A 57,671-nucleotide genomic window follows, 5' to 3' on the forward strand; every position below is an offset into this window, starting at 1 on the left:
TACTTTTTCATCAAGCATTACAAAAAAACACCCAAGAATTATCAAAGGTTCTCCTTCGTCTGTTTAACCTCCTACAGCAAAACGGACGAAAATCTCATCGGTACGAGAAAAAGACAGTCTTTGATATTTTGGGTGTTGTTTATAATTATACCACTCCGGCTCATCAGGTAGCATAGTTAAAAAATAAACCCATTCGGGTTTATTTGGTATGCGTACTTTTAAAACATCTGTAAAAGGTAATAAAAAACTACTTGGAAAACCTTAACTTTTATATCCAAATGTATCTTAAGTTGATGGATGTGTGGGTTGGCCCCCATGCCCATCAAGTCAAGAAAACAGATCACCCCCAAAACGATAAAGTGAGCTTCTTTGTTACAAGAAGGTCTAAAATTTCGTTCTGGGGGTGCTGCAAAATTTTAACTTGATAGCTATGGGGCGAGACCTCTAAAAGAAAAAGGACCTGATTTTTCAGTCCTTTTTTGTTTGCCTTCTTCAACTAAAGTACCCATTAGTTGAAGAAGAACCCTTATTTTGTGACACAATATTATCCCAAGATCCGTTTAATCCCTAAGCATCTTTATTACCCTTTTTGCAGTAGCTCTAGGTGATGATAAGTCTATTGCTGTTTCGATAACATCAAGGATTTCATTTTTGTTTTTATTGGAATCAGGAATTGCATAACCACTTTCCCAGGTCTTTATTGTTCCATCATTATTGACATTATTCTTAACATAAGATAACAAAAATTCTTTGAATTTGTTAATAGTAGTTTCATCTTTTAACACTAATTTTCTTAGAGCATCGCCCTTGACGACGTGTTCAGAAGGCCTAATAAAATTGCTGCCTATTATCGGTATAATAGGCAATATAAGAGACAGATTTATGTCATCAATATGACTTCTTAATCTAAGTTCTTTACATATTTGATGGAATGCTGGAAGTTCTTCTAATGGATAATCGAGTCCTTTCAAATAAGGTTTAATTTTTTGGGGGGGGAAAAGATTCTTCTATTACGCCTACAAAATTAAAACCACATTCACTGCAAAACTTTGAAGTTTCGGTTATTCTTTTTGTTCCACAATCTGGACAGAACTTCATTATATAATCGCTCCATAATAATTTAATGGTTTAATTATAATGAAAAATTCAGACTTTGATAACTAGTTTTAATTAAACTTTTATTCCAGTAGCGCAGTGTAATTTTGTGTTAGTTCTCCCTTATTTTCTATTATGTAGTAAGGGAGAAAAGGTAATCCTAATTCAACGAACCTGTCCCGTTAGCCAACCATGAAGCAGAGCTTCACCACAGAAAATGTAAGAAAAGTACGTTCTTACATGGTAGTTCAATAAGAATATCAACAATGTTCATTAACAGAGCCTAGAAAATAAGGAAGTTATATTAGGATGCATGGAGGAATAAGTATAAGGTTGAAACCAGTCTGGCTGGGACGAGTGAAAAAGTTGCAGAATTCTTTGCCCCTGAAAACAGGTGTATGGGGGTGTTTGTAAAGAAAATGGGCAAGTAATTCAAGCGTACGATAAGGAGAGATAAACATGCCTGGAAGATTTGGTACAACAAATAATGAAGATGGAGTCATTGCTTCTACTAAAGCAAGCGACCATGTCGGTGTTTTCGGCAGTAACGAGTCAACAGCACCGCCCGCAGGCGGGGGAGCGGGAGGTGCTGGTGTCTTCGGGTTGACCGTGAGCCCAGGAGCATCCGGGGTGTTTGGGGCCAATAACAGCACGAAAGGGGTGGGTGTGCAGGGCAACGGTCCTGAGGCCGGGGTTAGCGGTTTTAGTGAGCAAGGCGCTGGTGTTCGTGCTCACAGTAGCCATGCGAATGCAGTGGAAGGCTTCGCCCATGATGCCAACGGAACGGCGATGTTGGCGATCAACAATGCCACCACCGCGCCGACCATTAATGATGGGTCGCCGCGTGGATCCGGTGTCCTTGGCGTGACGACTGTGCCAGGAGCATCCGGGGTGCTTGGAGCCAATAACAGTGCAAAAGGAGTAGGTGTACAAGGCAACGGTCCTGAGGCCGGGATTAGCGGTTTTAGTGAGCAAGGCGCTGGTGTTCGTGCTCACAGTAACCATGCGAATGCAGTGGAAGGCTTCGCCCATGATGCCAACGGAACGGCGATGTTGGCGATCAACAATGCCACCACCGCGCCGACCATTAATGATGGGTCGCCGCGTGGATCCGGTGTCCTTGGCGTGACGACTGTGCCAGGAGCATCCGGGGTGTTTGGAGCCAATAACAGTGCAAAAGGTGCAGGCGTACATGGAAATGGCCCAGAGGTGGGTGTTGGAGGCTTCAGTGAAGGTGGCAAGGGGGTCTTGGCCCAAAGCAAAACAGGGATTGGGATATTGGCCCAGGGGGGCGGATTAGCAGGACGGTTTGAGGGTAATGTCCACGTAACTGGCAATTTAACTTCTGATGGTGATATTTTCCTATCCCATGCTGATTGTGCTGAGGACTTCGATATATTCGAGGCTGATACAATTGAACCGGGGACTGTCATGTCGTTTCATGAAGATGGTTCATTACAACAAAGTCAGTATGCTTATGACAAGAGAGTTGTAGGTGTTGTCTCGGGGGCAGGAAACTATAAGCCTGGTATAATTCTAGATAAACAGCAAGAGCGGATGAACAGAAAACCAGTTGCGCTTATGGGCAAGGTGTACTGTAAAGTAGATGCGGACTACGCACCCGTTGAGATAGGAGACTTACTTACTACGTCCGCCACTCCCGGACACGCGATGAAGGCAACCGACCCTTTCAAAGCATTTGGAACCGTGATTGGCAAAGCGATGCACCCCCTGAAAGAAGGCAAAGGGTTAATTCCAATACTGGTTGCGTTGCAGTAAGGGGCGTGGATGTATGAGCCGCATATATTTGAAAGTTCTGATCCACAATGAATCCGATGCCACATTGACGTATGATCATGGTGAGATAGAAACGGGAAGTTATACAGAAGGCTGGGCCCCTCCGACTGTCATCAAGCCGGGGGAAATAAAGGGATTCCAAGGCGAAGGGAACATTGGTCCATTCGATGTAGCGGTTACGGGAACAGAAGGCAGGGTCTGGTACAATATCGTGGATCGAGGGATAAAACAGGGCCAACTCTTTATTCATTTTGATAGTCCTTTAATAGAGTCGCAATACGGCAATACGTTTAATATCACGGCACCGCCCGGTTGGGAAGTTACAGACTGGGGAGGCCAAGGCCATGTCGCAGAACTTCATGTGCGACTACGCCGAACAGCTCGGCGGAACGTTCCGAACTTTAATGCTGATGGGAGAGGGTTCGTCTTTACCAATAAAAAGGGGAACCCCGATAATTGGAATCCCGATCTACCTGTAGTGACAATCGGTTCTTTATGGAACCGGTGGGTGGATTCGATGCCCGAACCAGTGAAGACTGTTTTAAAAATCACAAAAGTAGATGAAAATTGGCTTCCTATAACTCATGCGGATGCCGGCATGTGTGGTGGTATGGTATTTGCCGTAATGGACTATTATTATAATCATGTGCTTCCGCCACAACAAAGCACTAAACCCTCTTCACGGGATGACGTCCTTTTTCAGTATCTCCGAGATCGTTTGTGGCGAAGTTTTGATGTCACCGGACAAGGATACCGATGGCTGGCATACTCTTCCCCCTATTATCCCAATGGGGATGAAGGAGTTTTTCAAAATATTCTCGGTTTAACAAAAGGCCGTTCGTGGATAACCTATCGGGAAGAATGGCCGAAGATTCAATCAGATATTGATGCCGGGAAATTATCGCCCATAGGATTGATCCGGACAGATAATTTAGATATTGGAGCTAACCATCAGGTACTGGCTTATGCTTACGAGAAAAATGGTCAGGATGTACGTCTTTACATTTATGATCCTAACCATGGTCAAAAGGAAATAGTTTTGAAATTCAATGTTGAATCGACTACTGGAGAAGTTCATATAACAGAAGCGTTTCCGGGTCCAATACCTGACCAAGAGAGACCCACGAATGATAAACGTATTTTCTGCTTTATGAGAATCGACAGTTATGTCACAAATGTGCCTCCGAACGGTGTGCGAATTCAATCGTTAAAGAGTGCTATACGTGCTTCCACAACGCAGCAGGCCCCGTATTCTGCTCGAGGAGCAATTGCAGGTGGGCATCAAGGCTCATTAACCAATTGGATGCGTTCACTATAAGGGTAAAGGGAGCGTCGGGATTAAAGAAAAGGGCTGTGATTTAAAAGGCGATTGCGTGATTCAGTCGCCTTTTTCTTAAATTAGAAACTCCTTTCCAGTATGAATCGATAATAATTTTATGGGAATACGTGCAAAGGAAGAAGCCTTAGAAACAAAGTTTTTATTTTATTGGTCTTTAATGGAGGATGTTTATCAGTATTCCCAAGCAACAGCAGTCCCCTCAATTAGAAAATCAACTCTTGAAGTAGCTCCTTTTCCACTCCCGCCTCTCAACGAACAAAAGAGGATTGCTGAGAAAGTAGAGCGTTTTTTAAATAAAATCGAAGAAGCAAAGTGGTTGATTGAGGAAGCGAAGGAAACGTTTGAACTTCGTCGAGCAGCTATTTTAAATATTGATGCGACTTGTAATAGCAAATAACGCTGATTATGCAAACAAAAAGGATACCTAACAAAGGTGTCCTTTTTGTTTCGAACTGAAGATATTGCAGCCTGTTTCAACGGATTTATCTAGAAAGTGCTTGTATTGGTACTTTTATAAGTCACTTACGGTATATAACAGCGCCCCTGTCATTACTCCATATATAAAGTTCAAAATCATATACAATTCTTTTTTTATTCGTTGTTTTCACCTATACCTTATCTATAAGACAAACATAGAATGTACAAGTTAGTTAAAGGGGTGAGATATCGTGAATTGGGGATTTGGATGTTTTGATGGTGGCTTTTCCCATAGAAGCCGTAGAACTTTTAGAAGCCGTAGAACTTTTAGAAGCCGTAGAACTTTTAGAAGCCGTAGAACTTTTAGAAGCCGTAGAACTTTTAGAAGCCGCAGAACTTTTAGAAGCCGTAGAACTTTTAGAAGTCGTAGAACTCATAGAAGTCTTAGAACTTTTAGAAGTCGTAGAACTTTTAGAAGTAATAACATTGTAGGATTCCTTAGAAGATTAAGTCCAGGAGCTCGTGTTGTTTTACAATATAATGATCAACCACCTGCAAGCGGCATTTTTCAAGGGTTTCAAGATGGTACAGTAATTCTAACTAATTTTAATGGTTTTCCTGGTCTTGTCCATATCGCAGTAAATAGTATCAATGCTGTTTCTGTTGCTACATCTGCTGAAACTGTTGTACCTGTACCTGTACCTGGGCCTGCACCTGGGCCTGTACCTATGTCTGTACCTGTGCCTGTGTCTGTACCTGTACCTGTACCCGGGCCTGGGCCTATGTCTGTACCTGTGTCTATACCTGTGTCTATACCTGTACCTGGATCTGTATCTAAGCCTATACCCGTATCTAAACCTAAATCTGCTGGAGTTCAGTCTTGGTAAACTTATAATCAACACTGATTATGGTAACCTAAAACACCCACTAGTTATTATTACTTGTGGGTGTTTTATCATTTCTTCTAAATACCTATTTTTTCTAAACAATCTGTTAGAATTTCTTCATCAATTCCATTTACCAAATTATATTTCTCATGATCAAGCATTTGAATAATCTCATGAATTTCTTTCTTGGTACTAGTATCACGATGTAAGTTTTTTATCTTTTGTAGGCGAGAAGACCCCATCCTCAAGGAATGAGAAGGGCGCAGTCTAATGAGTAGGGTGGGGATGAATTGCCTTCGGACAAGGAATGGCTATATGCCATCCCGATTGTCCGACTGTTCGAGTGCGATCTGCAGAAGATACAGTATCATTTGTGCACGAGTGCCAAACTCTTTCTGTTCTTTGTAGAAATCCACCCTTTTCAATCGTGTGTTTGTAAAAAAAAACGGAACATTTGTTTGTTTTTTCTCTGATTTTCCTTCTTCTTCCAGTATGTACGTGTTATACTATCTATATGGAAAAAGGAGGTGAAGTGCCATGTTAGTCAACAAGGCATACAAGTTCCGTATCTACCCCAACAAAGAACAATCCACCCTCATCAATAAAACAATTGGTTGCAGTCGATTTGTATTCAATCGCTTCCTTACCCTATGGAATGATGTCTATAAGGCAACAGGTGCAGGTTTGACGTACAACGCTTGCTCGAAACAGCTCACAGCGCTTAAAAAAGAAGTGCCATGGCTGAAAGAAGTAGACAGCGTTGCCTTGCAATCTTCCCTCAAGAACCTTGAGGATGCGTTCAAACGCTTTTTCAAAAAACAGAATGACGCGCCGCGCTTCAAAAGCAAACGAAACAAAGTCCAATCCTATATCACAAAGCATACAAATGGAAACATTGCAGTAGAAGGCAATTACATCTTCTAAGATTATTGACTTTATTGAAGAATTTCCTGCCAAAAATCCAGCCATTAAAGGGATTGGCAGAACCGACACAAGTCTATCCTGCCTGCCACTCCCTTGTTACATACTGATGAATAGAGATTCTGTAACATTCTGCACTTTTATTCTGCAATAAACAGAAACAGAGGGTTTGCGTGCAGCACGGAACACCACTAAGGGAAGATGAGTACGGAAAACCGAAATTTGTTCAAATGGAAACATTATCAGGCAGAATAGTTGAATTAAGTCGTTCCATACACATGAAATATGTGGTAACATTAATACGAACTATTGTTCTGTATTATATGGGGGAGTGGCCACCTTCCACAAAAATGACGCCTTGCTAGGGAGCTATGAACAATTGATTTTATTTCGTATAAAATCGTAAAAAACTATATCAAACCGTGACCTTTAGGCTTGTATAGTCTGTTCCTTGCTTTCAAGCCCGAGTGAGTGTAGAAGTAGGAAACTGTTTCAGCACGATGAACTACGTTGGCGAGTCAGGTCAAGACACACCGTCAGATGCTTCGCTAGTCTGCCGCTCTGTGAGTTTCACTTCACGACTGTTCTCTAGGTCATGGGAACGAACACGGTGAAACATGTCCTCTCGTTGACATGGGCAAAGCGAACCATACCCGAAAGGAGTTTGGTCAGAGATGACTGCTTACTGTTTTGTGGTAGACAAGAATGGAGAGAGATTGACACCGACAAAACAGACGGTAAAATCCTAAAGCGTTATGGATTGAAACCTGTAACGTTAATCTGGAGATTTCAAAATATATATTGGTTCTAAAAAATAAAATGAGAGAGGAGGACTGGTTGATTTGAGATGGTTTTATATATTTTTATACATTTCAAATTGATCAGGAAGCATAAAAAAATGAAAACTATGAAGAATAATATCAAACCTGCAGCGGACTCTTCCGACATAAAGAAAAGTGTACTGTGGATTTATTACGTCATCTTTTTTGCCGTGCTGAACGAATCGGTATTCAATGTATCCACCCCAAGCATTGCCAAGCAGTTTGAGCTGGGGGCTTCCGACGTAAGCTGGGTGGTTACGATCTTTTTTATCGCCTTTGGTATGGGAATGGTGATTTTCGGAAAACTTTCTGATATATATAGCGTCAAAAAACTGATTACGATCGGAATCACCCTTTACAGCTTGGGGTCTATTTTGGGCTTTGTTTTGCAATCTTGGTACCCTGCTGTCATTTTATCCAGGGCTATTCAAGGGGCAGGCGGATCCGCTATCCCGGCATTGGTCTTTGTCATGGTAGCCCGATTTTTTACGGCGGAAGAACGGGGGAAAATGTTTGGTATCATAACATCGACAGTATCTTTCGCGATTGGAATCGGTCCGGTACTCGGCGGTTATATCGCAGGATCGTTCCACTGGGCATATTTGTTTCTCGTTCCGCTCCCCGTACTCGTCGCTATTCCGTTTTTCCAAAAGCTTCTGCCGGAGGAACAACGCAGAGCGGGGGAATTGGATATTGTTGGAGCGGTGCTGCTGGGCATTGTAGTATCGATGCTGATTTTGTTTACGACAGAAGCAGGCTGGCTTTATTTGCTCATAGCCTTCATAGCTCTTATCCTATTTATCGTTCAAATCCACCGAGCGAAGGAGCCGTTTGTCGATCCCGCCCTTTTCACCAATCCGCTATATCGAGGCGGGCTCATCATCGGCTTTCTTATATTCGGCACCGTGATGTCCGCGATGTTTGTGATCCCGCTCATGCTAAATAAAATGTACGGTCTGAACACAGAGAAAATCGGGCTCATTATGTTTCCCGGAGCAATTAGCGCGGTCATATTCGGAAGAGTTGCCGGCAATATGACGGTCAAACGAGGAAGCCATTTTGTTGTGTATCTGGGGCTGGCCTTAATCGCGCTTAGTCTTCTGCTGCAATCTTCATCCATCGGGCTTTGGGTGTGGTACATCGGGGCTGCCCTAATTATGATGTACATCGGATTTTCCTTCGTGCAGACTGCGCTAACGGAAAGTGTAACGCAAATATTGCCTGTTCACCAAATCGGCGTCGGTATGGGTCTTTTTAATATGACATCGACTATTTCCGGGGCAGTAGTGACGGCACTAGTCGCCAAAGCGATGGAGCAAGAGCTGTTCGCTTTCCCGCTTCATCCTTTCATTTCGGACGCGCGTGCATACTTGTACAGCAATCTCATTCTGATATTAAGCTTAGTTGTCGTAGCGAGCGCGCTCTTGTATTTCTTATCTTTCGGTAAAAAAGCCCCACAGCCGGTCAATGAACCTAACTAACATTCACTACAGCTGATGAACTACACAAAAACGGCCTTTGTCTGCATAGATAGCAGAGAAGGCCGTTCTTTGTTTTTCTCTGGCTGCCAGATGTTCACTCTTCGCCGCAGCAAAAGATTTTTTCGTTTCCCATTTGCTACTGGGGATCTGACATTTTTTCGCGGATTTCATCCGCTAAGCAATTTCTCTAAAGTGAATTTATCATAAATTAGGCGAGAATCCCCCCACTTCAAGGAGCGGAAGCGAGTAAGTGGGGAAGGTTCATAAAGGTAAGTCACGCTTTCTAAATAATTGAATACCCATTCCAAAGAATACTAGACCAATGATCAAAAGAATAAATGATACTTGAGCAAAGTCAGCATTTCCATTCACGATTTCACTAGGCTTAAATAATGAGAAAATAGAAAGGTTTCTTAGCCATTCAATTTTTTCACTTAATTTTCCCAGCAAATCTAAACTGAAAAAACCAAACGTAATAATGCCGGAAATTCCGAGTGCTTTCTTTTCATCGTTCGCAAGTGAGGAAACTAAAAATGAGATGCCACCGACCGCAAAGAAAAGTAAAAAAGCTCCTAAATTCAGCTGGATAAATCTTGATGCATTAAAGTCATATTTATCACCAATAAACAATCCATAACCGATGAAACCGGAAATTGTCGTAACCGCCATGATAAGAAACAGTCCGGTAATGAATACGGCGGCTTGCGTGAACGCAACCTTTCCTCTTGTTGTTGGAGAGGACAGCAAATATGCCATGGAACCTTGGTCAACTAATTTTGCCATAAGCTGTGTCGATAACATGATGCAAAATATGGAGAGAATGATGAGAATGATTAATCCATAATACTCTCCTGATATGAAAGCCTCAATGCTTCCATAACCACTTTGTAAATTAAAAGCATTTACCATTCCAGCCGGCAGGGATTTCACCAAGTCATTAAGTGTTTTTGTATTTTTCGCGATGCTGGGATATAACCAAAACATGAGAAGAATATAAAAAGCAGAACCAAACGCATAGTTCATGATTCCCTTCAGATTGCTTTTCATCATTTGCTTATAAAGTGAAAAATTCATTTTACATCCCCCTCTCTATCGTAGTAATGCATGAATACTTCCTCTAAGTTTTGGGTAAATATATCAATATTTCGAATGCGGTACTTTGCTGTCTCTTCCGCAAATTGATTGTAATTTCCTTGAATAGCGACTCTCACTCGATTTCCCTCGTATGACTCAATTTGCAAGCCGGAATTTTGGAAATGCTTAGCGTCCACAATATTTTCAAATGTTACTTCAAAAATTTTCCGTTGCATCGACTGTAATTCATGGATGTCCTTAACAGTAATGATTCTGCCGTCTTTAATAATGGCAGCCCGGTCACAAGTCCTTTCAATTTCAGGAAAACTGTGGGAGGACATTAAGAATGTTTTTCCCCTTGCTTTTTCTTCTAGTACAATATCGATAAAAACTTTTTGCATAAGCGGATCCAATCCTGATGTCGGTTCATCAAGGATAATAACTTCAGGATCATGCATAAAAGCGGCTACAATACCGACCTTTTGTTTCATACCTTTAGACATTTTTCTGATAGGAGTATTAACATCAAACTGAAGGCGCTCTACTAATTCATTACGCTTTGTTGTGTCTTTAGCACCTTGCATTTCAGCCATAAAATCAAGAAAGGTGTTACCAGTCATACCTTCAATAAAAGCAATCTCTCCAGGCAAGTAACCGATATATTTTTGAACTACGCCATGTTTTTTCCAAGTATCTAAGCCATTTACCTCCACATGTCCCTTGTCCGGTTTCATAAATCCCATGATATGCCGAATCGTCGTAGACTTACCTGCTCCGTTTGGCCCTAAGAAACCAAACACTTCACCTTTTTCAACTGAAAATGATACATCAAATATTCCTTTTCCATTTGAAAATTTTTTAGTTAGCCCTTGAATTGTCAACAATAATAACACCCCCGAAAGCTAAAATATGAAATGCATTTAATATTGGATTACATAAATTATATTAACTCTGGGGAATAATAAGGTCAATGATAATATGAAATATATTTATGTTATAATTTCATTATTACATTAAGCTCAAGTTAGGGTGAATATAATATGAATGGTTTTGAGAAAAGAGCAGCACTCATAAAAGAGAAAATAAAGAAGGCTACGTTAGAAATGCTAAAGACATGGGAGCCTAAAAGAATTCGGATTGCGGATATATCAAAGACGGCAAATGTGTCACAAGTGACGATATATAATTATTTTGGGAGTAAGGAAGCTTTATTGCGTGAAGTGTTAAAGGATTACTTTAACAAGGAGTTAAAAGAATTTGAGGAATATATGAATGGAGACTATTCAGTAAAAGAAAAAATAGAGCATATGATTTTTCAAAATAAAAAATCATATAGCGAATTGACACTTAATGTTATAAATGAATTACTTATTGAAGACCATGACATGCTTCATTATATAGAAGAAGAGTATAATAAAAGAGTGATTCCTTTAATGATTCAGTTTATAAATGATGGGAAAGCAAGCGGGGAAATTTCAAGTAAAATCTCTATTCAAACTTTTTTGGCGTATATTAACATTCTTAGAAAACACTCTAAAGAGTTTTTTGATATGGCCCAACAAGTTGACAATCCAGAATTCGCGGAAGAATTGGTGCATTTATTCTTCTACGGATTTTGTGGAAAATCATAGCATAATTGCAGTTTGTTATCGAAATAGGAAAGCTATGCTTATAACAAAGGACTTGATATCTTCAAGGCAGTGAAAAAATTATTCAACTAGGAGACTGTTCCTGATGGGAGCAGTCTTTTTTACGCACTTCTTCTCAATTTCTCCATCGTTAGACCTGATGCACGTCGGAATCCCTCTAAAAACATGACCTCTGTCTGAATGTGTTTCTTTGCCTTCTTTCGCATATGCAAGAAGCGGTGCCAGTAAAGGTAATTAGCTACCCTATCCATGAAACAACCCCTTATAAACCCCTACCAAGCACCTTGCAAGTAATAAATCATTAAAAAACAAAAAAATAAATAACTACTATAAGAACAAAGATCTTTAAAAGAACTTATAAAAGCTACTACAACCAATGAAGATTTTTATTTGAAGATTTGGCTCTATTCATTTCAATCGCTTTCCGCTTTACTTCTTCTGGATAAGATTTTCTTGTTCCCATAAAAAGAAACACCCCCGTATATTCGTACCAAATGAAATACGACATAAGAGGTGTTTTTTCTTTGTCTTATTGTATTGGGGCATTCCGGTGTTTTGGTTTGGAAAGACAGTTTTTTTATAAACTCTCTATCTATTTTATTTTTGGCCGCGCCAAAAGAAATAATAATGCAGACGATACTCGCAAACCTCTTTCGTCCAGCGCCATAAAAGCTCGCGATGCTCAGGAGCGACATCAAAATTAAGACTAAGAGCATTCTCATCAAAAGAAAAAATATCCGACTTATTGCTTAAATGAAACATCGGCAGATCCACTATCAGCTTGCTGACCTTCTTCTCATTGAACTCCCACAGCTTCTTCGTATTGCCGCTTGAAAAATCACGATCTCTGCGGTACTTCTTGCTCATGTAATAGCTGTGGAAATATGAAGATGCCTCTTCAGGTGTCATCGGCAAAAACCAACGGTCAGCGCCTCGTTCCAGCATCGCCTGCAGCACAACCATCTTATAGCTCTTGCTCATGCTCGTTTTCTCAGCTTCCTCAAGCCAAGTCCGGTACAGCTCATAGGCCTGCTTCTCCTGTTCGTTCAGCTCATCAGCCCAATCAAGAAAACCGATATAAGACCTGAATTCTTGACGATACATCTCATAATTCGCAGTTCCGTTTTGATAGACCTCCAAATAACTTGGACGTCTTCCCAAATCCTCTTTCACACTCACATAATTCGCCTGCAAAGCGTCTCGTCTTGGCATCTTCTTGCGCGCCATCTCTTCCAGCAAATCAATCACCGCAACCTCAAAATTCACTTCACAGCCTTCCGGAGCAATCGGCTTTCGGATAGAAGAGCCCGCATCCTCAACAGGTACCTGAAACAGCGACATCTTCACGTCCGCATTTCGGTAGTTTCCGATCAAATCAATGATGACACAATTTCCTTTTCCTTGATGCATATGCAGCTAAGGACGTTTTTTAAGACTAGTTGCTATAATAACCAAAGCTTTATTAAATCTTTCATTTATTACAGTGTGCGTCAATTTGAGAAAAGTCCATGTAAGGGAAGGGGAGCTAACAGCGATCAGCGGTTCTTTTTACACTTAAAAATTAAATCTCGTTCCTCTATCTCTATCTAGTGTTGAGTCAGATTGGAATGCTTTTTATGATACCACTCGTAATTAGTGCTATAAGTTTTTATCGCTTCTGTATTTTGTGAAACTGTATTCCTGTAACTGTTATATATAGAAAGTGAAGTCCACACTTTAACAAATGAGTTACATTTGTTAAAATTATATTAGAAAAACCAGATATTCTTTTATTTAGAATTTAAATCCACAATTATTCATTTTATTAATTCCACCATCTTAAAATCTAGGGGAGAAGATTTAATGTGCTAAGTGAAGTAACCATGTATCCACTTTTATGTCGATCTTGGACGATACTGTCTTCAGAAATAGCTATTAAAAGGGTGGATAAATCTTGTATAAGTTATAATGAAACTGGTATTCCAAAAGAAATCTGTTCGTTTTTTAATATTCCTAAAAATATAGTTCCTTTTAATATAGATATATCTATTATCTATAATAGAAATGTTTATAAAGGGACTATTCAGGTGAGAAAAACGAATGCAAAAAGAGCCAAAATGAAATGGGACGAAAAGCTAACTGAGGAAATAAATATTAGATATCCTCACTTAGAAAAGAGATTATTACCGTATAAACAGTTAGAAGATAGAGAGAGGGTTGAAATGATCTTTACAAGAATAAATATTAATTCGTATGAATTGTATGTTCAAGAGAAAAAGAACTACCATGAAGATTCTGAAAGTTCAAAACGTAGTTCGAATTAAAATAATTTAAATTATAAAAACGAAATTATATTTATCCACTGTATAAGATACATGCCAATGAAATGTTTTAACTTGTTTAGTATTTATAGATTTAAAGTTTAATTCTATATTAGTATTCTTAGATGTAGAATTCAAAGTTTTATAATAACTTAATAAATGATACTAATTTTAATCTACTTAATTAATTTATAGACAGAGATTGTTCAAGGAATGGCCTCTCCTATTTAAAAAAATCCCTACATTTTCTTACAATTTAATTAAAATTAAATGCTAATGATGTTTTAACGATATCTTACTCTTTGCTCTATAGAAAGGTATAATATAGATCTTAATAGTAGTTAGTTTGCCGTTCGAAATGAGGGGGAAATCTACCGCTATAAGTTAATAAGGGTAGTGATTTATTTCGGTTGACGAAATCAAAACAGTGCTTCCTGAAGCGTAAGAAGATGCTCAAGAAACTATTATACATAAGTAGTCAAGTGAAGACAAACAGTGCTTTTAAAATTAGTCAGTAAGCTTAAAAATAAATGGAAATAGGTGATTGTATCTTATGAAAGGTAATCCATTTGTTAGTTATCTAGAACAGTTTAATATTCTCTCTCCAAATCATTCTAAAATATATGATGAATATACTCATGGAGATGAAGAGTTTCATTATGAATTAAAAGTTGATACAAAAATTGAAAAACACCTTATAGATATTTTTCAAACAGAGCCTAGAAGTATTATTCTAACAGGTAACGCAGGTGACGGTAAAACTCGCTTATGCCGTGTAGTTTATGATCAACTCAGCACTCAGAACTTATTAAAATGGCCACCTGAAGGCATTGTTGAAGTTGAACTACCGAATGGTATCCTTCGCATCGTAAAAGATTTATCGGAATTAAGAGATGATGTTATTGAAAGAGAATTAACGAATCTTCAAGAGTACATAGCAAGTAATCACAAAGATAAAGTGTACTATTTAATAGCTGCAAACGAGGGTAAACTGACAAAATTTCTATCACAAAATGATAAATTAAGCTTTTTGAGAAATGAAGTTAAAGATAGATTTAGTACTCATGAGAAGAACAATCATATTTTTAGTATTTATAACCTACTGAATGTTACTTCATCAGTATACGTGGAAAAAGTTCTTCAAGGTTGGAATAATGAAGAAAATTGGAAAGTATGTGCTCAATGTTCACGGAATAACAACTGTGTTATCTATCTTAATCACGAAAGGACATCAGAGGACTATATTCAAAAAAGACTAGTAGAACAATACAGGTTACTAGACTTTTTAGATACTCATATTACAATTCGCGAAATGCTTATTCATATTAGTTACATCCTTACAGGAGGATATACATGTAAGGATGTAATGAACGCTACGCCTCAACAATTGTTAGAGCAGTCAAAAAGAGTGTACTACCAAAACTTCTATGGTCATGATTGTCTAAGTGATAAATTATCTGAAATGAGAGCCGTTAAGCTTTTCCAAGAATTAAATCCAGGAGATTCTTCTATTTCTGCTATTGATGACTTTATAATCAATGGTGATATTTGTGGTGATTCTGGATTAGAAAATTTGCATGAACAAATGTTTAGCAGTGATTTAGATATGCAGTTCGGATATTTTAAAAAGAATCTAGTTTTATATAGAGACCATAATAATGAAAGTGGAGACTCCATTGTTAACTTTTGGATTAATAAATTAAGAAGAAAACTTTATTTTGAAGTCCCTACTAATTATTTTGTTGAAAGAACAGATATGTTACCTTTTAAATTCGTCGATAATTACCAAGAGATATTTGGTAATAAAATAAAGCAACAACGTATAATTAAAAATCTATTAAATGGGCTCAATAGAGCTTTTACAAAAAAATTAACAGAACGCAATGGCAAGTTGTATGTAGCAAATGAAAATCTTCTTATCTCTGATATGTTCACTCCAGGTAGAAGAAATGAAGTTCAGTTAATTCAGGATTCTGATAGAGAAGATTTAGACTATATATCTTCAAAGTATTTCTTATTAATAAACAATAGTATTAAGTTACCTATTAACTTAGCGATGTTTGAGTATTTGCTAAGATTAAGTTCTGGAGATTTGTTTCACATTTTAAAAGAAGATGTCGATATATTAATCGATACCTTTAAAAATGAATTGATTCAACAAAGTGAACCAAATGGATATTCGCTAGATATTTTTAAGCTAGACAAAGAAAGTGGTCTATATATAGAAGCAACTATTGATCTTCCAGAGGAGGTAAATTAATGAGTTCTACGAAGAACATATCAGAGACTTATTCTTCAAAGATATCATCTAAAATATGGGGTCATCGTTTTATCTCAGGTCAAAGGGGACCTGAGTATGCTTTAGAGTTTTTAAACGTTTTATATGGTGCTAGTTATAATTTAAATGCATCTAAGTACAAGAGAACTAAGGCTGTTGAGCTACGAAAGTTTATTTTTGAGGGAGCTAAAGAGGGAGCTAGCCGGGACACAGTAACTATAGATGCAACTAAAAAACAAAAATTGTATGAGACATTACGTGATAAGGATAACGTTTCTGTTATTCGTGAATTTTTAAGGAATTTAGAGGTTCCTATTGTAAATCATAGCGGGAAGTTAGCAGATCGTTCCTGGTATGCTAAAACCTTATATCCTTTGCATGAATCGTTACTATTTTTTGAAGTACGTGTTAAAGGTAAATCTGTAGGTATTGAACGTAACTTTTTTGCTAGGGGAGGAGAATTATACTATCTTATGATCTCCTTTGGAACTAAAAATTTCCCAGAACGAAAAGAATTTATTGAATCCAGATTTAAGGAATTACTCTCCAAACACAATTCTATAAAAAGAATAGTATCTACTATCACAGATGTTTTAGAGGATACTGAAAAAGAAGAATATGGATATATTCAAAAACAGGATGAGGGAGGTCGTGAGGAACTTCCTCATCTGCCTGTGAATGATCATATTTTATATGAAGAGTTTGCTATAGAGTTAGAACAATTATTGAAATTAGATATAGATGTATACGAGATGTTTAAACTGCTTACAAGTTTAATGTGCTTCCAGCTGCTGAGATATATGTATACTATGGCAAAGATTGATGATAATCAAGAAATACTAATGTTTTTTGACTGCTTAGACGGACAGATAAATCAAGTTTTAAGACTATCATCCAGAACATTTCAAGATAATGATGTGCTTATTAAAGAAAAATTTGAGGATTTCTTTAAAAATGAGTTTCAAGAAAAAATCCCGAATGAAGATTTCTTAAATGAGCATTTATCTCTTTGGAAAAGTGAAAGTGCTGTGTTTTTTAAGCATATGGGTTTATCACATCTGCACGCCACAACCAAGGCAGCCATAAAGAGAACGCTTGCTAAGTGTTCCTCATTTGAGGATGTCAATACGAATTTATTTGAATCTGTAAAAGATGTAGTTTCTGATCAACTAAAAAAACATCAGTTAAACATAATTAAAGTTTTAGTACGCGATGGTGGAATTGGGAACTATAAAGCAGGTTCTAAGTATCGTTATACTCTTTCTGATAGCTTACTGCAAATTCTTGTGTATACAAATGTATTGCCAAATGAGTCTATGGAATTTAGTGAATTTCTTAATGTTTTGTATAAGCGTTATGGCATAGTTGTAGGTGAGCGACAAGCAAAGATGAGCAAGATTTATGAGAATTCTAAATTGAATATTGCATATTTTCATAAAAACGAACTAGCATTACGTGAAAAACTTAAAAGTAATGGATTGCTCATTGAATATTCTGATGCTACTGCAATGATTAGGAATCCTTACGAAGTAAGGGAAGGAGTTTTTGTTTAATGAACGAACATAAAATACTTTCTAATTGGATTATAGAAATAATTAAGGATTATTTTAGTACTGAAAAAAATAATTCTACTGATAAATTGTTTTTAAAAATAAATGGTTTTTCTTCTGAGGATTTCAAATATATATTAGAAGCCCTAAACGAAAACCTTGACAATCTAAAACGATTTTACAGCTCAATCATAAGAACGATAACGCCTGTTCAGGGGTTTGAAAATTTCATGTGCAGTGCCTATGAAACTAGTACATGGTTACGCAACAATACTCATTCAAACCAAGCATTAATATTGGTAATTAACGAGGTAACACCAGAAGCTCAAAGTCTAGAGAATATTTTTACTATAGATGAAGCTTATCTATTATCTAATAAGGGGTTAGATTCTTTATTTAAGGTGCTTTCGGAAAACCAGCAAATTCATTTAGCAGAAATAGAAACCTTAAAAACTTTCTTATTAGATATGTTATATGAAACGATAGATCCTCAATTACGAAATCTTCTAAGTTTTTTAGTGCAGATTACTGAGTCAGATAATTTATCTGTCGTTACAAAGATACAGCAAAACTTACCTTACTTAGGGATGTTTAGAGACAGTAGCTTGCAAATTAGTAAGAATAATGTGAAGAAGTTGAAATTAAACTATTATTTATCAAATTTGCAAAGTGCTACATCAGATTTGGATCCATCTAAGTTGCAAGAAAAATTATATGCGTTTATGGAGAAGGAAGAGAAAGATAATTGGCCAGACGAAGTTTGGAAAAATACTCAACAAGAAGAGTTTTTAAATCAGGCAAACGAATTTTTAAGTTATCGAAATAAAAAATTTTATTTTTATGAATACAATCTAATTGAGCATGTATTCAGCTTTAAAGTAACGACAACTTTAAAAAGCTTACTTGAAGAGGTATATACGGAGAAAGAAAAATACTTTTCTGACGAAGAGAAACAGCAGTTTCTAGATGGAATGCAGGAAGTCAATAAAGGTGAAAATGCAGAGGCTATTCAAGCATTTATTGAAGAATTTGAAGATGTGTTGAAAGAGAAAGAAAAAGGAACAGTTTTGAAGAAAGTAAATCGCTTAGCGGAGAAATTGCGTAATCCATCTGAGTATGAAGATATATATGATGCGTTGATTCATTGTGTATTTAGGATGGTAGATGAAAAATATTCTGAAGAACAAATTCGAGATTCCATATTTACAATAGAGATTTTAAATTCTAAGGTTAACGAAGATATAGCTAAGTTATTAAGGATTTACTTGAAGGATATTGGTAATGTAATTCCAAGGTTTAACTTTGACGATAGCAGTATAAACGAGACTAGTGAAGATATAAAAGATGAAAGTATTAATTTCTCTGTAAAGATGTCTATAGGTAAAGAATTAGTAGCTAGTTCAAAGTTTAAACTTGTTAATTTACACACTTTAAAGTTGCTAAATATTGTTTCTGCAATTGAAGAAGGGCTTGTTCCTTATGCAAGGATTGTTAACTCAGAAAGCGAAGAACTAGTTAACGTCAGTGATTTAGTCTACAAAAAGGTACAAGCATATCTGGCCCTGGATCAGTTTAATTGCGAATACCACTTTAATCAATTTGTTTCTTTTGTAAATTACTATCAAGGAATATTAAAAGAGGCGATTTTTAAGGGCGTATTCTCAGTAGATTATAGGGATTTAGAAAAACAAGTAGAAGAACTGCTAAGTAATATTTATTCATCTAGTACAGCTAGTGTAAGTATATATAAAGCAATTGATTTGATGTGTAATATAGATTATATAGACAATGATGAGGAGTATAGTCTACCGTCAGAAAGACAAGTAACGCTATTTAATCCTATAAGACTTGTTGCTTACTTAAAGAGATACGAATATCTGGGTGAAAAACTCGAAGAATGGATTAATAGTGGTCTACATGAAAATAGCCAGGTAGAGAAGTTAGATGAGTACTTATCCTATTTTGCAAGTCGTACAAAGTCTTTAGCGCCTTCTTATTTTACATTAGGTGATTCAGAGCAACGCCTCATAGAAAAACATGAAAAGTTAGGAGAGAGTAAATTTTTAGTAAATACTAAGTTATTAGGTGACATAGAACATCTATCGAATGAAGTTTCTAGTGAAGTTGTCAGAGTAGTAAAGAGTTACTTAGATGTATATCCGTATGCAAAAGATGGATTAGATGTCATGCTCATGCACTGTAATAGCTCGGAGATAGTTACGAAAATTGTTGATGCCATCTTTAAAGGAACTCGAGTAACAAAGTTAAATTTGGCTGTCCATAGCAAAGAAGCTGCTAAAATTCATAATGAGCTTAATAAATGGATTGAGCAAAAAGAGGAGTACAGCAAGCCGGAGGTAGGAAAAAAGATTCCTAAATTGGAATTGAGTGTTATCTCAGGTAACCAAATAAATGAAATTAAGGACCAAGTAAACCAGCGTATGGCTGATGCTGACATAGTAATCTTAGTGGATTATTTCGCACAACAAGATCAAGTTCGATTTTCCTTTATTCCAAAGGAAGTAAACGTAGTTAATGATTGGTTTTCAACAGTTTGTAAAGAACCATTAAATATTAATGAGAATCTCAAGAGGATTAGTTTAGTCACTGATCATCTACCTAAGGTACTATGTAACTTTTACCAAATGCAATACATGGCTCAATATCAAGGAACTTTACAAGAAGAGAATGTTTATTTATTAAATAATATTGTGACAATAAACCAGCATCACCATAATGGCTTATTGGATTTCATGCACGATCGTTTTAATTGGGTTATGATTTTAGATCGTTACTTAGATCGGACGCTTTTGCAGAAGGCCACACCAAAAGCACAAATTATACAATATAAACCAAAAGTAGGTAACAACAGTAGTTTGCGATTAATTGTGTCATCATCTAAGTATATTAGAAAAATGATGAATGACATGCAAGATTTTGATTATTACGATCGTTTAAGCAGGAAATTTACGTCAATTTTAAAAGTAAATCATATTGAAAAAGATATTGTAGTACAAGCTGTAGAAAGTGTTAAGGATATAAGCGGTGCATTAGTTTTGAAGGTAATAGGTAAAGGAAAGTTTTCTCATGAGATGTTAGCAACTTATCTGACAACTAATTATAGAGTAAAAGATGGTTCTACCTTTAGTGTTTGGTCTCTATGTGACGAGTTGCCATGGTTCTCGCATAATCAAAGAAGGCCAGATTTGGTTCAGACTGACATTGAAAAAGATGGTGAAAAATTAAAAATAGTTTTCAAGTTAATTGAATTGAAATTTGTGAACCACCACATTTTTGATAGAGAAAGATTAGATGCTATCAAACAACTTAAAACAGGAATTAATGTATATGAGCGTTTGTTTAAATTTGATAAGAAAAACCTAGATGCGAACTATTGGAGAGATCAACTGGTAGAGTACATAGTTGATAGAGGCGCATATAGTTCTGAATCTATATCTTTAATAAAGTATTTACAGCAAGTGGACATTCAAGATATTGAGGTAGATATACAAGGCTGTGTTGATGTTTATTGTTATACAGATAATCTTATCGAATATGATTTTAAGAAAATAGATGATGGAATATATGTCGATGAGTTAGAAGAAGGCATCTTTAATTTTATTTTTAACCGGTCATATATATTAACCCAACTAGGAATTAATGAGCTACAGACTCCTGAATACAATGAATTAGAGTGTGTTGGAAACGAATCTGAAGCTAAAGCAGCAGATTATTTTAACTTCACATACCAGTCCTCTACTGAGAATAATGGAAATGATACAGTTCAGGATCCAAAAGAAGAAGCTGTGAAAATTCAGGAAGATGAAGACATCTCTGAAGAGAAATTGGAGAAGTTAGACAAAGATTTTCAATCTGAAGTGGACAATGTAGAGCTTATAAAACCTAGTGAGTTCACTCCTCATTCAACAACTTTTTTGTATCCGGAGCTAATTGCGTTTGAAGGGCTAGTAACTCACCATGAGAACAAAGAAGTAGATAATGATGCTATTACTAAAGAATATATACATAGATTGAAGATTGGATTTAATCAGAATGATATACACATATCCAACGAACGAGCAATTGTAGGCTCCAGTGTTATACGTATTATTTTTGATTTGCCAAAAACTATTTCACAAACCAAAGTGACTAATAAATCGAGAGATATTCAGCTGTGGTTAAAGCTTAATAATGAACCAACCATTTTTATAAATAAGGATGGACTTAATATAGATATTGTTCGGGAAATACCTGAAACAATTTACTTTAATGAGTTCATGCAAGAGGTTCGTTCACAAGTTCAGGATAAAGTTAAACAAACTAATCTAATTGCACCACTAGGCTTAGATCCGTTAAATAAAGTAATTTTTATGGATTTTGCTTCACCAGATTCACCACATTTATTGACAGGTGGGACATCTGGAAGTGGAAAAAGTGTGACCCTAAATTCAATTATCTTAGGCATGATGTGCCTGTATAAGCCGGAACAGTTGCAGTTTATCTTTATAGATCCGAAGCAAGTAGAGTTTTCTATTTATGAAGATCGTCAGCATACTCAGACCGTTGTTACGGACATAAACGAAGCGGTAACAGCTTTAGATATGCTTGTTCAAGAAATGGAGAGCCGTTATGCAAAATTTAAAAAAGAAATAGTATCAAATCTTGAGGAATTTGTAGAAGTTACAGGTCGGAATTTACCAAGACTGGTTGTAGTATTTGATGAGTTTGCTGACTTTATGAGTCAAGAAAAAGAAATCGCGAAACAAGTTGAAAACAGCATTCTCCGTTTAGGACAGAAAGCTAGAGCAGCCGGAATACATTTAGTTATTTGTACACAAAACCCAAAAGCAGACATTATAAGTACGAATATACGAAATAACTTAGGAGCGAGACTAGCTTTAAGGGCTACTGATGCTACAGCATCATCAATTATTTTAGATGAGTCGGGCGCTGAAAAACTTGCAGGAAAAGGTGATTTTCTTGCTAAAATTTACGGTAGAACAGAACGTGGGAAAAGTCCTTTTTTAACTGTACTCTTGAGAAAAGCTCTACTCAAATACTTTGAACGTTGATTTATTAAAAGTTATGCATCTAGTGAGTAACTAGATGCTTCTTTTGGGAATTTAGTATTACTGGAGGTTTTTCTCCAGTAATACTCATTTGTAGTGAAAGGAAGTAGTATATGGGATACGGACAACATCAAAGTTTTTACCTGCGAGATCGATGGTTGAATAAAGCTATTAAACATTTGCAACGAGATAATCGATTTTTCTATGATAAAGAGGCTTTTGAAAAAATGGGGCTTGGGAAAAATATGGTTCAATCCTTACGTTATTGGGTTGTGGCTACAGGTGTTGTAAGTGAAGATTACAATGAGGAACGAAAGAAAATATATGAGATTACACCTTTTGGTAATATAGTATTCAAATATGATAAGTTTATTAAATTTCAAGATACAGCTTCAATTATTCATTATCATATGTGTAAAGAAAGTGAGCCTAGTACAGCTTGGTTCTGGTTCTTTAATATTTTGAATGAGACTATAATTTCAAAAGATGAATTACTTGAGAAATTTATTGCATGGGTTAAAGAGAATGAGGAAAAAGAGATATCTACTAACTCATTAAAAAAAGACATTGAATGTCTAGTTAAGCTATATAGTGCAAAGCAAGAAAATATTGATCCAGAAGAGGTTATTCAAAGTCCTCTAAATAAGCTATCTTTAGTTTCTGAAAAAAGAGGCATGGTATATAAGAAATCTCTTTCTTCAAAAGAAGTTGGTTTAACAGCTTTAATGTACGTACTACTCGATTTCAGAAGACGGTTTGAAATCGAGAACATTACAGTAGATGAGTTGGTCACACATGAGGGTTTATGGGGGAGAGTATTCAATATGGCAAGAAGTACAATTGTAGATGCTTTAGAGCAACTATCTCATCATCTGAAGTATCCAGTGAAGTTTACTAGGACTAATAATTTGGATACTATACGAATTCCGGAAGCAGACCCTTTAGAATTTTTATTTGACGAATACGTTCGAAAGGTAGAAAAATGTAATGGCGTTAAAAACTAATAGCTTTAAGACAAGTGTTAATATTAAGTTTGATTTAGGAAAAGAGGAGTTTGTCAATCGTTACTTGCCAACGCCTTCTCATGCTGAGTCTTTATTAGGATTATTAAGAGGTTTTAACAATCCTGCTAATTTACGTTCCCATATCATAGTTGGTCCATATGGAACAGGGAAATCATTAATTGCAACTATAGTCGGCAGTGTAGTCTCTAAAGAATTGAACAAGAAAACAACTAATTCTTTAGTATGTAAATTTGACAAAGTACATGATGAGATTTTTGATGAGCTTAGTAAAGCAAAAGATATTGAAAAGAAGTTTCTTACAGTTGCACTGAACGGCAATGAGGGTTCGTTTAGACAAGCTGTACTGAGCGCGATAATTCATACTTTGAACGAGCATAACGTAGATATAATTTTGCCTGGACAAAGCGGAAAGATAATAGAAACTCTTGATTTGTGGAAATTAAAGTTTCCTAAAACATATAAAGACTTTAAGAAAACACTCATAACCTTAGGTAAAGATTTTCATACTTTTCGTCTTGAGGTATTAACACAAGATAAAGAAGCCATTGAATGGTTCATATCTATGTACCCTACTCTCACGTCTGGAGCAGAATTTATTATAGATTATAAACAAGGGTTTGTTGAACAAATCAAAAGTGTGCTTGAACAACTAAATAAAAAAAATCTAGGGTTGTTTATTGCTTATGATGAATTTGGAAGACTGCTACAAACATTGGAAACTCATGAAATACATGAAACTATGCAGGATTTACAAGACCTTGCAGAACTGACAGATCATCATAGTGACAATATCCATCTACTACTAATTACTCACCGTAATTTAGGGCAGTATTTTAGCTTATTTACTGATGAGTTTAAAAATGAGTTTCAGCGTATTGAAAAGCGTTTTAAAACCTATTATGTAGAAAGTGATCGTTACACTTTTATTCGTCTTGCAGACAATGTATTACATGAAATAGATGTTAGTGCAAATATTGATCAACATACAAAAGAAGAGTTGGTAAAATATCTTAGAAAATACCCTTTGTTTCCTGAACTCAATCAACAGGAGATTGAAAGATTAGTTATTGAAGGTGTTTATCCCATTCATCCAGTAACACTATATTTATTGCCGCATTTATCAAGCTTATTTGGTCAAAATGAGAGAACATTATTTACCTTCTTGGAAAGCCAGGATTCTGGTGGACTCAGAAATCATATGAGTAAGCGTGATAGCCACTACTTGCCATTTTATTTATTTCAGTACTTCTTTCCAAGTGTTTTTGATGTTGATACAAGTAAAGAAGAATATGCATCGCTAAAAGTATATAAAAATTTAATAACGAGAATTCCTGATATCGATAAAGGGATTAACTCAGGCGGCCATAAGAATCTTATACAGTTTATAACCTTGTGGCAATTGGTGGGTTTACAATCGAAATTTAAGTTAACCACAGAATTTTTGAGCTTTGCATTAAATATAAATATGATTGAACTCGAAAAGATAATGGAAGAGCTAGTGAAGTTAAAAGCAGTTAGATATAATAGAGTGCTAGAATATTGGGAGTTGCTTGAGGGAAGCTCTTTTCATCTTGAGAATTTAATACAAGATAAGTCATTAACTTTAAATACAACTAGAGCCAAGAGAATTAATGTATTGGGACATGTTCTGCCGAAACGATTCTACTTTGCTAATGAATACAATGATGAGAAAAGCTTAACAAGATATGCAAACGTTCAGGTAGTATTTAGTTCAGACGTAATAGCTGACAAATTAACTGTTGAATTAACAGAACATAATAAATCAGACGCTACAATCTATTACATTTTGTTAGAAGAAAATAAACAGTACGATGAAGTGTTAGCTAAGGTTCAGCAGTTCAAAAGTAATCTTTCAATTTTTGTTTTAAATAAAACTTCATATCAAGTAATACAACAACCTGTAAATGAGTTAGTTGCCATAGAAACCTTATTGGAAGACGTGGAACTCCTAAAAGAAGATAAAAATTTACAACAGGAATTATTACTGAAAAAAGAGGATTTAAAATTTGAAGTTGATAATTATATGTCCTGTTTTACAAGTTATACACCAGAAACTATATGGATTTATAATTCAGAAATAATGGATATTAGGAGCGAAATGGTTCTTGAAGAAGAGCTCAGCAACCTAATGTTTAAATTCTATCCTTACACGCCAGAAGTAACAAACGATTCATTCAATCGTCGTTTTATTAACAACATTCAAAGAAAAGCGGGTTATAAAGTATTAGACCATGTTATTAATGAGTATCAGGATGAGAATTTCGGCATTGAGGGGCAAGGACCAGATTATTTAATTTACGCTACAATTTTTAAGAATAACCAGCTAAATTTAATTGACCTAGAAAATATTTCTAATGAAAATTTTAAAATGCTAAGAAATGCTCTTAAAGAAAAATTAGAGAAAGAAACTAGAGGAAAGCTTAGCGGATTAGTAAATATTATGAGAAGTCAACCATTTGGTATTCGCGAACCATTAATTCCAATATACTTAGTATCTCTTCTTAGAGACAAATGGGATGATATGATGTTCTATAGAAATGAAATGTATGTAGCGGGTGTTAATGGAGAAAAGTTTTATCAAATGGTAAATGAGGCTGATGAATACGAATATGTTTATCATGAGCTAGAAGAGACGTATCAGAACTTTTTCAACGAACTAGACAGATTATTTATTGAATATGCTAATGACTTGGTTAAGAATAAACCAAAGGTTATCATACTTAACAATGCAATGTTAAGTTGGTTGAGGAGCTTGCCGAGAATAACACAAATAACTAATATATTGCCTAAAGATATAATTAAGTTTAAAGAAGTTATAAAAAGAAGTGAAATTAACCCACAAGAGGCATTAATGGCTTTATACAATATCTATAGGAACGATTTTAAGTTATTAGAGAAACACAAATTACATCTTGAGAAGTATTTTTATAATTTTAGAGAAGAAGTTGAGATGAGTATTTTTTCCATTACTGAAAAAGAGAACCTTGATGATTTGTTATCTTGGGCTAAACAGCAGAATTCTCTATTGCAGAAACAAAATAAAATGATAAATAATCTCGTTAAGCTAGAAATTCGAGAAGAGTGGATAGATATTTTTGCTTATAATTTTACAGGTGTAGAGCTTAGTAACTGGTCTGACACGACATACGACCTGTTTCAACGGCAAATAGTGCTTGAGTATGATGAAGTATTGAATAATGATGTGAACAATATTAAACAAGATCATACGGAAATTAAGATAAACGGTACTGTAAAGATAGTCAAAAATGTAGAGCTTTCAACGAAATCTAACACTATTTATAGTAACATTCAAAGAATGGTAAAAAACGCAGGAAGAAATGTTCCAAAAGAAGAAGTTGAGTTCATGATATACAAGCTGTTAGATGAATTTATAGATTAGAAGGTGTTTAATAATGGATAGAAAACCAGTACATGTTGCAATGTTTAGTGGGGGAGCTGCAAGTGCATATGTTGCATATCATATGATCCAAACTCATGGAAAAGAAAATTGTATTTTATTTTTCACGAATACCCTTTGGGAAGATGAAGATAACTATCGATTTATGGATGAGGTTTCAGAGTATATTGGATTAGAAATTACTGAAAGAGTGGATGGAAGAACACCTGAAGAAGTATTTTATGATTATCGTTTCTTGGGGAATTCTAGGTTAGCTAAATGCTCTGAAGAATTAAAGGTATATCAAACTGTTGTGTTTTTAGAAGAATTACGAGATGAGCATAATCTAGAACCAATTCTATACTTTGGAATCGGTCCTCATGAAAAACACCGCGCAGATAATTTGAAAGAATTTTATGAGCATAGGCCTGTTGAACCAATTGAGACTAGATTTCCAATGATTGAGACATTTAGAGACGATATTGATGCTAAATCAATTATTGAAAATGAATGGGGCATTAGATTACCTAGGATGTATACAATTGCAGAGAAGTTGAGACCTGAATTAGGAGTTAAGGGTTTTTCACATGCAAACTGTGGCGGTAGATGTGTTAGAGGTGGTTTTCAACATTATGCTACTTTATATGCAATTTGGCCGAATGTGTATGCTGAGCAAGAAGAAATGGAAGAAAACTTTAGAAAACATTTTGATAAAGACGTATCTATTCTTAAAAAAGATGGTGGTCCCTATACTTTAAAAAAATATAGAGAATTAATGGAGAGGGAAGGGGTAGAGAAGTTTCTTAAAAAACAAGATGATACTGTACCTTGTGTGTGTTCTTTTTCATAACCATATACGTTAAGAGAATATAGGGAACAGATTTTAGAGAAGCTAAATGAGGATGAAAAACAAATAGAACTTCGTGAATTAGTTAAAAGAGAAGATAATGTCATTCCATGTATATGTACTTTTTCTTAAAAGAATTAAATATAGCCATCAACCTACTCTAAAGTGTTGATGGCTATATTTAGTTCTAAACGTTAAATCTCTTTAATTGTCAGGCGATGTCTTAGGGAAATAATATTATACGTGCAAGTTTTTTCGTGATATCTTCATCTTATTTTTGCTTTCTAATAATGTAATTATTTAAAGATACAAGGTACATAATAAACATACAGTGAATAACAATGCTCTTGAACAAATAACTTGTTAGGGGAATGCTGTATGACAAATCCTCTGTTAAATAATAGGGAGTTACAAATTAACCAGCGGGTTCAAGTGTACCGAAACATTCGTAAAAAGTTATTTTCAGTGCTGGATAAAAAAACTCGTCGTTTGATTGCACATAGAGAAACCCTTGTATTGTCAAATGTGGAATTTAAAATAAGCAAAGCAGGTCAAGAGAGAGTGAGACGAGACAAACAAAAAAATGTCCATGCCTACGTTGTAGGTAACTATGTTGGTCATCAAGTTGTCAACATTGAAAACTATAAGTTAGTTTATTACAATCCGTATGTTACCGATACATTTGTTACCGTAGATAACAACAATCCCATTTTAAAAGCGGAAAAATGTTACTTAATTAATGGGAATTGTTATGTAGAAAGGTAATTTGAATTAGGATGTTTGGAGCAAAACAGGAGAAATGGTGTACCAAACAGCGTCTTCCAGTAGGCAGGGAGACGCTGTTTGTCATTCCTTCTAGACTTACTGAACATCAGCTTGGACTTAGCTAAGTTACATGTCGAAAAGATAAATCAGTTATATAGGACTTGTTATTTTTTTCGTTTGTTTCTTGGTTCTGCTTTACCTCTTCAAAGTGTATTAAACATTTTTCTACGTAAGTTCGAAAGCCATAAACACCTCCATTGTGTTGCCACATATCTTTTTATTAGAGAATGACACATAAGATCTTATAAACCTGAATTCTAGCAAACCCTTTCAACTTATAATAAATAGCTCCTTACAAGCCCATCCCAAGCCCCTTACAAGTAATAAATCATTAAAAAACAAAGAAATAAATAACTACTACAAGAACAAAGATCTTTAAAAGAACTTATAAAAAACAAAAAAACTACTACAAGAACTTACTAAAGAAAAAATCTTCTAGTAGTAATCTTTTTTTTAAATTATAAAATTTTTTGACCCATTTCTCTCTTTTGCTTTTATATCTATTAGGGAAGCGGCAGCTCGACATGTGCCGCAAGAGACGGGAGGAATGAGCATGGCTGTGTATCGCAATGTACAGATAGGGTTTTGGCAGGATCATTTCGTATTGAACTTAACACCGGAGGAGCGATACTTTTATTTGTACTTGCTGACATGCTCCAAAACGACGCAATGCGGCATCTATCAGTTCCCGATACGTTTAGTGGAAGCAGAAACCGGTTATAAACAGGATGCTATCGAGGAGCTGCTGCAGCGATTTATTAATTACGGAAAAATTGTATACAATGCAGAAACACAGGAACTGTACATAAAAAACTGGGTACGCTATAACCGCATAACAAACAAGAACATAGAAAAATGCGTATTGCGTGAGCTGAAAGCTGTAAAAGACAAGGAGTTTGTACATATGTTTCTCCAAACATGCTTGGAGGAAGAAATGAAAATACCGCTGTTGCTGGAGTATTTCGGTATCCCAGAGGAAGAACCGTATCCTGCTCCAACAGAGGTTTCGGAAATGCCGGAAACGAATAAAGAAATTGCTCCTGTCAGCAAAAATGTATTCGCTTTTTACGAACAAAACTTCGGAACGTTATCCCCGTACACGTCAGAGGAACTAGCGGGGTGGATTGAGGATTTATCAGAAGAGCTTGTGTTAAAGGCATTGCAAATCGCACATGAAAACAATAAGCGGACGCTTGCTTATGTGAAGGGAATTTTACGGGATTGGCACGGAAAAGGATATACAACACTTCGCGAAGTGGAAGAGGCGACAAGGAAGTTCCGGAAGAAAGAACGGCCTGTTGATGATGAAGTGGACAATCTGCGTGCCGAGTACGAAGAGTGGAGAAAAAGCGTACCATCTGAAGAAGAACTCCAGAAATTCTTGCAGGAAAGCGGGTGGCGTCCGTGAGCATTCAGAGCGTAGAGGCGGAACGTACAGTTCTTGGTTCCTTACTGCTCGATGGCGAACTGATGAAGGAGTGCCGGCTTACCGAGGAGCACTTCTCTGTCACGATGCACCGGGCGTTATTCAAGCTGATGCGCCAGATAGATGGAGACGGGGATCCACTTGATCTTATAACCCTTGTTTCCAAACTGGATTCTGCATTCTTGGAACAAATTGGTGGCATTGTGTACTTTGTGAACATCATGGAGAGCGTTCCCACCACCGCCAACTTTTCACATTACGAAAGGCTTGTTCGGAACTCGTGGAAAATGCGTCACGCAATCCGTATGGCGCAAAATATGAATGAACAGCTTCTTATAGACAAGGATGAGAAGATCATCGGCAAGACGATCTCAGCGCTTAGCGAGCTGGAGAATACAGAGGATACATTCGATTTTGAATTAAAGGACGCCTTAATCCGTCTGTACGAAGACCTTAATAAAGACACAGGAGAGCTTACGGGCATTGATACAGGATTCAAAAGATTGAACGAGATCACATGCGGCCTGCAGGAGGAAGAGTTCATCGTAATTGGTGCGCGCCCGTCCATGGGAAAAACAGCCTTCGCCTTAAACCTCGCCCTTCATGCAGCAAAATCAGGCACGGCAGTAGGCATATTTTCCCTGGAAATGAGTGAAAAACAGCTGATCAAGCGGATGATCTCCTGCATAGGAAACGTACCGGCAAAGAAGCTGAGAAATCCAAAGCACCTCTTTTCTATACCAGATTGGCAACAAACAAGCCAAGCACTTGCAGAAATCGGTACGCTGCCGCTGGAAATCTATGATAGAGCAGGCGTCACGACACAGGATATTTGGATGCAAGTACGAAAGCTGAAACGAAAGCACCCAGGTAAAAAACTGCTCGTTGTCATTGACTACTTGCAGCTCATCACCGGCGATTCGAAATACAGAGGAAATCGTATGCAAGAAATAGGTGAGATTTCCCGCAAACTGAAGCTGATGGCACGCGATTTGAACGTATGTGTAGTGGCGCTTTCTCAGCTCTCCCGCGGTGTGGAATCACGTCAGGACAAGCGTCCACTCCTGTCCGACCTACGGGAGACAGGGCAGATTGAGCAGGATGCGGATGTGATTATGCTGATGTATCGGGAGGATTATTATGATAGGGAGACAGAGAATAAGGAGGTTACGGAGATTCATGTGGCGAAGCAGCGGAATGGGCCGATTGGAACGGTGAGGTTGAGGTTTGTGAGGGAGTATGGGAAGTTTGTAGGTATGAAGAAGTGAGGAGATAGGGGCTTTGTTTTGATATGGGAGAATGATTTCTGGTAGTGAATTGAAATTGTGAACGGGCTTGTTGTTTGGTTTTATTGTGTAGAGTATTATTGATTTTCTGTTCTATTAAAATACCTTGTATTACGAAACGCTTCTATAAAACATTCTTATGCTATTACATTATTACCTTAAATTTACATTATTTTATAACAAACTATAAAAATATCTTTTAAGATAAATGTAAAGATTACGATACAGTGAGGTGCTGCTTATGACTGTAATTGTAAGGGGAAAGGGTGAACAACACTATATTGCAGGGTGTGTACGAGCTATTCTGCGTAAGGATACTTCTCGAAAACATATGTTGGTTGTAGATAATGGTAAGAAGTTGTACGTTACTGTTACGGAGAAGCTCATGCAAGACTGTGAAGTATTAGGTGAAGATGGTAAAGAAGTGATGTATTTGTGTATTATAGGAAAGGAACTGATTGAGGATTTATATAGTAAGGCGAAAAAGGAAGAAAATCCGAGGGAATGGGCAAGGGATGCTGTTGAGTACGTGTTGGAGAATGGGAAAAGAACGGCTTCACAGCTATATAAAATCAATATTAGATAGAATTTTTAATAACGAATGGAGGACATGCACATATTTGAAGTTGTATTATACAGTTGAAAATCTAGTGTTAATTGACGAGTAAATTAATAGAAAAAACGCTAATTTCTTAGCGTTTTTTATTGTGTGGAACATGGGGAAATGGAAATCCTGACCGCTACGCTGCCGGCGTGGATTATATGTTACCTTGTATGGTTAAAAGTGCACTATAGTAACGGTTTCGGTTCCTATAGAAGTTTGATTTTACCTAGTTTTTTCTGAAGTGCGTGACCAATGTGTGACCAAAAGGAGAATATTGGTTCAATGTAGAGATGTAGACAGTGTTTATTTTCCATCTGGAATAGAGCTTAGATTTCTAGGAAAGTTTTTAAGTAATCTGTATGTATAGATTACAGTTTATATTAATTTTTATTTATAAAATTTGATTTATGGATATTTACTTGTTACATATTAGTTAAGTGAAACTAAAAAACAAGACACAAAAGATTGTGTCTTGTTTAAATAATAATTGAGAAATTAATTTATTAATTCATATTATTAATATTTAAAATTAATTCTTCTATTCTTTTTATATAAATTTTGCTGCTTTTAAAATCAGGTGAAGATTTGTTTTCGGGTAGCCAACTAATTAAAAATGAACGATATCCACTTAAATAATTTAATAGATTGGTCTTGTTTGAAAAATACTCATTGTTTACGTTAATCCGACTTTTAAATTTTTTTGAATTTAACAAAGATAAAAAGTCAGTTATATTTTTAGGTTTTTGATCTTGAAATATAAATAGTATCCTATTTAAATCCCTCTTTTTACTTCGAGATAGCCTGATGTTTTTACCAACAACAAATCCATTAAGTGAGATTTCTTCGTCTGAGGTTTTTACTTTAGAGTGATTAATTTTAAAGTTTCGAGATTTTAAAATAGTACTAATCATTTTTATAAAGAAAGGGTCATATATTCTTTTGTTAATCGATGAAAATAATAGGTCGTCTGCATATCTAGTATATGTAAAATTGAGTTTGTTACAATACTTTTGTATTCTTAAATCTAGCTGTCTAAAGACGATGTTTGAAATGACTGGAGATGTAACTGCTCCTTGTGGTAAAAAACCATCTAAACTAACAATGTCTAATAAAAGATCAATCATTTCATTAGAAGCGTTTTCATCTGTTTTAAAGTAGTATCTAAAAACCTGTCTTAGAGTATCAGTATTAATTGAGCCAAAAAAATCTTTTATATCTATTCTTAAGTAGAACCTTTTTTTATTGTTTTCCCAAGTATGGGGAACTAAAAAGTCTTTATAAGATTGCCCTTTTACAAAGCCATACACGTTTTCTGCGATAGGTATTCTATTTAGAAATTTATTTTTAATAAGAGTTTGATACTGATATAGTTTGGTCTCTTTTTTTATACAGTTTAATTTTCGTAATCCATCTTTTTTAGGGATTTTTATAATATAATAGTTATTTTCTTTGTTTTCAATAACCTTTTTAATTTCTTCTAATGAATCTTGAAGAATGTAGTCATAAAAAAAATCTTCCTTATAAATAAATATAATAATCACCTCAAAAGTCGAATAAGTACTTTCTCAAAGCCTCGCCTTGGCGACAAAAAACTTAGTAGGCCAAATACGCAGATAATCGTACGCTGCTACATATTGTAACACTCTTCCCTTGGCTTTTATTCAACAAGGGATCAGATGCATAAAAAAACTATGCGTCTAATATTACTACTTATTTTTTATTTATTGCCCTTATAGAGGTGACTATCATATATAATTCAGGAAAATTCTTTTTAAATATACTTATTTTTTCCTCGTGTGTCAACTCTATATTATTAATATGATTTTCAAAAAAGTAGTTCATAAAGTGTGTCACCCACCCATCAGTTTTTCCATTCTTTACTTGAGCTATTTTCTCGAATATATCTTTTACACTTTGGTCACTGATATTATCAATCTTACCTATCCATTCATTAACAGTAGCTAGATTATCAAATTTTCCATCATTGATTAACCTTAATACTGTTGTCTTATATGCTATAGAAGTTTGTTGGTTATAAATGTCGTCAATTATTTGTTTTTCAGCTACTTTTTCCTTAGAATATTTAAGCCAATTAAACACAATTTCTTGGTTTGTTCTATTTATCAAAGCACCCTCAATAGTAGTGAAAACAGGAAAAATATTATATTCCAATGAATAGTTTCTTATTAAATTCCTTAATAGATTAAAGTAATCGCTTCTCCCGGTAATATAGCCCCAATTATTATCGAAGTAAAATTGACTTTTATCAATTATTCCATTAATCCTTTTTCTAGTGTTATATGTTTTTTCTCTTTTGTTTCCATAATATAAAATTTCTTTCTTTTCATAATCATTGTCTTTTAAAGGATTAATAAACTTATGTCCTTTTTTAATTGTAAATTTAGAGTTGCTTTTATCGTATTTTAAAATTTGGTCTAGATCTATTAACATCAGATAAGGAATGCTTATGTTTTTCTCATGTGGATGTATAATTTTTAATTTAACGCTATTGTTCCCGAATGGATAGAATTCAACTTTCTTTAAGAAAGGGAATAGGGTAAGTAAGTTTTGGTTTGAGAACAATTCTATTTCTGTAGGGCCTTCTACAAAAACGATACTTTTAGCAAAATAGTAACTTGCTTCTTGTTCTGTAATAATATTTAATTCTCGATTATCAGTAAATCCTTTCATTCTTTTTAATTTCGAATATTTATTATCTATTGAAATGTGGAATAAGTGTACATTAGAATTATCCGCCATTAAGTTTTTTATTATCCTAGAGGAATGTGTAGAAAGTAATATTTTTATATGATCACTTTTTTTGAAAAAGATATCTACCATTTCGTCTAAGTATCTAGGATGTAAACCAATTTCTGGCTCATCAATAATAATAGTAGGTTCCTTTATCTTCCTATCGGATATTTTAGATATTAAATTTATAAGAAGTTTTAAATAGTTAAAAGAATTCATTCCATCTGAAAAATATTCGAGATTTTCAAACTTATGTTTAAAACTATTTCCACCAAGCTGCAGTTGATAGATATTTGCAAATTTTTGATTAGAATTAAATGATTTAATCTCAATGTCGTTATTCTGAAATTCAGTTTCAATATAGCTTAGGATTGTAGAGTATCTTTCACCGAATGCTTTTTTGAAACATTCCTCTAAATCATTTTTATATGAAGTGTTTTCTGTAACACCAGTTTTACTTAATTCCCCTATAATTTCCCATAATTCGTCCCAATTTATTAAGTTAAGGTGTCTGGTTTGAGAAAAATAGATTGGAAAGATATTTTTTAAGAATGCTCTTATCTCATATGAAACATTCCATTTTTGTATACCATTTTTATCTTGGTTTAATGTTATTTTAATATCACCATTAGAGTCGCTATGCTCTTTATAAATATTCTTAATTTTTTTGAAAATTGGGTTTAATTTGTAATTATAGATATCATTTCGTTCAGAGTGACTTTCAGCAATTTTTATTAATCTGGAAAAATCATAAAAAAATGTTATTTCAAACGATTGAATATAAGGATTTTCTTTATCATACAAACTATCATCAATATTTTTATCAGTTAAATTATCATAAAAATATTTAATTGATTTCATGATATTAGTTTTTCCCGATCCATTCTCACCGAGCAAACAACTTATATGATTAAACGAAATTTGCAGATTTTTTATAGATTTACAATTTCTTATTTCTATTCTATTTATAGGCATTTTGAACCTCGCATAATTATTTTTCTATAATTCAATATAGGTGACTTTCATAATTCCCCATCTTTTATTTATTCCACCTCCTTAATAAAATCATTTGGTCACTATCTTAGTGTTGTAGAAATGTTAACAATAGAGGTGATAGTAGGTTTTCTTTTTCCTCTTTAAAGTATACTGATATATGTACGATTCAATTTATGCAATACGAGAAGCTTTTCCTGTGAGTATCTCTATGTTTACGTAAAACTAAACTAAAAGCTTCTTCAACTTCTATATGATTCACTCCTAATGATAAATTTCCAATAGGGAGACAATTAGTCTACAAGCTATAGTCGCCAGTATATATTATAAATAATTATCCCTCAGATGTAATCTGTGGATTTGAGTCAATTTTCATCTTGAAATAGTAAGTCCTTTTAGTAATAAGACTGAGAAGAATATGCAGTTATAGGACAAGAATATAGATTGTTGATTTGGGAACGCAAGATAATCTAATCTTCACATAAAAGCATTAGTTTTTTTCTATTATAACCCATTATCTCCATAACTATTTGAGGGATTGTTTAGATGGGAAATTTAGATTAGGAAAGAGGTGCGAAAATGAATGATTATAAAATGTTTGCTGATTGGATTCGTGAATCAAAGAATATAGTATTTTTGACTGGGGCAGGAATGAGTACTGCTTCAGGAATTCCAGACTTCCGATCTACAGGAAGGCTATGAAAATATGGAGTAAGACGTGAGGATTATATCTCACGTTCTTTTTTTACCGGAAACCAAAAGAATTTTGGAAAAAGTATAAAGAGATATTTCAAATCAAGTTGTTAGGAGAGTATAGACCGAATGAAGGACATATATTCCTTGCAGAGTTTGAAAAGCAGGGGAAAGTTGTTACAGTCTTAACACAAAACGTTGATGGATTACATCAGGAGGCGGTTAGTGAATATATAATAAATCCGTTTATAGAGATATTTAAAGGGAACGTGGACAAAGCATACGATTGTATTAAACGAGTCTGCCTTTCAAGAGAAGAATTAAGTTCTTAGAGATTCGATGTCACCTCTATTCCTTATACTCTTAGTAATTGTTAATTCAGTCATGCACAAAGCAAAGACGTTTTTAGCTCTGCTATCTTTTTGATACATATCGAAATTAGAGGATAGTGTAGATCATTCATTAAAACTCACACAAATAACGTAACTGTTGATCCCAAAAGAGCCCTTTAATGAATATATAAGAATGAATAGGCGTAGGATTTGCAGGGGATGAGGCGACTCATCCTTTTTGCTTGTATAGGGGGGCTATTTTCGACATTTCATACCTTTTTCACTGTGAAAAGGGTTGGTAGCACCCTAACTCACACGCTGTGTATTAGAATTCTCAATTCAAGACGGAAATTTAATGCTCCTACAGTTAGAAAAAGGCTCTATTCTACAGTGTTTATATTATGGAGTTTGAAACATTGTTAAGGTTTTTAGTTTCAAAGCTAAATGATTGGAATACTCTCTTAAATCATGTTATTAGTCCCCATACTTCAGAGACTTCCTTTAAAGGTATCTTCATACTTGCAAATACTTTATAGGAGAGAGCAGCTATAAAACTGCTCTCATTCATTAATATTAAGGAGCTGATGAAGATAAATATCGAGCAACTAAATTTACTTGAAAAGTTTTGTTAGTTTACGATACGAATTGAAGTAAACCATTACGATTATCATAGACAATAATGTCTACAGGGAGGGGGATTATTAATTCATTTTCAATATAAGGGAATGAAATTTTATTTTGTTTTATATATAATAATATTAAAATAAAATGTTGTTATTAAGAATATTGAGCTTAAAGGTGGAATTAAGGAGATATGGAAATATTCATAGTTATATTTTTTCTTCTTTTATTTGTCATGATTGGGATTACGATTTATCGCTCAAAAAACTTTTATAAAATTAAAGGTAGAGCCGGAGAAAAGAAAATTCAGAACCATTTATCCAAATTAAACAAAGATGAATATATTGTAATGTACGATTTGACTATCCAAACAGAAAGAGGAAAAACTACACAAATTGATCATTTAGTCATATCTAGGGCAGGAATCTTTGTTATTGAGACAAAGAACTATGATGGCTGGATATTAGGAAATGAAAAAGACCCGAAATGGACTCAAATGATTTATACAAGGAAAGTTAGATTTTATAATCCAATTTGGCAAAATTATGGTCACATTAAAGCTATAGAGCATTTGTTAAATCCGCAGCATGTTCCTGTTGTTTCGATAGTAGCATTTGGCTCAGGAAGTACTTTGAAAATGATTAACGTTACTTCTAATAACGTGCATGTTTTGTATTTTAATGATGTGATTAAGTGTATTAATACATACAAGGAACGTGTTCTTTCACTTACTCAAATGAATGCGATTTATGGAATAATCAAAAGAGCAAATATAACTGATAAAAAGATAAAAGAGAAACACATAGAAACCATTATAAACAGTAAGAAAGAAGCAGAATTTAAAGTTAGAAATCATATTTGTCCTAGATGCAACGGGAAATTAGTACAGCGCACAGGTTCAAGAGGGACTTTTTTAGGTTGTAGTAACTATCCTTCTTGTCGGTATACAGCATGAGTTATTTTAGAGGTGATCTTCGTAGGGGAGGATATTTTTAGTACGATCTAGATGTAAGATAATTTTCTTTAACTAGCGGACAAGATAGTTGAATAAAGGGTCCTGCAGGATAATGATGATTTGATGATTCCTCAAATCTCTTGGGAAATTCAGAATAAAAGGGTTAAAACTATTGAAGATATTAAGAAGCGGTATTCTGAATAACCTTTACCTAATTAAGGTATTAAAAGGAAGTGTACGGGCAATAGCCGTAACGGACACAGTAAGAAGACTGTGAAAAAGAAGTTTGGTAACACAGATTTACAGGTTCCCAGAGATCGTAACGGTGAGTATGAGACTCACATCATCAAGAAGTATGAGACCACTGTCAATGGCCTGGAGGACCAAATTATCGCTCTCTATTCCAAAGGTATGTCCACGCGGGATATTGAGGATCACATGAAAGATCTCTACGGGATTGATGTGTCTCCAACTCTAGTTAGTAAGGTGACCGATAAGATTATGCCGTCTATTATCGAGTGGCAGTCCCGTCCGTTAGACCGTGTCTATCCAATTGTCTTTCTTGATGCCATTCACTTTAAGGTACGCAAGGAGAACCGCATCATCAGTAAGGCTGCTTATAGTGTACTGGGCCATTAGTGTGTCGGGTCACAAGGAGATATTGGGCATTTGGATTGGTGAGAATGAGAGTGCCAGCTTCTGGCTTGGCGTGTGCACAGACTTGAAAAATCGAGGAGTCGAAGACATCCTGATCGCCTGTAAGGGCGGGCTTTCTGACTTCTCTGAGGCCATTCTTTCTGTATTCCCACAGACGAATATTCAACTCTGTGTCATTCATCAAATCCGGAACTCTATGAAGTATGTCACGTTTACAGATCAGAAGGTGATGATGGTCGACTCGAAGCGTGTGTACCAAGCTCTTACACTGGAAGAGGCGGAGCTTGCCTTCTCTGACTTTCGGGATAAGTGGAGCACAAAGTATCCTCTCGTCGTCCGTTATTGGGAGAACAACTGGCTGGAACTCACGTCTTACTTCAGCTATCCGGCTGAGATTCGCAAGCTGATTTATACAACGAATACGATTGAGGGCTATCATAGACAGCTTAGAAAAGTCACGAAAACGAAGACAGCTTATCCATCTGATGACGCTCTTCGTAAGATTATCTACTTAGCTACCATAGAAATTTCGAAGAAGTGAACTATGCCTCTGCGAAGCTGGAAAGAATGTATATCGCAACTCGCAATCTATTTTGGGGACAGATTAGAAACCGAACTCTCTTCCTGATGTTTGCGAAGTCCGGCTTGACATGGAGCCTCTGCAGGCATGATGCTTGGCGATTGGGCGATCCCTTTGAAAAGACAAGGCATCGCCTGGCTCGCCAGCCTATCATACCTGCCACTCCATGTAAAGCCGGTTGCTGTAATTTAGCTGGAACCCCATTTACACAAAAATATTTACGCTCCCTTAGGCCATGTTGTAGAAGAGGCATCAGAATGGAAATGGGTTCCTGTAACTGCATAAATTACGAAAATAAGCTGATCCTTTTGATTAGGATCAGCTTATTTTTTATTTACTGAATGTAAGAAATGCTACTGCATCATGTAAATGAATAGACTCCTCATTCCTACATTCTACTGTAAAAGATGTTATCCATTCTATTTCATAAAGGTCAGCTGCCACGAGACGCACCATATCCTCTACAAAACGAGGGTTTTCGTATGCCTGTTCCGTAACTATTTTTTCGTCCGGCCTCTTTAATATAGGATGAACACATGCACTTGCATTTGATTCGGCTGCATCTAATAAAGCTTTTTTCCAATCTTGTTCTTCGTCATAATCATCCGAAAGACGAACTTTCATAGTGACATAGCCACGCTGGTTATGCGCACTATACTCACTAATTTCTTTAGAACACGGGCATAAAGTAGTAATTCCACATATCAGGGTTACGTCGTTTGTAAATCCAGTCTCTTGACTATATGAAATGCATATTCTGACAGTTGCATGATTTAATCCAGTTAGACCAGAAGACGGGCCTTTGCGTTCATAAAACCAAGGAAATTCCACTTCTAGTTTTGCCTCTACTTGCTCTAACCTTTCTGACAGCTCTTTCACAAAGTCACGTAATATAGGAAGATCTAGCGTGAATCCTTGTTGCCGATACTTCTCAAGTTGTTCTGTAAATCTGCTCATATTAGTTCCCTTATGATTATATGGAATACTAGATGTTAAAGTAAAGGTGGCAACAGTCGTTTGTTGCGTTGGAGACAACGCGCTATGTACATTAACTGGCATTTTTACATTGCTAATACCAACCTGGTTTAAAGAAAACAAGAAATTATTTTTCTTATTTTGTAAATCGGACATCTCATGCTTTTGTGTAGGTTTTGTCTTAGAACCTGGAGTAACTGAGCCGAAAAGAATATGTCGCTCAGCTTTGGATGGTAGTTGAATATCCATAATTTCACCCTATCTATACCTTTCTTTACAAGTCATATTTCATACTGTCTGACATTTATCTTTACTATGTTTAAGACAGTCATTTTTATATATATAAACTCTTGAGTATAGTATATTAGGTAGTCCTATATACAAGAGTTACAATAACCATAAATCTCGAATCGATGCTCAACAACTGGAAAATCATCAAAAACTGTATCAATAAATTCCATAGGACACTTATCTAATATCTTTGTCTTTCCACAAGAAAGACCAACAAGATGGTGGTGATGATGCTGATGACAAACAAGACGAAATTTGCTCCCCTTCTCACCAAATTCTCTTTTCTCAATTATGCCTTTCTCCAAGAAAAGAGCTAAAGTACGATAAATGGTATCCAATCTTACATTAGGATATTCCTTCTGTATCTCTATATAAAGAGCCTTAGCAGTTATAAATGTATCTTGATTTGCAATTAATACTTCTATTATCCTTCTTCGTTTACTTGTGAATTTATAACCAGCTTCTTTTAAGTGTGTTAAAATGTTTTCTACTGAGTCCATGTTCTTTGCTCTCCTTTCCCAAATCTACTGATTATAAACTTGTCAGATGAATATACGTATATCCATGTAGTATCTATTATAACTAGACAATAATTTTTTGTAAAACGAAATCATTATTATTTTCATGAATGTGTTGTAGAAACGGTTCTGGTGCAAAAACTTCAAGATAATTGCAATTAATCTTTGAATATTGGACTTGTTATAAAAAGAAGTTCTTGATGAATAGATCAAGAACTTCTTTTTATTAATTCACATTACTTTTAATTAACCATTCTACTTCCGTTAATTCTAACTTTTGACACTGGAAATGAAAAATCCCTTCAGATCAGAATACAAAATTTGAAGGGATTTCTTGTTCACATAATCAGTGTTATCGGGAGTTGATTTGATTAAAGATTAATTAGGGGTCCTGACGCATGCCCATCAAATTAAGAATTTGTAATCACCCCAAAACGAAGATTTTGTGCAAATTGCTCAATTTTATCGTTTTGGGATAGTTTGTTTTTATTAGGTTGATGGGTATGCGGCGGTACCCCTTAAAGAACTATGTTTAGGCACGCAGCAACTCGAAGCGGTTCAAGCATTTTTCGGCGCTCAACTGGGGCTGGACGTCTTGGTGGGGCGTCACGCGGAGGCGTTGTTTCGGGCCGGGACATCGGTGCTTTCTTTTCGGAAAGACGATTCAGCAGCAAAAGCGTTCTATCATGCACAGTCCATGCTTCGCCGACGCTGTTCGAATAGCCCGGTCAGTTATGATTATAAAAGAAGCATTCGGCTGCTGTTCGAGAAAAAAGTCCTTTACCTGGGCCTTAGTCCGGGAAAAATATAGTCTTCGGGCGGATGGATTAATTTTCCTTCTCCCCTTATACTTACATTAAGAAGTTAAATAATAATTAATAATCAACTGGAAAAAATCAAGGGAGAGAAGGCAATTGAAAAAAGTATGGCGTTTCATCGTATATGTGTGCGTTCTCGTTCTGTTTGTGGGAGGAACCGGAGCGATCGGTTTCATGAGCACGATGCAAGAGGCTATGTCGGTTTACGATAAGCCGGTCCCTACTTCTTTACAAAGCATTCAAGCTCCTGCCTATGATTCGAAAAAGCCGACAGTGGCCGTTATTTTGGCGAATGAAGTGACCGAGGTGTTCGATTTTCTCGTACCATACGAAATGTTCTCCATGACGAACTCGTACAATGTGTTTGCGGCAGCTCCCGACAAAAACATCAAATCGTTGACGGGCGGCCTTGATGTCGTACCGCATTACACTTTCGACGAGTTGGACAAATTGACGGGCAAAGGTCCGGATATAATCGTGATCCCTTTCATGCCGATTTTGGATGAGGCGAAATACAAGCCTGTCCGCGATTGGATAAGGAAACACTCCGGCAAGGAAACGACCTTGTTGTCCATCTGCAATGGGGCGGAAAATTTGGCGGATACCGGCCTGCTGAACGGGAAATCTGCGGCAACGCATTGGGGAGATATCGGCAGATTGGAAAAGAAATATACCGAGATTACCTGGAAAAGGGATCAGCGTTACGTGCCTGACGGCAACATGGTCTCCTCGGCCGGCCTGACTTCGGGGATCGATGCCACGCTGTACGTCATATCCCGGCAAATGGGAGAGCCGGCAGCGGAGAAAGTGGCGAAGGAAATGAATTACCCTTCCTACGATTTTGTTCAGCATCCGCAAATGGAGCCTTTCACGGCCGGATTGAGCGATATCGTCTATGTTTTGAACAATGCGTTTCAATGGAGCAAGAAAAAGAACGGGGTCCTGCTGTATGACGGGGCCGACGAGCTGATGTTATCCTCGGCTTTTGACACGTACGGGGCTTCCGGCACGACGACAACATTGACGATATCAAGCAAACGCGAGCCAGTCGTTACCCGACACGGTCTGAATCTGATCGCCCGATATCAAATAGCGGATGCTCCGAAACTCGACAAAATGATTTTGGTGGGGCCGGACGTTAAGACGCGCGCTGCGGGTGATATCCGCAACTGGAACGAGAACGGCGGAAAGGCTGAGCAGCTTTACCTGCACAGCGATGCGCCGGAGCGGTTCGCGATGGAGCCTGCGTTTGAAGATTTGGCGAAGCAGGAAGATATCTGGACGGCGAAATTCGCCGCCAAGCGGCTCGAGTACCGCGCCACAAGCCAGCTTAAGTTTGAAGGAGCGCCATTTTCATACGAAGCGTTCGGTATACCGATCGGTGTCGGCTTGTTGTCTCTGTTCGTCGTTTATTTGGCAGACAGACGTTTCGTAAGGAGAAAGACTGTTTCCGCATGAAAGGGGAAGCCAAAGAAGCATCGCAGACGACCGGGTCTGGATGCTTCTAATTGGTGGAGGACAACGGGAATGGAGTGATATCACAGTATATCTATGCTTTAATCCAGGTATCGTCCTCTGCTAACTTGATGGGCATGGGGTCCTGACGGCAAAACGCGGATATTATACGCTAAGACAGTTTCTGAAAAAGGAATCCTTACTGTTGCTACGGTAAACAACAAAAAACCAGCACTTCGGCTGGACTGGTTGACATATCATTCGAAAGCGGAAGTAAATGTATTTAGGAGACTACCAAAACGGTGTCAAAACTTTTTAAGTTTTGACACTAAAAAACAGCCCCTTTGGAGCTGTCAGTTAACATAAGATGTCTTATGGGCAATGTGTCCTTTTTTATTTTGTTGCGTATATGTTTCGACATATGAATGGCAGGATTTGACGAAGGATTAACTAACGAAATATGAGCGCTTTATCATCGACTGTATCGTACTTCAAACATTACACAACCATCCGTTGACTTCCATGGACCATGTTGCATTCCAGGGGGACGTGAAGCCACCATTCCCGCAGTGAATATCTTATTTAAGGTTAAATCAATGATAGACCCTTTAACGATATATAGCTCTTCCCAATAATTATGCACTTGAACTCCATTAGGCGTCGTGTCTGTACCGGGTGCGAACTCCAAAATGCGAACCATTTCCTGTGTTGACGAATCCTCTGAAATAACCCTTTGTGACAGCCCTACGACCATCCCATCAATTGGTTCAAGTTCAAAATTACTATAGTCTGTAAATTCAATTTCAGGTCTCGACATTTTCTTCACTCCGTCCAAGAAGGATCTTCGGTTGAACTTATAAAGTAATGGTACACGACTACTAAAGATTGGCACATCTTTTCTGACTTGCGGTACTGTTTCTAAATCTAAAGTTGCTTTTAATTCACCAACTTCTTGATCTAATTTCTGAACGATGTCTCCCCAAGGATCTACAATTTGTGAGCAACCTGCGAATTTCACTCCTAACTTTGTCCCCGTCACATTTGATGCAACAACATACATTTGGTTCTCAATTGCGCGTGCACGAAGCAACGTATTCCAATGTGTTTCCCTTGCGAGTGGCCATTCTGCTACGATATGTAGCACTTGAATACCTTCTAATGCTAAGTCGCGAATAATTTCTGGGAACCGTAAATCGTAACAAATAATAACCCCCATCTTCACACCTTCAAGTTCAAATACTTCAACTTGATTAAGACCGCCCGTTAAAAACTTTGGCTCATCTAACATCGGAACAAGGTGCATCTTGTCATATGTATGAACAATCTCACCCATTCGATTTACAATAACCGCACGATTAAAGATATCTTTACCTTCTAATACGGCAATCGAGCCACCCACCAAGTTTACATTAAACTTCTTAGCCAGTGATTGCAAAAATTCAATGGATTGATTACCATCCACTTTGCAGATTTCTTTCAATTCTTCCAACGCATAGCCCGTAGACCACATTTCAGGAAGTACTACAACATCCAAATCATCATTGTAGTTAGCTTCTAACCAGCGTTCAATGATTTTCCTATTCTCTTCTGGGTTCCCAACTTCTAAATCCATTTGAAATACTAAATAATTCACCTTGGTCACTCCTTAATTGTACTTAGTAATGAGGTATCTGGTTTCACAAACAACCATAATATAGCTGCAATAAACACAGGGATTACAGTTACTCCTAATGTGATATTCCACTCAAAGTTTTCTGCTAACCATCCACATAATAATGGTGATACAAATGCTCCTAGATTTCCCCACAAGTTCATCCAACCTGAAACGGACCCGGAAAAGTTCCTGCCTAAGTCCGTAGCAGCGGCCCAAGAACACACTAATGTGGGTTCTGGTGCAAAAAGAATTGGACAATTAATGTAACCTGAATATTACTCTGTCAAATAAAATATTTATTCGGAACTCTGTATGATTTCCCAAATTTTTATGTTTCAATATACTTAAACGTTCGGAACTACATTCGTATTTTTGTATATATTTTGACAGCATTCGAGGTTTGCACCAGAACCAAAATACTCAACCGTTTCTCTTCTTCCTGGGGTACTTAAAAACATTAGCTTGATAGACATGGAGTCATCCCCTCATCCAATCTCTTCTGGCAAAAACTCCAATTTATATTGATGTGTAATCACTCGATTTAGTACCGGATCATTCATTTCGATTACATATTCATCTCCGTACGCTAAAGAATTTCCAACTGTTCCGATTGTTCCTGAATAAAAAACATGTCCATCCTGACCAATTTTCATTTCTTTAAAGTTTTCAATTAAATCTTTTGGTGCCATGAGCTCACCGCAAGTACCCTTTTGATAAAGTTCTTCTTTACCATTTGATCGTATCCAACAAGTTAATTCAATTTGATTCCAGTGATCCTTTACTTCTTCAAACTTCCAGACTTCTCGCGCTAAAATATTCGGGCAAGCTTGCTTAGACATTGGGACACTGAAGGTTTCTAGTTTACGATCTGTATGGTCGCTGCCAACTGTGACGTACATTTCGTTATCGGACCATATTAATACATATTCGATTTCGCCGCTTGTTTCATTATGTTGCACTTGAAAAGAATCAGAATACGTAGCCAACTGATTAGCTACAGGGTATAAAGTAGGAATCGTCGTAGGTGTTTCAACACCTAATTTAGCCAGTTCATCAATATGCTCTTGTACTTTTTCCTGATTCACTCCGGCATAACCCGCATTAAATATATTTTTCACATGAAATTCTAATTTTTGGTTGATGCCTTGAATGTTCAATATCAATTTATTCTCCATTTCTCTTCACACCTTTATCAATTTAATATAATTCTGGTACTCTACTTGAAAAAACAGGGACATCTTTGCGTACTTTTGCAGCTAATTCCAACAAAATATCATTTACTAAAGTTTCCTCACTTTGAACAGATCCAATTGACAGTTCATTTCCCCATGGATCAATAATCATCGACATTCCAGCGAATTCGACATTGTCATAACACCCGACACGATTACATGAAACTACAAACATTTGATTTTCAATAGCTCTCGCTTTTTGTAATGTACACCAGTGCTCTCTTCTGGCTGTTGGCCATTCCGCGACAACATGAAGTACTTCAGCTCCTTTAAGCGCCAGTTTTCTGGAAAGTTCCGGAAAACGCAAATCGTAACAAATAATTAATCCCATTTTAATACCATCCAATTCAAATACGCTTACTTTTTCCTTTCCTCCTTCTAAGTAAAGGTGTTCATCCAGCATAGGAACAAGGTGAATTTTGTCGTATTCATATATGACTTCACCCTTTCGATTCACCACAAAAGAAGAATTAAAAATGCGGCCATTTTTTTTATTCGCAACCGACCCGCCAATAATATTCACACTGAAACGATCCGCAAGCTCCGTCAAAAAAGGAACTGTGTCCCGCCCCTCCTCCTCTGCCAATTCATCTAAAGCAGGTAAGGTATAACCTGTGGTCCACATCTCTGGAAGAACAAGGATATCCGGAGACGATGTCATCATTGTTTTTTCAACCCAATTCTTTACTTTTTTTCTGTTTTCAGCCGGCTTACCTGCTACAATGTTCATTTGGAAAATTGCATAATTCAATTTCATCTACTCCTCTCTAAAAAATTGTGGCATGTGGCATGCCAGTTAAATTAAAAATGAATGATTATGTTAGCGATCGATCTGGACGAACACCGAACCAAAGGAGACTAGCAAAGAGAATGGGAACAATACTTACTAACAAAGTTGATTCCCAACCGATATTTTCTGCTAACCAGCCACATAATAGGGGTGATACAAAAGCACCAAGGTTTCCCCAGAGATTCATCCACCCTGACACAGAACCGGAATATTCATTCCCTAAATCTGTAACTGCTGCCCATGAAGTCACTACCGGAAATCCTAATGCACCTAAAGAAATCGTCAGCCATAGTACATTCATCCATGGACTCGAAGCATACGCGGCTAAATACATAGTGCCGGCAAATATGACCAATCCTGATATCGCCAACGAACCTCGAGCAATCATTTTTGATTTCCCTTTCTTAACTAACCAATCTGAAATCGTTCCACCAGTCATAACTGTGATAAATATACATAACCACGGCAAACTAGCTGCGAATCCCATGCTACTCAACGAAAAACTCCTTGCTTCCAACAAATAAGTTGGTAGCCATACAAGAAAAAAAGTAATAATATACAAAACAACAAAATATTGAAGACCCAGCGCCCAGAAGCGGCCACTTTTCAAAAATTGCTTCCATGGAGCTAATGACTTTTTCTCTGCTTTAACCGTTCTATTTTCCATTATCACTTTTAATTCTTGTTTGTTTACAAAAGGATGATCTTCCGGTTTATCCCGGCCAATCACATACCAGAGCAATGCAGCTACTAAGCCCAGTCCGGCAAAGATGTAAAAAACCGCTTCCCACCCCCAAGTTTGAAAAATAGCCACGGTTAATACCGGCGCAATCACTGGCCCAAAATAAGATCCCGCCAAAAGCGCACTGGCGGCACGACCTTTTTCTTGTTTTGGAAACCAATACGTGTTAAACACCGCATTACCGGGATACATCGGTCCTTCCCCTACCCCAAATAAAAAACGTACAAGCCCCATTAATCCATGAGATTTTACAACCGCTGTTAACCCTGTGAAAATCGACCACCAAATTAATGCAAATAACACAATCTTCCTTGCGCCAATCCGCTCCGCAATAATCCCCGCAGGAATTTGAGCGAGCGCATATCCTAAAGAGAATAACGATGCCAACATACCGAATTGAACCTTATTCATATTCAAATCTTCCATCATTGGCTTCGCAATAATCGAAATGTTTGATCGATCCATATAAGCGATCAATCCAATAAGGAAAAAGAGAAAAGCTAACCACCATCGGACACGTGATGGTTTTTCTAATTCTTCACTTTCTACTTTCAAATTCTTCGATAACACTTCGGACATATATATCCCTCCCCTTTGAATGTAAAGGCTTACATTATAATCAACTCATATCCTTATTACATAATAAGAATAGAGGTTATTATTTAATCTCCCAAACTGAGGCTCGATAAAATAGCCACTCGAGTGTGCTCGATATGCTCTAACACAGCCTCTTTCGCTTTTTCAACATCTTTATTTTTTAAACACTCAATCAACCAGGCATGCTCTTTTAATGTTTGTTCTGTCCGATTCGGTAAATTCAGTGCACTGACACCAAACCACCTAATTTGATCGCTTATAGTGCCCATTAGATTTACAAGACGGCGATTTCCACTCAACTCAGCCAAGTAAATATGGAAATCTTTATCTACTGAGATAAATTGTCCACTGTCTTGTATATGCTCAAGCTGTTTTACATAAATTTCATCGAGCTGTTCGATGTCCCGCTCTGTAATTTTGGGAATAAGCAGTTCAATAACTAGAATCTCAAGCCCTCTCCGAATTTGAATCACTTCTTCAACATCCACAGCCGTTATTTGACTAACAAATGTTCCTTTTCTCGGTATGGATTTCACCCACCCTTCCATTTCCAATAGTGGAATCGCTTCTCTCACAGGGGTTCGGCTAATTCCTAAGCTTTCACTCAAATCCCTTTCAAACAAAGTACTGCCGGGAGGAATCTTATGCAAAATGATGGCATTTTTGATTCCTTCATAAGCTTGCTGCTTCAGAGAAAGAGGCTGTTGTACTTTAAAAAGACTCATCCTTTATTCTCCTCCTTCTTTACTGGTATGTGGCATGCCAAATATCTTATTTTTCAGTATATTCACTCTTTTCTTGTTTGTCAATACTGTTTTAATCGATACCAAACCCACTGTAACTGCTAGACTATCATCAACAATCTGCGTTTTTTAGTTAAATACTGATGTGCTGGAACCCCTTCCAAGGAGATAAAATTCGTAGAATCCCCTTCTATCCCCTTAATACCATTCTGATGCAAATATGGTACGATTTTGAAAGATTCATACAGGTTCACCTATCAAAAGGTCGATGAAGCCATTCAACGGCTCGTACGAGCCAACGAGAGCATCAATTTCAACAGCGTGGCGAGCGCGAGGCTGGCGTAGCGAAAGCGACGCTGTATAACAACCAGGAGCTGCGTGATCGGATTGAAACCTTGCGGCAACAACAAGCGCAAGCTCCGACATTAATACTAAAAACAGATAAAGGGTTCTATGCTTTGGTTATGTCAGGAAACCGCGGTAAAGTTAATTTTGATAAAATGGCTGATATTTTAGATTGTACTAAAGTGAAAATGGCATCTCCACAGGAAGTTCAGAAAGTAACAGGATTTGAAGTCGGAAGTGTCCCAATGGTCGGCCTCCCTTTACCTTGTGTGATAGATAAACAGCTTTTTAGTTATGATTTTATCTACGGAGGTTCTGGCCAACCGACATTTACATTAAAAATTGAACCTCAAGCATTAAATGAATTAAAAAGTGATAGTAACATTTGATTAAAAAGGAAGTCATTCTTTTCTTATTGCGCTAACGGGTACGTTATAAGTAAAAGGATGTCACATATTAGTTATGACTAATATGTGACATCCTTTATTTTTTAGGACTTTTTATGATTTAGGTCTTGATAAATGATGTTGTGTTGTATTAGAAAAAACAAATAAAAAAGACACCATCGGCGCCTTTTATTAACCCTATTAGAGGCACGGAAACGATTCGAAGAATGAGGGGCCATTATGGAAAACAAAACCAAAAATGAAGAATTAGAAGTTACATGACAATAAAATTGTTCAGAAAAGGGCCAGATTGTCGAGGATGTAGTTTAGGATTAATACTGGGGAACCGTACCCAAATTTCTCATTTCCATATATTACCTCACAAAACTCAAAATTATTTGGGTTTTAACCGGCACTGCTTATAGGCAGAATAAGCATAATCTCTCTTGTAAACCTTCTAAGACTTCTTCTGGCAATTCCCTGACCTTGATATCCCCACCTAGGAAAAGTAGCCAATTTGTCATTTCGGTCAATTCTTCGGGATTATTAACATTGATAAAAGTCTTTAGAATGGCTGTGGTTTGGTAAGGATTCGTATAGGAAATTGAAACTTTTAAAGGATGGTATTTTTTGAACTGGGCAATCGCCTTTGGACCAAGTTCAAGGACAAGGTTAATTACTTCTTTCTGCTTACTTAGTTTTTCTAAAATCTTTTTCTTATTTAATCTTTTTTTCGTAGGGTATGGTTTGACATTGGTGAGATTGTCGACAGGGAAAATCTGTCTCTTTTCATCCTTTAAGTCAAAGCCTTCAATCAGCCAAAGGCCTTTTTCATGATAAAGGTGCAAGAGATAAATTGGATAATACTTTATTACCTTCTCTTCTTTGATGGTAATCAATAAATAGCTATCCAAAAGAAGGATTTGAATGAGTTTTTCTAACATGGGATGGGGAAGGTCTGAAAGCTCAAGTAGGTCGGGATTATGGGGGTTGGTCCCTTCAAAAAGCAAGATTTGATTTAAAAGAACAAGGTCATCTTGCTGGTTTTCTGAGATGAGGCCTAGTAATTTTTCAGCTAAAGACTGACGACTCTTTAGATAAGGGAGTTGTTGATTTCTTGTGGCCATAAAGGCAATAAAAAGAGCTTTAATCTCATTATCAGTAAAGCGAACAGTGGGCAGGACAGAGTTGTTCATGACAAAATAACCCCCATCCCTTCCAACTTCAGCGACAAGTGGCATCCCCATGGCTTCAATTTCTCTGATATCTCTAATAGCTGTCGAACGAGAGATGTTAAATTCTCGCATGATTTCAGAAATTGTAAAGTGGGCGCGGTTGTTGATATACCGCATGATGATATTAATCCGTTCAACTTTTTTCATCGGGACCTCCTAAACAGTATCATTTTTTGACATGATTTAAGGCTATTATAAACTCATCAAGTGAAAAGACAAATCATTTGATTAATTTAAAAAAGAGGAAGGTTTTGAATATGGCAGATTATACCCTAGAAGAAAAAGACAGCTTTACCGTTTTAGGTATTGGAACTGAGCTTAAGAGCGATTACACAGACTTTGCTGGCATAAACAAGGAAAAGGCAGACTTTTGGTGGGCCGTCAAACAAGATGGAAGGCTTGACACTTTAAAAGCCATAGCCACAAATGACTACATTTTTGCCGTGAACGAAGCGGTGAATAACAAGATGATGTATTATGCTGGCGTCATGACAGAGGCATCGGTACCAGAAGAATCCAGAGTTATCCAATTTCCTAAGGGGGAATACCTAGTTGTTAAAGGGGAAGGGAAGACGGCTGATGAGTTGAGTAATAAGCTTGCTGGCATTGCCTTTGGTCAAGTCTTGCCAGAAGCAAAGAATTTTGCCTATGTTGGTGGGCCAAATGCAACGGTTGAGATGGGGCAGCGAAACGGCTTAGTTTTTGGTGAAATGTGGATTCCTGTTGTTAGGAAATAAAGAGATAAAAGGAGGAATGGAAATGTCCTATATCGTTGATTTTAAAAATGTGTCTACGGTTGGTTTAGAGTCTTCACCTGTAGTAGAAGCGCTTGCTGGTTTACGTGCTAATGAAGCCCGTTACTTTATGAACAAATACAAGCATGAATTTACGGTTGCACCAGCTAGCGAAAGCCAGGAGACCCTTGATTATGTGAACCGAATTTTGAAAGAAGAACGTGATATTGAGTTTGCGGCCAAACCTTTAGAAACGTCGCGTTTTCAAGTGGAAAATATCAAATTTGCCTACGTCTTTTATGAGGATGGTCTTGGGGTCAACGTTATGTATACAGTTGATGACCCTAAGAAGCGGGCCGTTGGTTTTAAGCTTTCTGAGAGGATGGAGGTACCAAAGGAGTTAGAAGAGAAGTTTAAGTTTGCTAGGCAAAAGTCTAAACTAGCTGGAACAATTCGGGGCTCGTTTTTTGTAATTAAAGGAGAATATTAAAGTAAGCAAAAGCGCAAGTTGAGGAATCCGGTTCTGGTGCAAAAAACTTTTGATAAAGGCATAGAACCTACATGGTCTGTTCAATGACAGATTATGATGCAATTCCAAACAATTTATGTATGAATTCAACTTCATTTTGGGCAGACTTCACCCCTTGGTGAACTTGCCCTTTTTTCATCATATGCATGGCCTCGATGCCACTTATCATCCAAGAGGCTGTTCGAAAGAATTTCAATCCTAACATCGAACGAACTCGCTTCTTTATGAAACGATGGTCTTGTTCCACGATGTTGTTGAGATATCTAACTTGCCTTATTTGTATGCCTTCAGGCATATGCTTCTCTTCTTTTAACTCCTGAATTGCTACAGGATAGGTTGGGTTTTTATCCACTGTTATGACCCGAGGTTTGGAAACATACGAAAAAGCCAAGGCTTTCTTGAGAAAGCGCTTGGCTGCTTGTTTATCTCTTGATTCACTTAGATAAAAATCAATGGTGTTTCCTTCGGAATCCACTGCACGATACAGGTACATCCATTGACCTTTTACTTTGATATACGTTTCATCGACTCTCCAGGAGTCATTTGTTGGCTTAAGATGACGCCGTACTCTTTCATCTAATTTAGGCCCATATTGATGAACCCAACGCATGATGGTTGTGTGAGCAATAGAGAAGCCTCGTTCTTCCATCATTTCCACCAAATCACGAAAACTGAGGCTGTACCGTAGGTACCATCTTACCGTTAATAAAATAATATCAGGCTGATAGTGCTTCCATTTGAACAAATTTTCCTTTTCCATACTGATCACACACCTTTTTTAGAGTAATAGTATCAGCATGTCCAAGATTTAGAGATTGCTTGCAATTATCTTGAAGTTTTTGCACCAGAACCAAAAATGATGCACTCCTATAAATCTATTGATCTTTCCTAATAATAGAGTACACATAAATTCGCCCTTACATGTGAATGTAAGGGCTTTTTTGAATTTTTATGAATATGTATATACATCGTTTTGCTAGTTGTTCTTACAAATAAAAGGCATCCTTATTAAAAAAGGATACCTTTTATGTCTATGTATTTATTTTACGGCCTCTTTCAACTCTTTACCTGCTTTAAAAGCTGGTACAGTGGTTGCTGGAAAGTGCATTTCTTCTCCTGTTTGCGGGTTACGGCCTGTACGTGCTGCACGTTCACGTGTTTCAAATGTTCCAAAGCCTACAAGTTGTACTTTATCCCCAATTTGAAGAGTTTGTGAAATCGTATTTAATGTAGCTTGTACGACAGACGCAGCCTCTTTTTGAGAAAGCCCTGCTTGTTGGGCTACCGATTTAATAAGTTCTGTTTTATTCATATGTATCACTCCATATCTCATAGATTACGAGGTACTATAACATATTCAAGATAAGCGGACAAGTTTTATCTTTCTCCAGAAACCCTTAGCTGATTTATATATTCCTGAAATTGTATCCAAGTTTGCTGGTGGTGTGGCAACACAGAATACTCGATCTCTAAAGTATCTACTCCATGCTGGGATGTTGTTCTTTCCTTGCCCGTTGGCTCAATAATTTCTGCAGCTTCTAACATGATAATAAATGGAGTTTGGCGAGTACTCCAAAACAAAGATGTTCCTTCCAGTACCAGACGAATGAGCTCCCGTTTGTAGGGTGCTGGTAAATAGGTAATCCGTTGCCACATTTCTTGATCTGTTAACATGGATTCACTCCCCTTCTATATAACCCATTATTTCCTATTTTTACAACATATATAGGTAGTATATCTTATCTTTATAGAAAAAGAGGAGCAAAACTGGTATTTCATTAAGCTAGTCATAACATAAAAGATGAGTTCTGTTTTTATACGTGAGTGAGAGGGGCGAGGGGGAAGAACTACCCGCCGAGGCCCTCTCACTCGTAACAACCGAAGGGCGTTAGTGCTTTATGTACTCTAACGCCTTTCGCTTCGCTTCAGTTGTTGGAGAATTGGTATGATCGGTGCAAAATTCAGCCCCTCTCATCCCAACTCTTATATTTCATGATGATCGGATAGCTTACATCCTAAACAAACAAGTTAAACTTACTGGAACACTATCTTTAAAGGTATAGGTAAAATTAAATAAAGTGTCTAAAAGAAGTGAAATATACAAAGTAAAAAGCCATCCTGATGATTTGAACTGCACCCAATTGTTAGACACAATGAACAATTGGAGGTGTAGTTTTTTATGGGGAAGTTTTCATTTGAAGCTAAACTGAAGGCAGTCCAAGATTATCTTGAAGGGACAGAATTCTATGGAAACATAGGAAAGCGAATAGGTGCAGCTTATAAGACGATTGTAAAATAAAAACGGAATTTTTCGGACATTCAAGACGTTGATTTTACATTACAATCTGGATCGTTCGGAAACGTGTACTTTTTTGGACTATTTATAATGGGCAGCCCTCACCATAGACTAACTCTATATAGTTATATTAAATAACAATTCGCCAATCGAATTGGAAGGGTCTTTATATTTTTTCCTTAGAAACAACATAAGCCTGAAGGCTAAAAAATCACCTTAAAGGTGATTAATCTAGTTAACAAAATAAAAGGCTACACCATTCTGAAATGATGTAGCCTTTTATTTTTAAGTATTAGATGAAATTTGTGAAAAAATAATCAGTTCCTATACAAATATATCACATTCATATGAGAAATAAATTATTTTAGAATTTCTACACATGTATAAGAGTAATGTTTTTTACGCAGTACGTAGTATTCAGCAAAAGCTCAAAACGTTGATAAATCAAAGATATATAAAAATCTATATAATACGAAGGGATTTTTGGCCTGTTTGGTTTCAAAAGGAGATATTGTATAAATAAAATTACATTTGACATAATTATTATTATTTTCAAAATATTAATTACCGTTACAACTTCTATTTAAGTTTATCTTATAATATAAGTATTTAATCTCAATCTATTAGATGGAAAATAAATGGTGAATTTTGAAAGGAGATACATAATTTTGAATGCAAAATATCTAGATTTACTTGCCCAAAAATATGGTTGTGAAGAAAAAGTGGTAACTGAAATTATTAACCTTGAAGCCATCCTTAATCTACCAAAGGGGACAGAACATTTTGTCAGTGATTTACATGGGGAGTATCAAGCCTTTCAACATGTGTTAAGAAATGGTTCAGGGAATGTAAAGGAGAAAATAAAAGACCTTTTTAAAGATGTTTTATCTGAAAAAGAAATTAATGAATTTGCGACCTTAGTTTATTATCCTGAAGAAAAATTACAATTAATTAAGGATAATTTTAGAAATACACAAGAACTAAACCAATGGTATACAGAAATCATTGAGCATATGATAAAGCTGATTTCTTATGCTTCCTCCAAATATACACGCTCGAAATTACGTAAAGCATTACCAAATCAGTTTGTTTATATTATAGAAGAGCTACTATACAAAACGGATGAATTCACAAATAAGGAACATTATTATAAAAAAATTGTCCAGCAAATTATTTCCTTAGGTCAGGCTGATAAGCTCATTATAGGTCTTGCTTATACCACTCAGAGATTGGTTGTTGACCATCTACATGTAGTTGGGGATATTTATGATCGTGGACCCAAACCTGATAAAATTATAGATACTCTAATCAATTATCATTCAGTTGATATTCAGTGGGGAAATCATGATGTACTATGGCTAGGTGCCTTTGCTGGTTCAAAGGTTTGTCTTGCTAATATTATTCGTATCTGTGCTAGATACGACAATTTGGATATCATTGAAGATGTATATGGAATAAATCTTAGACCTCTACTTAATCTTGCGGAGAAATACTATGATGACAATCCAGCCTTTAGACCAAAGATACATTCAGATAAAAAACTATCTGATCATGAACTATTACAAATTACGAAAATTCATCAAGCCATTGCAATGATTCAGTTCAAACTTGAAATCCCTATCATAAAGAGACGCCCTTACTTTAATATGTCAGAAAGGCTTTTGCTTGAGAAAATTGATTATGACAAAAACGAAATAACGATACATGGGAAAACGTACCCACTAGAAAATAGCTGCTTTGAAACGGTTAATCCGCTACAGCCCGATCAATTATTAGAGGAAGAAGAGCAAGTTATGGAAAGACTGTTATTTTCTGTCCAGCATTCGGAAAAGTTGGCTAGGCATATGAATTTTCTTATGAAGAAAGGCAGTCTTTATTTGAAATATAACGGGAACTTATTAATACATGGCTGTATTCCTTTAGATGAAGAAGGAAATATGGAAAAAATGGTTATTGAAAATAAAACCTATGCAGGTCGTGATTTACTTGATATTTTTGAACATTATTTACGACATTCTTTTGTACATCCTGAAGAGACGGATGATCTTGCGACAGATATGGTCTGGTATTTATGGACAGGAGAATATTCATCACTCTTTGGGAAAAGAGAAATGACAACCTTTGAGAGGTATTTCATTAAGGATAAGGAAACCCATAAAGAGAGGAAGAATCCATATTACCATTTACGTGAAAATGAGGGAATTTGCCGCAAAATCCTAATTGAATTTAATCTTAATCCTGATCAAGGTCATATTATAAATGGCCATACACCAGTTAAAGAAATTGAAGGAGAAAATCCAATTAAAGCAAATGGAAAGATGATTGTCATTGATGGTGGTTTTTCCAAAGCTTATCAATCAAAAACAGGTATAGCTGGATACACTTTATTATATAATTCCTACGATATGCAACTGGTCGCCCATAAACATTTTAATTCAAAAGAAGATATTCTATTAAACGGAACAGATGTTTTATCAGTAAAAAGATTGGTGGATAAAGAACTAGAGAGAAAAAAGGTTATGGAAACTAATGTTGGAGAAGAATTATTACAGGAAATCTCTATTTTGAATAGTCTGAGGGAATATCGCTATAGCTAAAGTGTGGAAGCCTTGGCATCTCCTTTGCCTAGTCTGGTTATCG

The 57,671-nt window shown here is 36.4% G+C and carries 41 protein-coding genes and 7 pseudogenes; 29 read left to right on the top strand and 19 right to left on the bottom strand.

Features of this window, described 5'->3' with window-relative positions:
- Positions 1-176 (top strand): annotated as a pseudogene (locus H540_RS33115) (IS4 family transposase); the annotation flags it as partial.
- Between the two features lie 384 nt (positions 177-560).
- Here the strand turns inward: H540_RS33115 and H540_RS0110215 are convergent.
- Positions 561-971, bottom strand: a complete 411-nt coding sequence (locus H540_RS0110215) for a hypothetical protein (RefSeq protein WP_028400565.1) — start codon at positions 969-971, stop codon at positions 561-563.
- A 583-nt stretch (positions 972-1,554) separates the two neighbouring features.
- Here H540_RS0110215 and H540_RS31390 point away from each other — a divergent pair.
- The 6 genes and pseudogenes from H540_RS31390 (at position 1,555) to H540_RS0110245 (ending at position 8,758) form a co-directional block, all read left to right on the top strand.
- The gene (locus H540_RS31390) at positions 1,555-2,874 is read left to right on the top strand and encodes an autotransporter outer membrane beta-barrel domain-containing protein (protein WP_051317057.1); all 1,320 of its coding nucleotides are present in this window, start codon (positions 1,555-1,557) and stop codon (positions 2,872-2,874) included.
- 13 nt (positions 2,875-2,887) lie between these two features.
- A complete protein-coding gene (locus H540_RS29450; RefSeq protein ID WP_051317058.1) occupies positions 2,888-4,210 on the top strand; it encodes a hypothetical protein in 1,323 nt (440 codons plus the stop codon).
- A gap of 118 nt (positions 4,211-4,328) precedes the next feature.
- Positions 4,329-4,601, top strand: a pseudogene (locus H540_RS0110230) (restriction endonuclease subunit S); the annotation flags it as partial.
- 320 nt (positions 4,602-4,921) lie between these two features.
- A complete protein-coding gene (locus tag H540_RS0110235) occupies positions 4,922-5,140 on the top strand; it encodes a hypothetical protein (protein WP_155891000.1) in 219 nt (72 codons plus the stop codon).
- A gap of 932 nt (positions 5,141-6,072) precedes the next feature.
- Positions 6,073-6,453: pseudogene (locus H540_RS0110240) on the top strand (RNA-guided endonuclease TnpB family protein); the annotation flags it as partial.
- Positions 6,454-7,354: 901 nt separating this feature from the next.
- Entirely contained in the window at positions 7,355-8,758 is a 1,404-nt protein-coding gene (locus tag H540_RS0110245; RefSeq protein ID WP_028400569.1) for an MFS transporter, read from the top strand.
- Between the two features lie 261 nt (positions 8,759-9,019).
- Here H540_RS0110245 and H540_RS0110255 read toward each other — a convergent pair whose 3' ends face one another.
- Together H540_RS0110255 and H540_RS0110260 are read right to left on the bottom strand one after the other, a co-directional pair.
- Positions 9,020-9,832, bottom strand: a complete 813-nt coding sequence (locus tag H540_RS0110255) for an ABC transporter permease subunit (RefSeq protein ID WP_028400570.1) — start codon at positions 9,830-9,832, stop codon at positions 9,020-9,022.
- Entirely contained in the window at positions 9,829-10,716 is an 888-nt protein-coding gene (locus H540_RS0110260; protein ID WP_028400571.1) for an ABC transporter ATP-binding protein, read from the bottom strand. Before H540_RS0110260 ends, H540_RS0110255 begins: the two co-directional genes overlap by 4 nt.
- Positions 10,717-10,872: 156 nt before the next feature.
- Here H540_RS0110260 and H540_RS0110265 point away from each other — a divergent pair, with 156 nt between their 5' ends.
- Entirely contained in the window at positions 10,873-11,463 is a 591-nt protein-coding gene (locus H540_RS0110265) for a TetR/AcrR family transcriptional regulator (protein WP_028400572.1), read from the top strand.
- Positions 11,464-12,078: 615 nt separating this feature from the next.
- On the opposite strand, the gene H540_RS0110280 is transcribed toward H540_RS0110265, so the two are convergent.
- Complete coding sequence (locus H540_RS0110280; RefSeq protein ID WP_034670763.1) at positions 12,079-12,891, bottom strand: hypothetical protein; 813 nt, start codon at positions 12,889-12,891, stop codon at positions 12,079-12,081.
- Between the two features lie 434 nt (positions 12,892-13,325).
- On the opposite strand from H540_RS0110280, the gene H540_RS0110285 reads away from it, so the two are divergent.
- From H540_RS0110285 to H540_RS0110335, 11 genes are all read left to right on the top strand, one after another.
- Positions 13,326-13,784: a hypothetical protein gene (locus H540_RS0110285; RefSeq protein WP_028400574.1), complete on the top strand. Its 459-nt coding sequence runs from the start codon at positions 13,326-13,328 to the stop codon at positions 13,782-13,784.
- A 550-nt stretch (positions 13,785-14,334) separates the two neighbouring features.
- Entirely contained in the window at positions 14,335-16,041 is a 1,707-nt protein-coding gene (locus tag H540_RS0110290; protein ID WP_028400575.1) for a hypothetical protein, read from the top strand.
- Positions 16,041-17,612, top strand: a complete 1,572-nt coding sequence (locus H540_RS0110295) for a hypothetical protein (protein WP_028400576.1) — start codon at positions 16,041-16,043, stop codon at positions 17,610-17,612. Before H540_RS0110290 ends, H540_RS0110295 begins: the two co-directional genes overlap by 1 nt.
- Entirely contained in the window at positions 17,612-22,681 is a 5,070-nt protein-coding gene (locus H540_RS0110300; RefSeq protein WP_051317059.1) for an FtsK/SpoIIIE domain-containing protein, read from the top strand. Before H540_RS0110295 ends, H540_RS0110300 begins: the two co-directional genes overlap by 1 nt.
- Before the next feature lie 110 nt (positions 22,682-22,791).
- Positions 22,792-23,682 (top strand): DUF4007 family protein, encoded by an 891-nt coding sequence (locus H540_RS0110305; RefSeq protein ID WP_028400578.1) that lies wholly within the window; start codon positions 22,792-22,794, stop codon positions 23,680-23,682.
- Positions 23,666-27,124 (top strand): hypothetical protein, encoded by a 3,459-nt coding sequence (locus tag H540_RS0110310; RefSeq protein ID WP_028400579.1) that lies wholly within the window; start codon positions 23,666-23,668, stop codon positions 27,122-27,124. The genes H540_RS0110305 and H540_RS0110310 overlap by 17 nt, the downstream gene beginning before the upstream one ends.
- A 13-nt stretch (positions 27,125-27,137) precedes the next feature.
- Positions 27,138-27,971, top strand: coding sequence for a hypothetical protein (locus H540_RS0110315; protein WP_034670766.1), 834 nt, complete (start codon positions 27,138-27,140; stop codon positions 27,969-27,971).
- Between the two features lie 375 nt (positions 27,972-28,346).
- Positions 28,347-28,733, top strand: coding sequence for a hypothetical protein (locus tag H540_RS29455; RefSeq protein ID WP_051317060.1), 387 nt, complete (start codon positions 28,347-28,349; stop codon positions 28,731-28,733).
- A 613-nt stretch (positions 28,734-29,346) separates the two neighbouring features.
- Positions 29,347-30,201, top strand: a complete 855-nt coding sequence (locus H540_RS0110325; RefSeq protein ID WP_028400581.1) for a DnaD domain-containing protein — start codon at positions 29,347-29,349, stop codon at positions 30,199-30,201.
- On the top strand, positions 30,198-31,487 hold the full coding sequence (gene dnaB / locus H540_RS0110330; RefSeq protein WP_028400582.1) for a replicative DNA helicase: 1,290 nt from the start codon (positions 30,198-30,200) through the stop codon (positions 31,485-31,487). Before H540_RS0110325 ends, dnaB begins: the two co-directional genes overlap by 4 nt.
- Positions 31,488-31,746: 259 nt before the next feature.
- Positions 31,747-32,091 carry a hypothetical protein gene (locus H540_RS0110335; protein ID WP_028400583.1) on the top strand — a complete coding sequence of 115 codons (345 nt, stop codon included), beginning with the start codon at positions 31,747-31,749 and terminating at the stop codon, positions 32,089-32,091.
- A 521-nt stretch (positions 32,092-32,612) separates the two neighbouring features.
- Here H540_RS0110335 and H540_RS0110340 read toward each other — a convergent pair.
- Complete coding sequence (locus H540_RS0110340; RefSeq protein WP_028400584.1) at positions 32,613-33,650, bottom strand: reverse transcriptase family protein; 1,038 nt, start codon at positions 33,648-33,650, stop codon at positions 32,613-32,615.
- A gap of 169 nt (positions 33,651-33,819) precedes the next feature.
- The gene (locus H540_RS0110345) at positions 33,820-35,835 is read right to left on the bottom strand and encodes a retron Eco8 family effector endonuclease (protein WP_028400585.1); all 2,016 of its coding nucleotides are present in this window, start codon (positions 35,833-35,835) and stop codon (positions 33,820-33,822) included.
- A gap of 597 nt (positions 35,836-36,432) precedes the next feature.
- On the opposite strand from H540_RS0110345, the gene H540_RS35150 reads away from it, so the two are divergent.
- The 4 genes and pseudogenes from H540_RS35150 to H540_RS29465 all read left to right on the top strand — a co-directional run.
- Complete coding sequence (locus H540_RS35150; protein WP_281172481.1) at positions 36,433-36,555, top strand: Sir2 family NAD-dependent protein deacetylase; 123 nt, start codon at positions 36,433-36,435, stop codon at positions 36,553-36,555.
- A gap of 56 nt (positions 36,556-36,611) precedes the next feature.
- Positions 36,612-36,878: pseudogene (locus H540_RS35525) on the top strand (Sir2 family NAD-dependent protein deacetylase); the annotation flags it as partial.
- Between the two features lie 814 nt (positions 36,879-37,692).
- Complete coding sequence (locus H540_RS0110360; protein ID WP_425388101.1) at positions 37,693-38,454, top strand: NERD domain-containing protein; 762 nt, start codon at positions 37,693-37,695, stop codon at positions 38,452-38,454.
- A 237-nt stretch (positions 38,455-38,691) separates the two neighbouring features.
- Positions 38,692-39,739: pseudogene (locus H540_RS29465) on the top strand (IS256 family transposase); the annotation flags it as partial.
- Between the two features lie 282 nt (positions 39,740-40,021).
- Here H540_RS29465 and folE2 read toward each other — a convergent pair.
- On the bottom strand, positions 40,022-40,915 hold the full coding sequence (gene folE2 / locus H540_RS0110370) for a GTP cyclohydrolase FolE2 (protein WP_034670768.1): 894 nt from the start codon (positions 40,913-40,915) through the stop codon (positions 40,022-40,024).
- Positions 40,916-41,040: 125 nt separating this feature from the next.
- On the bottom strand, positions 41,041-41,457 hold the full coding sequence (locus H540_RS0110375) for a Fur family transcriptional regulator (RefSeq protein WP_028400589.1): 417 nt from the start codon (positions 41,455-41,457) through the stop codon (positions 41,041-41,043).
- 932 nt (positions 41,458-42,389) lie between these two features.
- On the opposite strand from H540_RS0110375, the gene H540_RS0110380 reads away from it, so the two are divergent.
- On the top strand, positions 42,390-43,751 hold the full coding sequence (locus tag H540_RS0110380; RefSeq protein WP_028400590.1) for a DJ-1/PfpI family protein: 1,362 nt from the start codon (positions 42,390-42,392) through the stop codon (positions 43,749-43,751).
- Between the two features lie 469 nt (positions 43,752-44,220).
- Here the strand turns inward: H540_RS0110380 and H540_RS29470 are convergent, their stop codons facing one another.
- The 7 genes and pseudogenes from H540_RS29470 to H540_RS0110405 form a co-directional block, all read right to left on the bottom strand.
- A complete protein-coding gene (locus tag H540_RS29470; RefSeq protein WP_155891001.1) occupies positions 44,221-45,381 on the bottom strand; it encodes a nitrilase-related carbon-nitrogen hydrolase in 1,161 nt (386 codons plus the stop codon).
- Between the two features lie 5 nt (positions 45,382-45,386).
- Positions 45,387-45,620: pseudogene (locus H540_RS34520) on the bottom strand (MFS transporter); the annotation flags it as partial.
- Between the two features lie 126 nt (positions 45,621-45,746).
- Entirely contained in the window at positions 45,747-45,875 is a 129-nt protein-coding gene (locus tag H540_RS35155; RefSeq protein WP_281172482.1) for a hypothetical protein, read from the bottom strand.
- A 12-nt stretch (positions 45,876-45,887) separates the two neighbouring features.
- A complete protein-coding gene (locus H540_RS0110390) occupies positions 45,888-46,577 on the bottom strand; it encodes a DUF2848 family protein (RefSeq protein ID WP_051317061.1) in 690 nt (229 codons plus the stop codon).
- Between the two features lie 22 nt (positions 46,578-46,599).
- Positions 46,600-47,391, bottom strand: coding sequence for a carbon-nitrogen family hydrolase (locus H540_RS0110395; RefSeq protein ID WP_342666039.1), 792 nt, complete (start codon positions 47,389-47,391; stop codon positions 46,600-46,602).
- 58 nt (positions 47,392-47,449) lie between these two features.
- Positions 47,450-48,745, bottom strand: coding sequence for an MFS transporter (locus H540_RS0110400; protein WP_034670770.1), 1,296 nt, complete (start codon positions 48,743-48,745; stop codon positions 47,450-47,452).
- A gap of 83 nt (positions 48,746-48,828) precedes the next feature.
- On the bottom strand, positions 48,829-49,488 hold the full coding sequence (locus H540_RS0110405; protein WP_028400594.1) for a GntR family transcriptional regulator: 660 nt from the start codon (positions 49,486-49,488) through the stop codon (positions 48,829-48,831).
- A 246-nt stretch (positions 49,489-49,734) separates the two neighbouring features.
- Between H540_RS0110405 and H540_RS34525 the strand changes: the two are divergent.
- Positions 49,735-49,931 (top strand): annotated as a pseudogene (locus H540_RS34525) (DUF6262 family protein); the annotation flags it as partial.
- Positions 49,932-49,970: 39 nt separating this feature from the next.
- The gene (locus H540_RS32035; protein WP_245592217.1) at positions 49,971-50,240 is read left to right on the top strand and encodes an aminoacyl-tRNA deacylase; all 270 of its coding nucleotides are present in this window, start codon (positions 49,971-49,973) and stop codon (positions 50,238-50,240) included.
- Between the two features lie 416 nt (positions 50,241-50,656).
- Here the strand turns inward: H540_RS32035 and H540_RS0110415 are convergent, their stop codons facing one another.
- On the bottom strand, positions 50,657-51,619 hold the full coding sequence (locus H540_RS0110415) for a helix-turn-helix transcriptional regulator (RefSeq protein ID WP_028400595.1): 963 nt from the start codon (positions 51,617-51,619) through the stop codon (positions 50,657-50,659).
- A 110-nt stretch (positions 51,620-51,729) separates the two neighbouring features.
- Here H540_RS0110415 and H540_RS0110420 point away from each other — a divergent pair, with 110 nt between their 5' ends.
- Together H540_RS0110420 and H540_RS0110425 are read left to right on the top strand one after the other, a co-directional pair.
- Positions 51,730-52,209 carry a GyrI-like domain-containing protein gene (locus H540_RS0110420; RefSeq protein WP_028400596.1) on the top strand — a complete coding sequence of 160 codons (480 nt, stop codon included), beginning with the start codon at positions 51,730-51,732 and terminating at the stop codon, positions 52,207-52,209.
- A 22-nt stretch (positions 52,210-52,231) separates the two neighbouring features.
- Complete coding sequence (locus H540_RS0110425) at positions 52,232-52,696, top strand: hypothetical protein (RefSeq protein WP_028400597.1); 465 nt, start codon at positions 52,232-52,234, stop codon at positions 52,694-52,696.
- A 91-nt stretch (positions 52,697-52,787) separates the two neighbouring features.
- On the opposite strand, the gene H540_RS0110430 is transcribed toward H540_RS0110425, so the two are convergent.
- The 3 genes from H540_RS0110430 to H540_RS0110445 form a co-directional block, all read right to left on the bottom strand.
- Complete coding sequence (locus tag H540_RS0110430) at positions 52,788-53,495, bottom strand: IS6 family transposase (RefSeq protein WP_028400598.1); 708 nt, start codon at positions 53,493-53,495, stop codon at positions 52,788-52,790.
- 279 nt (positions 53,496-53,774) lie between these two features.
- The gene (locus H540_RS0110440) at positions 53,775-54,047 is read right to left on the bottom strand and encodes an HU family DNA-binding protein (protein WP_028400599.1); all 273 of its coding nucleotides are present in this window, start codon (positions 54,045-54,047) and stop codon (positions 53,775-53,777) included.
- 65 nt (positions 54,048-54,112) lie between these two features.
- Positions 54,113-54,409 carry a hypothetical protein gene (locus tag H540_RS0110445; RefSeq protein ID WP_028400600.1) on the bottom strand — a complete coding sequence of 99 codons (297 nt, stop codon included), beginning with the start codon at positions 54,407-54,409 and terminating at the stop codon, positions 54,113-54,115.
- A gap of 1,290 nt (positions 54,410-55,699) precedes the next feature.
- Here H540_RS0110445 and fbp point away from each other — a divergent pair.
- A complete protein-coding gene (gene fbp, locus H540_RS0110455; protein WP_028400601.1) occupies positions 55,700-57,628 on the top strand; it encodes a fructose-1,6-bisphosphatase in 1,929 nt (642 codons plus the stop codon).
- Positions 57,629-57,671: the final 43 nt, after the last annotated feature.

Source organism: Ectobacillus panaciterrae DSM 19096 (genome assembly GCF_000430785.1).
In the GTDB taxonomy this organism is placed as follows: domain Bacteria; phylum Bacillota; class Bacilli; order Bacillales; family Bacillaceae_G; genus Ectobacillus; species Ectobacillus panaciterrae.

Coding starts and splice junctions, on each gene's coding strand:
- H540_RS0110255 (WP_028400570.1), bottom strand. CDS start 9,832: ATGAATTTTTCACTTTATAAGCAAATGATGAAAAGCAATCTGAAGGGA.
- H540_RS0110245 (WP_028400569.1), top strand. CDS start 7,355: ATGAAAACTATGAAGAATAATATCAAACCTGCAGCGGACTCTTCCGAC.
- H540_RS31390 (WP_051317057.1), top strand. CDS start 1,555: ATGCCTGGAAGATTTGGTACAACAAATAATGAAGATGGAGTCATTGCT.
- H540_RS0110375 (WP_028400589.1), bottom strand. CDS start 41,457: ATGGACTCAGTAGAAAACATTTTAACACACTTAAAAGAAGCTGGTTAT.
- H540_RS0110430 (WP_028400598.1), bottom strand. CDS start 53,495: ATGGAAAAGGAAAATTTGTTCAAATGGAAGCACTATCAGCCTGATATT.
- H540_RS0110265 (WP_028400572.1), top strand. CDS start 10,873: ATGAATGGTTTTGAGAAAAGAGCAGCACTCATAAAAGAGAAAATAAAG.
- H540_RS29455 (WP_051317060.1), top strand. CDS start 28,347: ATGACAAATCCTCTGTTAAATAATAGGGAGTTACAAATTAACCAGCGG.
- H540_RS32035 (WP_245592217.1), top strand. CDS start 49,971: ATGTCAGGAAACCGCGGTAAAGTTAATTTTGATAAAATGGCTGATATT.
- H540_RS35150 (WP_281172481.1), top strand. CDS start 36,433: ATGAATGATTATAAAATGTTTGCTGATTGGATTCGTGAATCAAAGAAT.
- H540_RS0110335 (WP_028400583.1), top strand. CDS start 31,747: ATGACTGTAATTGTAAGGGGAAAGGGTGAACAACACTATATTGCAGGG.
- H540_RS0110310 (WP_028400579.1), top strand. CDS start 23,666: ATGGCGTTAAAAACTAATAGCTTTAAGACAAGTGTTAATATTAAGTTT.
- H540_RS29450 (WP_051317058.1), top strand. CDS start 2,888: ATGAGCCGCATATATTTGAAAGTTCTGATCCACAATGAATCCGATGCC.
- H540_RS0110360 (WP_425388101.1), top strand. CDS start 37,693: ATGGAAATATTCATAGTTATATTTTTTCTTCTTTTATTTGTCATGATT.
- H540_RS0110415 (WP_028400595.1), bottom strand. CDS start 51,619: ATGAAAAAAGTTGAACGGATTAATATCATCATGCGGTATATCAACAAC.
- H540_RS0110295 (WP_028400576.1), top strand. CDS start 16,041: ATGAGTTCTACGAAGAACATATCAGAGACTTATTCTTCAAAGATATCA.
- H540_RS0110290 (WP_028400575.1), top strand. CDS start 14,335: ATGAAAGGTAATCCATTTGTTAGTTATCTAGAACAGTTTAATATTCTC.
- H540_RS0110445 (WP_028400600.1), bottom strand. CDS start 54,409: ATGTTAACAGATCAAGAAATGTGGCAACGGATTACCTATTTACCAGCA.
- H540_RS0110395 (WP_342666039.1), bottom strand. CDS start 47,391: ATGAAATTGAATTATGCAATTTTCCAAATGAACATTGTAGCAGGTAAG.
- H540_RS0110300 (WP_051317059.1), top strand. CDS start 17,612: ATGAACGAACATAAAATACTTTCTAATTGGATTATAGAAATAATTAAG.
- H540_RS0110425 (WP_028400597.1), top strand. CDS start 52,232: ATGTCCTATATCGTTGATTTTAAAAATGTGTCTACGGTTGGTTTAGAG.
- H540_RS0110400 (WP_034670770.1), bottom strand. CDS start 48,745: ATGTCCGAAGTGTTATCGAAGAATTTGAAAGTAGAAAGTGAAGAATTA.
- H540_RS0110420 (WP_028400596.1), top strand. CDS start 51,730: ATGGCAGATTATACCCTAGAAGAAAAAGACAGCTTTACCGTTTTAGGT.
- H540_RS0110325 (WP_028400581.1), top strand. CDS start 29,347: ATGGCTGTGTATCGCAATGTACAGATAGGGTTTTGGCAGGATCATTTC.
- H540_RS0110440 (WP_028400599.1), bottom strand. CDS start 54,047: ATGAATAAAACAGAACTTATTAAATCGGTAGCCCAACAAGCAGGGCTT.
- H540_RS0110405 (WP_028400594.1), bottom strand. CDS start 49,488: ATGAGTCTTTTTAAAGTACAACAGCCTCTTTCTCTGAAGCAGCAAGCT.
- folE2 (WP_034670768.1), bottom strand. CDS start 40,915: ATGGATATTCAACTACCATCCAAAGCTGAGCGACATATTCTTTTCGGC.
- H540_RS0110280 (WP_034670763.1), bottom strand. CDS start 12,891: ATGCATCAAGGAAAAGGAAATTGTGTCATCATTGATTTGATCGGAAAC.
- H540_RS35155 (WP_281172482.1), bottom strand. CDS start 45,875: ATGTCTATCAAGCTAATGTTTTTAAGTACCCCAGGAAGAAGAGAAACG.
- H540_RS0110345 (WP_028400585.1), bottom strand. CDS start 35,835: ATGCCTATAAATAGAATAGAAATAAGAAATTGTAAATCTATAAAAAAT.
- H540_RS0110390 (WP_051317061.1), bottom strand. CDS start 46,577: ATGGAGAATAAATTGATATTGAACATTCAAGGCATCAACCAAAAATTA.
- H540_RS0110315 (WP_034670766.1), top strand. CDS start 27,138: ATGGATAGAAAACCAGTACATGTTGCAATGTTTAGTGGGGGAGCTGCA.
- H540_RS0110305 (WP_028400578.1), top strand. CDS start 22,792: ATGGGATACGGACAACATCAAAGTTTTTACCTGCGAGATCGATGGTTG.